This is a genomic window from Streptomyces sp. NPDC047022, from assembly GCF_040644155.1.
Lineage (GTDB): Bacteria > Actinomycetota > Actinomycetes > Streptomycetales > Streptomycetaceae > Streptomyces.
The window spans coordinates 1-48,611 of the sequence record NZ_JBEYVV010000040.1 but is presented as its reverse complement, the minus strand read 5'-3'; the positions used below and the strand labels follow the sequence as shown (position 1 = coordinate 48,611).

Here is a 48,611-nt window from a genome sequence, read left to right as displayed (position 1 = left end):
GAGACTCTCTCAGGCTTTCCTCCGGGCGCTTCCCTTCGGTGTTTCCGACTCTATCAGATCTTTCCGATCCGATTTCCTCGGCGCTTTCCAGGTCAACGCTTCCGCGCCTTTCCTTTCCGGCGGTTCCGACTTTATCAGAGAATCTGAGTCGGAATTTCCACCCCGCTGGGGTTGCTACCTGGCGCTCGGTGGCACCGGGTTCCCCCGCTGGCGGAGCCGTAAACGTACTGGAGCGAGGCGCCTCGACGCAAATCGAGGCGCCTCGCTCCCGGTTCACTCCGCCGGGAGTCTGACGAGACGTCAGACCTCGACCACCACAGGCAGGATCATCGGCCTGCGCCGGTAGGAGTCCGAAACCCACTTGCCGAGGGTCCGCCGCATCAGCTGTTGCAGCTGGTGGGGCTCCGCGATTCCGTCCTGGGCCGAACGCTCCAGCACCTCGGTGATCTTCGGGATCACCTCGTCGAAGGCCGCGTCCTCGATGCCCGAACCCCTGGCCTGGATATGAGGTCCACCCGTGATCTTGCCGGTGGAGGAGTCCACCACCACGAAGATCGAGATGATGCCCTCGTCACCGAGGATCTTGCGGTCCTTCAGCGCCGGCTCGCCGACATCGCCGACCGAGAGGCCGTCGACGTACACATAGCCGGCCTGGACCTTGCCGGAGATCCTCGCCTTGCCCCCGACGAGGTCCACGACCACGCCGTCCTCGGCGATGACGATGCGGTCGTGCGGGACTCCGGTGAGCGCTCCCAGTTCGGCGTTGGCCCGGAGGTGGCGCCATTCGCCGTGGACCGGCATCAGGTTCTTCGGACGGCAGATGTTGTAGAAGTACAGCAGCTCGCCGGCCGACGCGTGGCCCGAGACGTGAACCTTGGCGTTGCCCTTGTGGACGACGTTCGCGCCCCAGCGGGTCAGGCCGTTGATGACGCGGTACACGGCGTTCTCGTTGCCGGGGATCAGTGACGACGCGAGGATCACCGTGTCACCGTCCACGATGCGGATCTGGTGGTCCCGGTTGGCCATGCGCGACAGGGCCGCCATGGGCTCGCCCTGCGAGCCCGTGCACACCAGCACGACCTCGTCGTCGGGCAGGTCGTCCAGCGTCTTGACGTCCACCACGAGGCCCGGGGGGACCTTCAGGTAGCCGAGGTCCCTGGCGATGCCCATGTTGCGGACCATGGAACGGCCCACGAAGGCGACGCGCCGCCCGTACTCGTACGCCGCGTCCAGGATCTGCTGGATCCGGTGGACGTGGCTGGCGAAGCTCGCCACGATGATCCGCTTGCGGGCGCTCGCGAAGACCTGGCGCAGGACATTGGAGATGTCGCGCTCGTGCGGGGTGAACCCGGGGACCTCGGCGTTCGTGGAGTCGCTGAGGAGTAGGTCGATGCCTTCCTCACTCAACCGTGCGAACGCATGGAGGTCGGTCAGCCGGTTGTCCAGCGGCAGCTGGTCCATCTTGAAGTCGCCCGTGTGGACCACCATGCCGGCGGGGGTACGGATGGCGACCGCGAGAGCGTCCGGGATCGAGTGGTTGACGGCGACGAACTCGCAGTCGAAGGGGCCGACACGCTCCCGCTGGCCTTCGGCCACCTCGAGCGTGTACGGGCGGATGCGGTGCTCCTGGAGCTTCGCCTCGATCAGGGCGAGGGTCAGCTTGGAGCCGATCAGCGGGATGTCGGGCTTCTCCCTCAGCAGGAAGGGAACGCCCCCGATGTGGTCCTCATGGCCGTGCGTGAGCACGATCCCGACGACATCGTCGAGGCGGTCCCGGATCGATGAGAAGTCCGGCAGGATCAGGTCGATTCCGGGCTGCTCCTCCTCGGGGAAGAGCACTCCGCAGTCGACGATCAGCAGACGGCCGCCGTATTCGAAGACCGTCATATTGCGGCCGATCTCGCCGAGGCCACCGAGCGGGGTGACCCGCAGACCGCCTTCTTGGAGCGGCGGGGGCGAGCCGAGTTCGGGATGAGGATGACTCAAAAGACTCTCCTGACCATGCGCGCCACGTACCTGGGGCACGTGGCGCGCATGACGTTCGTGCAAATGCAGTTGTCGATGTGTGGTGCAGGCACCTGGGTCCTGCCTATTCAGTTATGAAGTCTTTGTCAGAGCTGTACCCCGCCGGCAGCAAGATCGATCTTGAGCTGAGCGGTTTCTTCGGGTGACAGTTCGACCATGGGCGGGCGCAGCGGTCCGGCGGGCAGGCCCTGGAGCGCGAGCGCGGCCTTGGTGGTCATGACGCCCTGAGTGCGGAACATGCCGGTGAAGACCGGAAGCAGCTTCTGGTGGATCTCCAGCGCCTTGTGGATGTCTCCGCCGGTGTATGCCTCGGCCATGGCGCGCAGCTCGGGCGTGACGACATGGCCGACGACGGACACGAAGCCGACCGCGCCCACGGAGAGCAGCGGCAGGTTGAGCATGTCGTCACCGGAGTACCAGGCGAGGCCGGACCGGGCGATGGCCCAGCTGGCGCGGCCGAGGTCGCCCTTGGCGTCCTTGTTGGCGACGATCCTCGGATGCTCGGCCAGCCGGACGATGGTCTCCGTGTTGATCGGCACTCCACTGCGGCCCGGAATGTCGTACAGCATCACCGGCAGGTCGGTGGCGTCGGCGATGGCCTTGAAGTGCCGGTACAGGCCCTCTTGCGGGGGCTTGTTGTAGTACGGGGTGACGGTCAGGAGACCGTGTGCGCCGACGCCGTGCGCCGCGCGCGCCAGTTCGATGCTGTGGTGGGTGTCGTTCGTGCCCACTCCGGCGACGACGTGGGCGCGATCGCCGACCGCCTCCACGACGGCTCGCACGAGATCCGATTTCTCCGCATCGCTGGTGGTGGGCGACTCGCCGGTGGTGCCGTTGATGATCAGGCCGTCGTTGCCTGCGTCCACCAGGTGGGTGGCGAGCCGCTGAGCGCCGTCGAGGTCGAGTGCGCCGTCCGCCGTGAACGGCGTGACCATGGCGGTGAGGATCCGCCCGAAGGGGATCTGCGGAGTGGAGGTCGGAGCCATGGGTTACACGCTACTCGCTGCTCCAAGGGCGGTCTGCCCTTGGGGGGCCGGGAAAGTCCTGACATGAGTGGAACCCGGCACTGCCTGCTCGGGGGTTCAAGCAGTGCCGGGTCCGTTTGATCAGGCTAGATGAACTTCTCGAAATGCCGCAATACGGACACTTCGCTCGGCTGACCCGTACATCTGTACTCGAGCCGTAACCTGGCGCGTATTACGGGGCCACGCGCCCGTTGGCATTGAAGGCGGCGTGCGTGAGCGGCATCAGCCGGGCCCACTCCGCCTCCATCCTCTCGCCGACCATCTCGATCTCCCGCTGCGGGAAGGAAGGCACCTTGGCCAGCTCGTGCTGGGTGCGCAGGCCGAGGAAGTGCATCAGGGAGCGGGCGTTGCAGGTCGCGTACATCGAGGAGAAAAGTCCGACCGGCAGGACCGAGCGGGCGACCTCGCGGGCGACTCCGGCGGCGAGCATCTCCTGGTACGCCTCGTACGCGTGTACGTACGAGTCCTCCATGACACGGCCGACGAGCTCCTGCTGCATCCGGGTGCCCTCGACGAACTGGTACTTGCCGGGGCGCCCCTCCTGGACGAGCTTGCGGGACTCGTCGGGGACGTAGAAGACCGGCTCGAGCTCGCGGTAGCGCCCGCTCTCCTCGTTGTAGGACCAGCCCACCCGGTGCCGCATGAACTCGCGGAAGACGAAGATCGGGGCGCTGATGAAGAAGGTCATCGAGTTGTGCTCGAAGGGGCTGCCGTGCCGGTCCCGCATCAGGTAGTTGATCAGGCCCGTGGAACGCTCCGGGTCCTTCTTCAGCTCGTCGAGGGACTGCTCGCCGGCGGTCGAGACGCGGGCGGCCCACAGCACGTCCGAGTCGGCCGCGCTGTGCTTGACCAGCTCGACGCTGACGTCGCTGCGGAAGCTGGGCTTGAGGTCGTCGGCGGGGGTGTCGGTCACGGTGCGGAAGATCCTTCCCATCACAGGCTTTGAGCGGCGCCCACTCTACGGCCCGGCACTGTCAACGGGGCGTTCGGTACCGGGTCGCGACATTCTTCGGCGAACTTCAGCGAAATCGGTGAAAGAGGGCACCATTCGTGCCTCTCGTGCGTCTGTGTTGGTGACGACGATGCGTTCGGGACACCCGGACGTCATCGAGTCCCGGTCCTCCGGGGCGCACGAGCCCAAGAAACGATCCCCAAGAGGAGAAAGAGCCCCATGTTCCGTCGGCGCGAGCCCGTACCGTTCGCCTTCCTCGCCGAAGCCGACTCCTTCCGCAGCAATGTCACTCCCCCGCCCCGGCAGCGGGCCTCCACCGGCCAGATGGCCGGGCGCTGGCTGATGGGACTGACCATCGTCGCCGGGCTCGTGGGCGCCCTGGTGATAGGGACGCCGTCCATGGAGCACCAGTCGCCCGCCGCGACACAGCACTCCGAAGCGTCCAACGGGCGCTGACGGCGCCTGCGCCGCCGCTCGCCCCATGGGCGCGGCGGCGCACCCGCCCGGCCCCCCAGGGGTGGTGAGCGGGGGCACGGCTCGATAGCCTCACCGGGCACAGCCCATGCAACGAATGAGGATCCGTCGTGCCCCTGTCCTTTCTGACGGCCGACCGTGTTTCCGACCCAGCGGTGGACCACTCCCCACTGCCGTACGACGATCGCGATCTCTGGCGCCGCCCCTACCGTCCCGGCCCCTGGCGGGTGGGCTCGGCGGCGCTCCTGCTGCTGCTCGCCGCGTTCGTGCTCCTCGCCTCCGTCGCCATCGCGCTGACCGGCACGCCTTCGGGCGCGGGCACCGTCATCGGTTTCGCCCTGATCGTCATCGCCGGAGCCCTGCGGCTGCTGCGGATGGGCGTCTGGGTGAGCGCGCGGGGACTGCGCCGCGTGGGCTTCTTCTACACGAGCACGTCTCCCTGGAAGCGAATCGTCTCGGTGCGGACGGTGCAGCAGCCTGTGCGCTGGCTCGGGCTGCCGAGGACGGTGCAGGGGCAGGCGCTGGTGCTCGTGGAGGCGGGCCGTGGACCCGAGGACATGCAGCCGCTGCTGACCACGCACGGCGCCGACTTCCTGGCCCGTCCGGAGGCCTTCGACCGGGCGGCGGACATGGTCGAGGCATGGGCGGCGGAGTACCGCCGGCGCTGAGACGACCGTCTGCGAGGAGGGGGCCGGCCCGCGCGATGCGGGCCGGCCCCCTCCTCGTAGACGTGGAACGTGCACGAGAACGTCCCGGGGAATCGAACCCCGGGCAGGGGTCAGGCCTCCGTCGTCCTGCCCTCGCGCAGCGCGATCGCCCGCTGCATCGCCTTGCGGGCACGCGGGGTGTCACGGGCGTCGTGATAGGCGACGGCGAGCCGGAACCAGCTGCGCCAGTCCTCCGGGGCGTCCTCCGTCTCCGCCTTGCGCCGGGCGAAGACCTCGTCGGCCGAGTCGCGGTCGATCCGGCCTTCCGGGGTACGCCTCAGCTCGTCGACGGGCAGTCCGCCCTCGGCGTCCAGCTCGGCGGCGAGCCGATTGGCCTTGCGGACGAACTGCGTGTTCTTCCACAGGAACCACACGCCGATGACCGGCAGGATCAGCACCGCGACACCGAAGGTGACGGTGACGGGGGTGCCGTTCTGGATGAGGAGCACACCGCGGCTGCCGACCAGGACGAAGTAGAAGACCAGGACGGCGGCCGTGACGATGTAGGTGATCTTGGCGCGCATGGAGGGCCGCTTCGCTACTTCAGGTCGAGGAAGTGCTCAAGGCCGAAGGTCAGGCCCGGAGTGGTCACGACTCGGCGGACGCCGAGCAGGATGCCCGGCATGAAGCTGCTGTGGTGCAGCGAGTCATGCCGGATGGTGAGGGTCTCGCCCTCACCGCCGAGCAGTACCTCCTGGTGGGCGAGCAGACCGCGCAGACGGACCGAGTGCACCGGGATGCCGTCGACGTCCGCCCCGCGGGCGCCGTCCAGGGCGGTCACCGTGGCGTCGGGCTGCGGGGCGCTGCCCGCCTCGCCGCGCGCCGCAGCGATGAGCTGGGCGGTACGCGTGGCGGTGCCGCTGGGGGCATCCGCCTTGTTCGGGTGGTGGAGCTCGATGACCTCGACGGACTCGAAGTACGGCGCTGCCACCTCGGCGAACTTCATGGTCAGCACGGCGCCGATGGAGAAGTTCGGGGCGATGAGGACACCCGTCTGCGGGGACTGGTCCAGCCAGCCCTTCAGCTGCGCCAGGCGCTCCTCGGTCCAGCCCGTCGTGCCGACCACCGCGTGGATGCCGTGCCGTACGCAGAAGTCGAGGTTGCCCATCACCGACGCCGGGGTGGTCAGCTCGACCACCGCCTCGGCTCCGGCGTCCACGAGGGTCTCCAGCTTGTCGCCCCTGCCGAGAGCGGCGACCAGTTCCATGTCCTCGGCGGCCTCGACGGCCCGTACCGCCTCCGCACCGATCCGGCCCTTGGCACCGAGGACCGCCACGCGCAGCTTGCTCATGTTCCTGATTCCTTGGTCGAAGGGGACCTGCGTCCCTGGGGGGGCGACGCCGCGAAGATCCAAAAGAGACCCCTAAGCCACGGCGTCGTGCAGACGGGACGCCTGCTTGTCCTTGAGCGGACCGATCACCGACAGCGAGGGCCGCTGTCCCAGGATCTCCCTGGCCACGGACCGGACGTCGTCCGGGGTGACCGCCGCTATCCGGGACAGCATGTCGTCGACGGACATCTGGTCGCCCCAGCACAGCTCGCTCTTGCCGATACGGTTCATCAGCGCGCCCGTGTCCTCGAGCCCGAGCACCGTTGAACCCCTCAGCTGGCCGATGGCGCGTGCGATCTCGTCGTCGGACAGGCCGTGCTCGGCGACATGGTCCAGCTCGTCGCGGCAGATCTTGAGCACATCGTGCACCTGGCTCGGGCGGCAGCCCGCGTACACGCCGAAGAGGCCACAGTCGGCGAAACCCGAGGTGTACGAGTACACGCTGTACGCGAGGCCCCGCTTCTCCCGGACCTCCTGGAACAGCCGGGAGGACATGCCGCCGCCGAGAGCGGTGTTCAGCACACCGAGGGCCCAGCGGCGGTCGTCGGTGCGGGCCAGGCCGGGCATGCCGAGGACGACATGTGCCTGCTCGGTCTTGCGGCCCAGCAGCTCGACACGGCCGGTCGTGCGGATCACGCGACGGCCGTCGCGCGGGGCGACGGGGGTGGCGGCCGTGCGCGACAGGGCGTCGGCCTTCTCGAAGGCGGCCCGCACCTGGCGTACCACCTTGTTGTGGTCGATGTTGCCCGCGCACGCGACCACCAGGTGGGTGGGGTCGTAGTGCTTCTTGTAGAAGCGCCGGATGCGGTCCGCGGTCAGGGCGTTGACGGTGTCGACGGTGCCGAGGACCGGGCGGCCCAGGGGGTTGTCGCCGAACATGGTGTGCGCGAACAGGTCGTGCACACAGTCGCCCGGGTCGTCCTCCGTCATCGCGATCTCCTCGAGGATCGCGCCCCGCTCGACGTTGACGTCCTCTTCCAGGATCAGCGAGCCGGTGAGCATGTCGCAGACGACGTCTATGGCGAGCGGCAGGTCGGTGTCGAGCACGCGCGCGTAGTAGCACGTGTACTCCTTGGCGGTGAACGCGTTCATCTCGCCGCCGACCGCGTCGATCGCGGCGGAGATGTCGAGGGCGCTCCTGCGCTGCGTGCCCTTGAAGAGCAGGTGTTCGAGGTAGTGCGTGGCACCGTTCAGCGCGGGCGTCTCGTCGCGTGAGCCGACATGTGCCCAGATGCCGAAGGTGGCGGAGCGCACGGAGGGCAGTGTCTCCGTCACGATGCGCAGACCACCCGGAAGGGTGGTCTTGCGGACGGTGCCGATGCCGCCTGCGCCCTTGATCAGGGTTTGGGTACGGGCGACGGCCCGCGCCTCCGAAGAGGTGCGGGCCGTCACCTTGAAGCCTTGGGACGTCACTTGTCCGTGTCGTCCTTCGCGTCGGCCTCCTCGGCCTCACCCTCGACCACGGGGATGAGGGAGAGCTTGCCTCGGGAGTCGATCTCGGCGATCTCGACCTGGACCTTCTGGCCCACGGCCACGACGTCCTCGACGTTCTCCACGCGCTTGCCGCCGGCGAGCTTGCGGATCTGCGAGATGTGCAGCAGGCCGTCCTTGCCCGGGAGCAGCGAGACGAACGCGCCGAACGTGGTCGTCTTGACGACCGTGCCCAGGTAGCGCTCGCCGACCTCCGGCATGGTCGGGTTGGCGATGCCGTTGATCGTGGCGCGGGCGGCCTCGGCGGACGGGCCGTCGGCGGCACCGATGTAGATCGTGCCGTCGTCCTCGATCGTGATCTCGGCGCCGGTGTCCTCCTGGATCTGGTTGATCATCTTGCCCTTGGGGCCGATGACCTCACCGATCTTGTCGACCGGGATCTTGACGGTGATGATCCGCGGAGCGTGCGGGGACATCTCGTCGGGCCGGTCGATGGCCTCCATCATCACGTCGAGGATGTGGAGACGGGCGTCGCGGGCCTGCTTGAGGGCCGCGGCCAGGACGGAGGCCGGGATGCCGTCCAGCTTGGTGTCCAGCTGGAGGGCGGTCACGAACTCCTTGGTGCCGGCGACCTTGAAGTCCATGTCGCCGAACGCGTCCTCGGCGCCGAGGATGTCGGTCAGCGTCACGTAGTGCGTCTCACCGTCGATCTCCTGCGAGATCAGACCCATGGCGATACCGGCGACCGGGGCCTTCAGCGGCACACCGGCGTTCAGCAGCGACATGGTGGAGGCGCAGACCGAGCCCATGGACGTCGAGCCGTTGGATCCGAGGGCCTCGGAGACCTGACGGATCGCGTACGGGAACTCCTCGCGCGTGGGCAGGACCGGGAAGAGGGCGCGCTCGGCGAGGGCGCCGTGACCGATCTCGCGGCGCTTGGGGGAGCCGACACGGCCGGTCTCACCGGTGGAGTACGGCGGGAAGTTGTAGTTGTGCATGTAGCGCTTGCGCGTCACCGGGGAGAGGGTGTCGAGCTGCTGCTCCATGCGCAGCATGTTCAGGGTGGTGACGCCCAGGATCTGGGTCTCGCCACGCTCGAACAGGGCCGAGCCGTGCACCCGCGGGATGGCCTCGACCTCGGCGGCCAGGGTGCGGATGTCGGTGACACCGCGGCCGTCGATGCGCTTCTTCTCCTTGATGACGCGCTCACGGACCAGGGTCTTGGTCAGCGAGCGGTACGCGGCGGAGATCTCCTTCTCGCGGCCCTCGAACTGCGGCAGGAGCTTCTCGGCGGCGAGCTGCTTGACGCGGTCCAGCTCGGACTCGCGCTCCTGCTTGCCGGCGATGGTGAGCGCCTGGGACAGCTCGGGGCGGACGGCGGCGGTCAGCGCCTCCAGGACGTCGTCCTCGTAGTCGAGGAAGATCGGGAACTCGGCGGTCGGCTTGGCAGCCTTGGCGGCGAGGTCCGACTGGGCGCGGCACAGCACCTTGATGAAGGGCTTCGCGGCCTCGAGACCGGCGGCGACGACCTCCTCGGTCGGCGCCTCGGCGCCGCCCTTGACCAGCTGGATGGTCTTGTCGGTGGCCTCGGCCTCGACCATCATGATCGCGACGTCGCCGTCCTCCAGGGCGCGGCCCGCGACCACCATGTCGAAGACGGCGTCCTCGAGCTCGGTGTGCGTCGGGAAGGCGACCCACTGGCCGTTGATCAGGGCGACGCGGACGCCGCCGATCGGGCCGGAGAAGGGCAGGCCGGCCAGCTGCGTGGACGCGGACGCGGCGTTGATCGCCACGACGTCGTACAGGTGGTCGGGGTTGAGGGCCATGATCGTGGCGACGACCTGGATCTCGTTGCGCAGGCCCTTCTTGAAGGACGGGCGCAGCGGGCGGTCGATCAGGCGGCAGGTGAGGACGGCGTCCTCGGAGGGGCGGCCCTCACGGCGGAAGAAGGAACCGGGGATCTTCCCGGCCGAGTACATCCGCTCCTCGACGTCGACCGTCAGGGGGAAGAAGTCGAGCTGGTCCTTGGGGTTCTTGGACGCGGTGGTGGCCGACAGCACCATGGTGTCGTCGTCCAGGTACGCGACGGCGGAGCCGGCGGCCTGCTTGGCCAGGCGGCCCGTCTCGAAGCGGATCGTGCGGGTGCCGAAGGAGCCGTTGTCGATGACGGCCTCGGCGTAGTGGGTCTCGTTCTCCACTAGCGTTTTCTCCTCGTCTTCGTCCCTCACTGCCCGTGTGACAGGGGGACGGTGGCGAAGAAGCGCTCCTTCTGATGCGGGCCGGTCTTCGATCGAAGCACCCGGGGCTCGCTTTCCCCCGGGGGCCACTACCGAGGACCGGCGGCGGCGAGGTGCGCTTCTCCTCGTTCGGTGTGTGCAGGGGGTACCCGGGTCGTCCGGGTGGTCCTCACACTGCGTCGTGCGTATGGCGTTGTGCTACCACACTACAAAGGGGTAGTGACAGTCCGCACGTACAGCAAAAGGAGCGGCTCCCTTGTCGTGGGAACCGCTCCCTTCACGGCGTCTTACTTGGCGCCCGCCGCACCGCGGCGGATGCCCAGGCGGTCGACCAGCGTACGGAAGCGCTGGATGTCCTTCTTGGCCAGGTACTGCAGCAGGCGGCGACGCTGACCGACCAGGATCAGCAGACCACGGCGGGAGTGGTGGTCGTGCTTGTGGGTCTTGAGGTGCTCGGTCAGGTCCGAGATGCGGCGGGACAGCATGGCGACCTGGACCTCGGGGGAGCCGGTGTCGCCCTCCTTGGTGCCGAACTCGGTGATGATCTGCTTCTTCGTGGCGGCGTCGAGCGACACGTGTACTCCTCGTAGTCTTTTCTGAGTGCCACCGAGCGCCCCTGGTCTTCTCCTCAGGGGAACTTCCGTGACTCGCGTGGCGGGGATCCGCTGGGCGCGGCCTCCGGATCCGTGGGCGGCCTCCTGAGGGGCCTGGACGGGGTCCGGCGGCGCGTACACGAACGGCCGTCACACAGGGTACCAGGAGGCGGCGGCGCTCTTCGCCGCGGTTTCCGAACCGCCGGGCCGGTGCCCGTGCGGCCAGTAGGGTGAGCGGCCGGATCATCACCACGTCGGGAAGGGGTCGCTTCGTCATGGCGGATGAAGTGGACGAGGACGTCAAGGCACGCAAGGAGCGGGAGCGGGACGAGCTGTACGCCCTGGACATCTCGGGCGTGGAGTGGCACTGCGCCCCGGGCACGGAGGACCAGGAGGAGCGGGTCGAGATCGCCTACCTGCCCGAGGGTGCCGTGGCCATGAGGTCGTCGCTCGACCCCGACACGGTGCTGCGGTACACGGAGGCGGAGTGGCGGGCCTTCGTGCTGGGAGCCCGCGACGGGGAGTTCGATCTCGAACCGACGGTGCGCAACGGCGGACTTGCCGCGGAGTGACTCGGGCGCGGAACGGGGAAGGGGGGCGTGGATACGCCCCCCTTCCGCATTCCGTGCCGTCTGTCAGCTGCTCGTCATGGCCCTGACCGCGTGGTACACGTCGAAGACGGCGAGCGTCAGGGGCACCAGGGTCAGGAGCACGAAGCCTTCGGCGATCTCCATGAAGCGGCCCCAGAACGGGCTGAGACCGCGGCGCGGCACGACGAGGCCGAGGGTGGTGACGAGGGCCGCCGCCGCCGCGATCGCGGCGATGAGCCAGATCGTGCGGATGTCGAGAGCGGTGCGGTCCCCCGTGAGGGCGTCGCGCAGCAACGACTGCGGCGGGTTGAGCGCCAGCCCGAGGCCGAGGAGGACGAGGGAGCCGAGGCCGGCGGCCAGGAGGGCGGCCACCTGGCCCGTGTAGCGGAAGAGCTGGGCGCGCATCAGCAGCCCGGTGCCCGTGGCGAGGGCGAGGAGCTGGGCCCAGAGTCCGTCGGAGAAGCCGAGCACCGCCGACGACGCGACGGCGACCAGGGCGCTTCCGCCCACCAGGCCGACGAGAAGCTCATGGCCGCGGCGCGCCTGGACCTCGATCCGCTCGGCGTCGACCGGCGGCTCCTGCGCGGCCGAGTCGGTGCCGTACGTGGTGGGCGAGGGCGCGTTCGGGGGGTCGAAGCCGACGGGGATACGGGCGAAGCGCATGGACAGTCCGGGCAGGAAGGCCAGGCCGCCCACCGCGATGGGCGCGCACAGCGCGGCCGTCCGGGTCGGGGTCCAGTGAGCGAGTATCGCCACGAACACCGTGATCAGCCCGACCGCGGAGGCGAAGACGAACGCGACGAAGGGCCCGTCCCCGCGCGGTGCGCACAGGGTGAGGATCACCGAGGCGATCAGTACCGCGGTGCAGGCGAGCAGGAACTGGAGCTTGCCCGGCCCCTGGCCGTGGGCGAGGGTGAGGAGTCCGGAGCCGGCAACGCCGGCGTTCGGGAAGGCGCCGAGCCCCAGGGCGATGGCCGAGGCCCGGTCGTCGTAGACGCGTGCGCGTACCGCGGCGAGCGCGATCAGGAGCACACCGGTGACGCCGGCGAGGATGCCCGGCAGGCTGTGCATGTCGTGCCGGGGATCGGCGGTCCAGGCGACGAACGCCAGCAGGGCCGGAAGCACGCCCCCGCCGACGAGGCCCGCCGCGCGTGTCAGGTCGCCGTGCCACAGGGTGCGGTCACGGGTCACCGCCGAGGCGACCGCGTCGGAGACATCGTCGAAGACGGCGGGCGGCAGCGATTCGGAGAAGGGACGCAGGGTGAGCAGTTCGCCGTCGAGAATGCGCTGGGCGGCGAAGGAGCGGGAGCTGTCGAGGACGGTCCCGTCCCTGCGTACGAGGTGATAGCCGACCGGAGCGCCTTCGCCCGGGCGCTGCCGGGAGAGCCGCAGGACCTCCGGGTAGATGTCGGCGACCGGGATGTCGTCGGGCAGGGCCACGTCGATCCGGCTGTCGGGGGCGACGATCGTGACCCGGCAGAAACCGAACCCCGTTTCCGCTCCCGGGGCGGATGCCGCCGCCCCCGCGGCGGCAGTGGAGGCCGTCGTGCTCACCTTGTGCTCCCCCTCGATGATGGCTGTGTGTCAGTGGTGGTTCTGCGTCTGTGCCGCAGAAGTCCCGTGTGCCCGTGCGTGCGTGTGCCGCTGTCCCTCTGTCCTTGGGCGGTGTCGCCGGGACGGCGCGGACGGCGCCGTATGCCCCGCGCACGTCCCTGTCCGTGGGCCGTGGCACGACATCCGGCGCGAATCGCCCACCGCACAGGCTCGTTCAAGTGTGCTCACGCGAACAACCGGCACCCTACCGCTCACCCGTCACTGGTGAGGTCAGTAGGATCACGCGGCGGCCTGCGTCCGCCTTACACGGGGTGGCGGACGTAACTTCCTCGGCCCGCAGGGGATTTGGTGAGCAGTGAGCCACATCGTCGTGAAGCGTCCGGCTAGGGCGCTGCCGTCCGAAGTGCCCACGGGTGATGTCGTTCTTCAGCCTCCGCCCGAGTTGCCACGCGGGCATCAGGAGAGCGTCCTCATGCAGTTGCTGCCGACGCTCGGCATGGGCGGCTCGGTGGTCTTCTTCTTCACGAGCGGGCAACCGTTCATGAAGATCATGGGCATGGTGATGATCGCCTCGACGGTGGGCATGTCCATCGCGATGGTGGTCCGCTTCCGCCGCGGGTCGCAGGGCCAACTGGCCGATATGCGGCGCGACTATCTGCGCTATCTCGAACAGACCCGCAGCACGGCGCTGAGCACCGCGAAGGCGCAGCGCGACGCGCAGTACTACCTCCACCCATCCCCCGAGCAGTTGTGGGCGCTTGTCGCCGAGGGCAGCCGCGTGTGGGAACGCAGGCCTGGAGACGAGGACTTCGCCCAAGTGCGCATCGGACTCGGCCCGCAGACGCTGGCCACACAGCTCTCCGCCGCCGAGACGGGTCCCGTGGAGCAGTTGGAGCCGCTGACGGCCGGAGCGATGCAGCGTTTCCTCGCCGTCCACAGCACGCTGGACGATCTGCCGATGGCGGTGTCCCTGCGCGCCTTCTACCACGTCACGATCAGCGGCGACCCGGAGTCCGTACGGTCGTCCGCGCGCGCCCTCGCCGGTTCGCTGGCCTCCCTGCACTCCCCCGAGGACCTGGTCCTCGCGGTCGCGGCGGGACAGGACTGCCTGCCGCACTGGGAGTGGGTCAAGTGGCTGCCCCACGCGCAGGCGGCGGACGCCCTGGACGGCACGGGATCCCGCCGGCTGATGAGCGATGACGCCCGCGACCTGGAAATCCTGCTGGCCACTCGTCTGACCGGCCGCCCCCGCTTCCATCCCGACGCGGCTCCACTTCCCGAGCAACCGCATGTCGTCATCGTCCTCGACGGTGTCTCCCTGCCGCCCGACTCCGTCCTGGCCGGCCCCGAGGGACTGCAGGGAGTCACCATTGTCGAGATCGTCCCGGGAACGCTCACGGGCACGCGAGGCGATCTGGCGATCGTCGTACAACCTCACTCGCTGCGCCTGGAGTCGTCGGCCGGCCTCGTCTACGAGGGGACTCCGGACACGCTCTCGTACGAGTCCGCCGAGGCGCTCGCCCGGCAGCTGGCCCCGCTGCGGGTCGCCTCGGGAGGTGACGACGGCGAACCGCTGCTGGCGAACCTGGAGTTCACCGATCTGCTGAGCCTCGGGGACGCGGCGTCCGTCGACACCAAGCGGACCTGGCGCCCGCGCGGGATGTCCGAGCGGCTCCGAGTGCCCATCGGCGTCGGCGAGGACGGCCGGCCCGTTCTGCTCGACCTCAAGGAGGCGGCGCAGGAGGGCATGGGCCCGCACGGCCTGTGCGTGGGCGCCACCGGTTCCGGAAAGTCGGAGCTGCTGCGCACCCTGGTGCTGGGCCTCGCGGTGACGCACTCCTCCGAGACCCTGAACTTCGTCCTCGCGGACTTCAAGGGTGGCGCCACTTTCGCCGGCATGGCGCAGATGCCCCATGTGGCGGCCGTGATCACCAACCTGGCGGACGACCTCACGCTGGTCGACCGCATGGGCGACTCCATCCGCGGTGAGCTCAACCGCCGCCAGGAGATGCTGCGTGACGCGGGCAACTACGCCAACATCCACGACTACGAGAAGGCGCGAGCGGCCGGCGCCCCGCTGCAGCCGATCCCCTCCCTCGTGCTCGTCATCGACGAGTTCAGCGAACTACTGACGGCGAAGCCCGATTTCATCGAGATGTTCGTGCAGATCGGCCGCATCGGGCGGTCCCTGGGCGTCCATCTGCTGCTGGCCTCGCAGCGCCTGGAGGAAGGGCGTCTGCGCGGCCTGGAGACCTACCTTTCGTACCGCATCGGTCTGCGCACCTTCTCGGCGGCCGAGTCGCGCGCGGCGCTCGGCGTGCCGGACGCGTACGAACTGCCCAACGTCCCCGGCTCCGGCTTCCTCAAGTTCGGCACGGACGAAATGGTGCGCTTCAAGGCGGCCTACGTCTCCGGTGTGTACCGCTCCGGCTCGCAGCGGGCTGCACTGAACAGCGGGCCGCTGCCCCTGGACCGCAGGCCGGTGCTGTTCACGGCGGCCGAGGTGCCCGTCCGGTACCTTCCGGTGCCGCAGCAGCGCACCCAGGCGCCGGACGTCGAGGAGGCGCTCGCGGACACCGTCCTCGATGTGATCGTGCGCCGCCTGGAGGCGCAGGGCCCGGCGGCCCACCAGGTGTGGCTGCCGCCGCTGGACAGCCCGCCGTCGCTGGACGGGCTGCTGCCCGGGCTCACGGCGGTCGAAGGACGTGGGCTCACCCAGCCCCGGTACGAGGGCGCGGGCCGGCTGGTCGTTCCCCTCGGTCTGGTCGACAAGCCGTACGAACAGCGCCGTGACCCGCTGTGGGCCGACTTCTCGGGCGCGGCGGGCCATATGCAGGTCCTCGGCGGCCCGCAGTCCGGGAAGTCGACGCTGCTGCGGTCGCTGGTCTGCTCCTTCGCGCTCACGCACACCCCGTACGAGGTGCAGTTCTACGGCCTCGACTTCGGTGGTGGCGGCATGGCGTCGCTGTCGGGGCTGCCGCACGTGGGCGGTGTCGCGTCGCGTCTGGACCCGGAGCAGGTGCGGCGCACGGTGTCCGAGGTGTACGGCGTGCTGACGCGTCGCGAGGAGTACTTCCGCTCCTCGGGCATCCCGTCGATCGCGGACTTCCGCACCCGGCGGGCACGCGGCGACATCTCGGTCACCGACCAGCCATGGGGTGATGTGTTCCTGGTGATCGACGGCTGGGGCAACTTCCGTACGGAGTACGACAACCTGGAACCGGCGGTCCTGGAGATCGCTGCGCGAGGTCTTGGCTACGGCATCCATCTGGTCCTGACGGCGTCGCGGTCGATGGAGGTCCGGGCGAACATGAAGGACCATCTGATGAACCGCCTCGAACTGAGGCTCGGCGACACGATGGACTCCGAGATCGACCGCAAGGTCGCGGCGAACGTTCCCGCAGGCGTGCCAGGACGCGGTGTGTCACCGCAGAAGCTGCACTTCATGGCGGCCGTACCGCGGATCGACGGCCTGACGTCCGACACGGACCTGGCGGACGCGACAACGGCTCTGGCCGCGGAGGTCTCCCGGCACTGGCAGGCGCCCGGGGCTCCAAAGGTCCGGCTGCTCCCCCGCGAGCTCCCCGCGCAGGAGCTGCCGGCAGGAGGCAGCCTTCCACGGCAGGGGGTGGCCTTCGGCCTCGACGAGCAGAACCTCGAACCGGTCTTCGTCGACTTCGAGCAGGACCCCTTCTTCATCGTCTACGGCGAGAGCGAGTCGGGTAAGTCGAACCTGCTGCGGCTGCTCATCACTCAGCTCGCGGACCGGTATTCGGGCGACGAGGCCAAGTTCTTCGTCGTCGACAACCGCCGGTCCCTGCTGGATGTGACCCCGGCCTCGCATCTGGCGGAATACATCCCGATGTCCAACGCGATGGACCATCACATGGTCGCTCTGGCCAACCTCATGGAGCGGCGCACGCCCACGGCCGACGTCACGGCCCAGCAACTGCGGGAACGCAGTTGGTGGTCCGGTCCGACGGTGTACGTCGTGGTGGACGACTACGACCTGGTGTCGACCTCCAGCGGGAATCCGCTGAGCGGGCTCACGGAGCTGCTGCCGTTCGCCCGTGACGTCGGAGTCCGGTTCATCCTCGCCCGCTCGACGGCGGGCGCGTCGCGAGCCTCGTACGAGCCGTTCCTCCAGCGGATGACCGAACTGGGCTCACAGGGCGTGGTGCTGGCCGGAGACCCGGGCGAAGGGGACCTCCTCGGCGGAGTCCGGCCGCGGCCCATGCCGGCGGGACGGGGTGTCTTCGCCTCACGGCGGCGGGGCAAGTCGCTGGTGCAGACGGGGCTCATGCCGGAGAAGAGCTACTGACAGCGCGTGGGGCCGCGTCGGATGTGATCAGCGGACGCGGCCTCAGGGTGGCGGCGGTTAAGGTCGGTGGCCGCCAGGCAGTGCCGGATGGTGTGGACCGAGGGCCGCCGGGTGCGGAGGGTTCGGCGTACGCCGGGGTGCGCGAGCCGGTCAACTGGGCGGCGGCGCTGACGGGTTGGGCAACCGGCCCGGCTCGCGCTCAGCGGCGTCCGTGGCGGCGCTCGGCCCGGTTGCGGGGCGGGAGCGGCCGGGCGGCCTCGGCCCGCTCCTCCTGCTCGCGCACCCTGCGCTCGTAGTCCTCTCGGGCGCCGATCTCGGCGGCGGTGCGGCGCGCGAGCGCCGGGGCGGCCCAGGTGCCGATCGCCCAGGCGACGATGGCGGGCAGGACGGGCGCGAGGAGCAGCAGCGTCCAGCGGCCACCGACGGCCGAGGCGGCGTTCCTGCGCTGCCGGGAACGGTGCTCCCGCCATGCCTGTTCGGGGGTGGGTATCTCCACCGGTGCGCGCCGGGTGCGCACGAAACCCGCGACGAGGCTGAGCAGGCAGGCGACCGCCGTCACCGCGTACACCGCGGTACGTGCGGAGCGGGGCACACCCACCGCTTTCCACAACCCCGCGTAGAAGGCGGTCGCGACAAGCCCTGCGAACAGCAGCAGGGCGAGCTGCAAGCAGCCATGTGCGATCCGGCGCAGCCAGTACCCGGCGCCCCGGTCGAACCAGGTGGTGCCCAGGCGCGGAATCGCCGACGGCTCCACCTGCTCCCCGGGGACGCCGTCCGCCGTACTTTTCATGTCGTCCCCACCAACATCAGAAGATCTTGTGCCACAGCGCCTTGGACTTGTCGCCGATCCAGTGGCCGGTGCCGGTCACCATACCCTCGCCCGTGTGCCACGCCTGGGCCCCGGAGTGGCCGATGCCGTACAGCGTGCCCACGACCGCGCCGTGGTCGTCCCAGTCCTCGCTCCAGTGCTCGTGGAACAGCTTGTCGGCGAAGGTTCCCACTCCGACGACGACAGCGCCGCCGACCGCGGCCGTGGCGACCACCCCGTCCACCGGGATCGAGGCCGCGAGACCGACACCGGCACCCAGGGCCACCAGGCCGCCGCCCACGTCGACGAGCACCGAGTGGCCCCAGGACCAGCCCTCGTCGTGGTCCTGCTTGGCCTCCAGACCGCCGACGGCCACCGTGGCCGCGACGTCGATGACCGGGATCTCCTTGAGGAACCGGGGAGCGCCCTCGGCGAGTTCACTGCCGCGCAGGACGTCCGCCATCTTGTAATTGAGGAACCGGTCGTACGGCATATGGGAGCTGCCGTTCTCCAGCCCGGCCAGCCGCCCTTCCAGGCTGTCGAGTTGGTCGGCGGCGGCCTGCCACTCCCCGCGCAGCTTGAACGCCTTGGGGAGGTTCGCGTCCGCCGTCCGGAACTTGGCCTCCTCGTCCTTCAGCGCGGACAGCGCCTTGTCGTGCTCCTCCTGGGCGTGCTTGATGTCGTCGGCCATGTCCAGGCCGAGCGCCCGGTCGCCCTCCGCCCCAGCGGTCCACAGGCCGCGCAGGTAGTCGGCGACCACGATCTTGTCGCCCTTCTGCATCGGCTCGCTGGGGTCGATCTCGGCGTAGAGCTGGCCGATGCGCTTGGCGGCGAGGAGCCGGGCACGCTGGGCCTGGTGCATCAGCTCCGCGTAGAGGGTGGCGTAGTCGTTGTTGTCCTTTGCTGCCTGCTGCTCCTGCCCGGAGGGCGGGTTGTTCGTCGCGAGGGGGATGGGCTCCCCCTTCGGCCCCGTGGACACGCCCTTCTTCTGGGCGACATGGGCGGCGTTCTGCAGTGCCGTGTTCGCCGAGGACAGGTTGGTGGACAGGTCGGTGAGCTCCTTACCCACCGCGTACACCAGTTCGGCGAAGCCGCCGGCGGTGATCGCGTCCTTGGTCCAGGCGGCCTCGAACTTCTCGGCGGCCTCGCCCTGCCAGCCCGCGTCCTTGACGAGCTTGTCAACTCCCTCGCTGAGCGGTTTGACGATGTCGTCCAGGTGCTCCTTGGCACCGGTGAGGGCGGTGCCCATGGCGGCCAGACCGTCGATGTCGCCGCCCACCCAGGAATCCGTCACAGCTTGTGTCCCCCGTCTCGCTATCCCATCAGGTCTTCGAAAAGCCCGTGCACGTCGATGTCGCCGTGCGTCAAGTGTTTGACCGCGGCGTCAAGGAGATCCCCGTGCTCCTCGATCCGGCCGGCGAGTCTGGCATGCAGACCGGAGATCGCGTCCATCATCGACCGGATCGTGTGGTCAAGACCGTCATCGCCCGACTTTGCGACGGCGGGGCTCACGGAGGTGTGGAGTTTCGCGTAGGACTTGGCCTCCGTGTGAAACGTGGACGCCATTTTTGTCACGTCCGACGTCACGACTTTCAGGTCGGTCACTGAACTGCCTCCGTGTAGGTTCTGACGTCCTCGTCGCTCCAGACCCGTACACCGGGCGGGAGTTGCGGGTCCACGCGAACCGGGCCGAGCCCGTTGTCGTGCATCGCCCGGGCGAACCATCCGACGGGCACCGCCACCCACGGCTGCGCGTCGCCGAGCGCGGCGACCAGCTTCGCGGGGCTGGTGAACGCCACCGCCACCGGGTTTCCGTCGGCCCCCTGGAGGAGTTCGAAACCTATCGCGGGGCGGCGCCCTGGATCCGCGGCGTACCGCGGGTGTGCCGGGACGAGTACCTCCGCGTCCGGTTCGATCGGTGCTTTCGGACGCTCGGCGGGCGGTGTCAGATTCCGGTCGTAGCCATCGAACGGAGAGGAATATGAAGTAGACATGCGCACCTGGGATCGACATCGGCCGTCGGTGTGATTACGGAATTCCGACGGCGCCTTGTCACTGTACGCACGGTCGAACGCCAAGGGAACGCGAGAAGGAGCGACTACCCATCAAAGTTTACTAAAAAGAGCGAGTTGACGGCGTCCTTTTACGCAGACAAGTCCATCCGTGCCATTTTTCCCACCGGCAGGCAATCGGCCGGAAAGAGCGTGAATCGCATTTTTTGCCCTGCTGAAGCAGGTACTTCGGCCGGAGATCTTGTGACGGAGCCTGCGTGATGGCGTTGACCGGGCATGATGCTGGGTGTGACGGTACTTGTTCAACCGGCCGGAGCCTCCGGCGGTGTTCGCGCAGTTCATTGAGGGGCTGCCGGCGGAGCTGCCGAAGAAGAACGGCTGGACGCTGCCGGAACGTGCCGGGCATGTGACCGCGGACGGGATGCAGTGGCTGCTGAATGGATCGGTGTGGGACGCCGACCGGCTGCGTGACGCGGTCCGCGACTACGTCATCACACACCTGGGCTGCGCGGACGCCTCACTCGTCATCGATGACACCCAGGCGCAACGGCAGCCAACCCAACCGCTGCGGACTTGCTCAAGAATGACGGCCCTTCCGGAATATGGTGATGACACACCGCGGGGTGGGTACCTCCCGTGCGTACCCACCCCGCGGTGTCAGCCTGCCTCGCTCGGCCTGGCTCGATTCACTGATCCGGCTTACTGGAAGTAGCTGGCCGCCTTGAGGTCGTGGCCGTGGTAGTCACCGTGAGCCGCATGGACCTTGTGGCCGATGTCCACCAGTGCGGCGTGGATCGCGTTGGCGTGCTTGTCCCACTGCGCCGACTTCGCCTGGAAGGCGTTGTAGGCCTCGCCGCTCCAGCCCTCGGCGACATGGAGGATGGCCTTCTTGAGATCGGCGATGTCCTGCTCAAGGATCGCTGCCTGGGCACCGAGGGCCGTGGCGGCGGCGTCCAGGGTGCCGTAGTGGACTGCGAGCTCTCCAGGGTCTGACTGGCTCATTTCTTCCTCTCCTTGGATGGCTGAGAACGGACCTCACAGTCGGGAGGTCCGGGTACCGCTCGGTGCTGTCAGTAGCCTTGGAGCGCCGACTGCACTTCGATCTTTCCGATCGTCGAGTGGATTTCGCTCTCGAGCTCCTGCTTGTCCTTCTTGGTCAGCTGAACGTTCTCGACGAAGTCCATGAGCATCTTGCCGATCGCGCCCATGTGCTCGTTGATCTCGACCTGCTTGTTGTTGAACGCGTTCGCGCCGATTCCCTTCCAGTTGCCCTCGAGCGAGTCGATGATCCCCTGGAGCTTGCTGAGCTGCGACTTGATGGACTCGAATTTGCCCACCACCTCCGTCTGCAGCTTTTGGGCATGCGCATCACTAAACTTGCGGCTATCAGCCATCGTGCACTCCTTTTCGCAAGACGCTGGTTTGATTCGGTGTGCATGCGCCGCCCAGTGACGGCGCATACGGTTGTGGTCAGGGGCGGGTCTTCATGCGCGTCGCCGCGAACGAACGACCACGAAGGCAACGCCGCCGATCACCAGCACGGCCGCGGCGGCTCCAACAGCCACCCACGTCGTCGAGCTGCCGGAGGACTTCGCACTTGATCCTGCCGCTGAAGTCCCGCCGTCTGCAGTGGTTTTCGAGGGCTGTGACGTGGCTGAAGCAGAGGTGGAGGGTGAACCCTCCGGGTCCAGCGCGTCTTCCTTGGCGAGCGGGTCGGTGCCGGCAGGGCCGGGGTTGTAGCTGCCGTTCTGCAGCACCATGCGGGGCCGGACCAGGCCATAGCCGAGGTAATTGCTGGGATGGTCCTTGGGCCAGGAACGCCCGGCGGTGTCGATCAGGCTGCGGAGGACCTGGTTGGCCGTCCAGTCGGGGTGCGCGGACCAGATTAGAGCGGCGGAGGCGGAGGCGATGGCGGTAGCGGAACTGGTTCCCTGCGTATGGGGGCAATACGAGGTGAACTTTGCGTCGCACCAGGTGGGCAAGTCGAGGCCGGGGGCTGCCAGATCGACCGCGCTGCCGTACTGAGAGAACTTACCGACGGTGCCTGTCTTGTCCGATGCGGCCACGCCGACCACGTAGGGGTATGCCGCAGGATAGAGGACGGTCTGCTTTTCGGTCGCCGCATCATTGCCGGTAGCGGCAAACATCAGCTTCCCCTTGGAGTGTGCGTACTTGACCGCCGCCTCCTCCTCAGGAGAGCTGCTTTCGCTGCCGATGGACATGCTGATGATCTTGGCGTCTGTGTCAGCGGCCGCCCTGATAATCGCGGCCAAACTGGGAGTCTTCTTTTCCTCGGCCTTGCTCAGACCCTTCGTCGTGCCCCGAAAAGGCACGATCTTCGCCCCCGGGGCCAGGCCCTTCAGTCCGCCGTCGGCGCCTGTGCCAGCGATCATCTCCGACATGCTTGTTCCATGGCCGACGTAGTCCTTCGTCGCTGCGTACGAGACTGAACTCGGCACGTCGCTGGTTAGCACCTGCCCTTTCAGGGACGGTGTCGAAGGATTTACACCTGTGTCGATGACGGCTACCTTCACGCCTTCGCCAGTGCTCACCTTCCACATCTGGTCTGCCTTCATCGCCGACAGATACCACTGCTGCGACTGAACATCATCGGCCGATGCAGTCGGGGGCAGGCCCACCGACAGAGCCACCATGGCGCCGAGCGCCGAAAGCGCGGTGGCCATCAGTCTCCTGCTCCCTGACAACATGCTTCTTCTACGTCCTTGGTTTGTTCGGTCAGTCGGTCGGCGACTGTTCGTCGCGCTGTTCCTTGTGGGATGTCTTCTTCTTGCTTTGAGCCGATCGCCCGGCGCGGGACTGCCCCATGCTTTCGGTCCGTGCAGAGCCCCGATTGCCGATGAGTCCAGGTTCGGGGCTGGTCTCGGCTCCGGTGAGCCCACGGTCCCTGATTCCGAACGCCTTGCCCTTGGGCGCACCGACCACGCCGTCCTCGGCTCTTGCGGGTCGGCCCAAAGTCTCTGCTGTGCCCGCTTTCGCCTCCGCGCGTGCACCGATCACGCGTCCCTGGCCGAGCCGTGCACCCGTCCTGGGAGAACCAGGCATGGCGCTTTGACCACCGATCACACGTCCCTGGCCGAGCCGTGCACCCGTCCTGGGAGAGCCTGGCACGACCTCCTCGCCGCCGACCACGGTGCCTCGGGGAATCCTGGAACCGGTCGCGCCCTCCGTCGCGGCTCCCACAGACGGCCTCCCGCCCACCACACCACCAGTGCGCGCGGCGCCCGTCACGCCTCTTCCGCCGATGGGCTCAATCGGTTCCCCGGCAGCCCTCGGAATTCCGCCCGTCACGCTACGTCCCACAGGCGGCTTGCCCATCGTCGAGGCGGGTCCGCGGACGTTCTCCGAGCCTGGCGAAACAGTCCGTCCGACCGGCCCCACGGGTCCGCGTCCGGCAGGCCCGCGCCCGACAGGCTCTTCCGGCAGCTCACCGGGAGGAGTTGAGGCACGCCCGGAGACCGGGGTTCTGAGACCTCGCGCGCTGCCGTCTCCCGAGGTACGCCCGAAGGGCGCGCCCACCGTGGGAGGCACCGGGCCCGTCGTGAAGGGAGGTACCGTCTGAACCGGGCCGCCGCCAGGGTTGGTCGAGGTCGGCGGTGTGACGATGGTCGTCGGCTTCGTAGCCGCAGGCGGGAGAGTGCCGACACCGTCGATGTGCGTACCGACGTGCTGGTTCGGAGGCGTACCGGTGTCGTGCAGGTGCTTCGAAGGCTCCAGAGTCTCCTCTGGATGCCCGCCTCCTGCGGTGTCCGCGGACTGATGAAGCGTGGTTCCCGCTTCGCGTGCGATCGAGCTGGAAGCCGGGAGATGGCTGCGCCCAGTTGTCCCGTTCGGAGGCTCCTGCCTCCCGTCGACCTTCGGCGCCGGCACCCCCACATTCGGCAACGTGTCGAACGTAGGCGCCTGCTGCGTGGCGAGCCCTCCCTCCGACACCGCGTAGTACGACGACAACCGGATCATCTGGTTGATCGCCTCTTGCCGGTGTGCCTCTACCTTGGACGCCGCCTGGTATTCGGTGTTGGTCGCGACCCGCTCCACCACCGGAAAGTCGTTCACACCCTTGGCGAAGAGCCTGTCGTCGCGTGGCGGCATCGACTTGCGGACCGATGCGAGGCCGGCGCCCGCGGCCATGATGTGCGTGCCCACGTTGTCGGCGTAGGTCGCGAGGCTGTGCGCGGTGTCGACGAGGTTCTTGCCCCAGTCACGGAACGAATTGGCCGACTCGCCTTGCCAGTCGACGTTCCCTATGTGGCCATGGAGCGTGGTGGCGGCCGTGGTGATGGCGTCCCGGGCGGCCCACATGGCACTGGCCGCGCTTTCCAGATGATCAGGTTGCGCCGACTCGACCATGTCGATCATGTCGTTCAGGCGATGATTCTCGAAAGAGGTCTTGCCGAAACCCACGCCTCGACCGCAGATCCCGATCACGGGTGCGCCGGTCATGAGTATGACAGCGTCGCTGAGGGCGACCTCTTGGTCGGCCTTGCCCAACTCTGCCTCGTGCGGGTCCTGCGGCTGACCCTTCTCGCCCATTTAGTACCCCGCCTTGGACTGCTTGTCGTCGGAACGCGTCTTGTCGGCGTGCTGTTTCAGCTCCGAGCCGATCTCGTAGAACCGCCGCCGGAGTTCCTCGTCAAGGTTGTCGAAGCCGATGTCGGCGCCGTGCACGGCGATCTGGAGCGCCTCGATCTGCAGCCCCAGCGTCTGGGAGAGAGACGTGACCTGCGCATGCGCCCGCTCGTACGCCGTGTGGAGACCGGCCGCCTCGGCGAAGGCCCCCGCACCGCTGAACGACGCTCTGGCAATGGTGTGGTCGGCGACCTTGGACGAGCTGCCAGGCGAACCCTCGAACGTCGAAAGCACGTCCTCCACCTGCGACTTGAAGGTCTTGAGCGCCTCCAGGCCGCGCCTCAGGTCCTCAGGCACCATGTGTATCCCCCGCTCCCCGTTCGTGTCGCTCGCTCGGGGCGGCTGCGCGCCCTCGAACGTTCATCTTTGCAACAGCACCACTGTAGTCACTCGCACTGACAGCCCCAACTCCCTTATGGGACAACTGTGCTACGGCTTAATCAAATCTTGGCAGTCGTGCACCGCATATGGTGGCGCGAGCCAGCCCGCCACACACCGCTACCCCGCCCCGGTGACCCGCCTCCCCCTGCGGCGGGCGTCGCGGATCGCCACCGCCGTTCCGCCGAGGGTCGCCACGAGCACCGCGGCGCCCACGGCGACATACGTGGCGAGGCGGGCGTTGCGTTCATCGGCGGTCTCGCCGAGCTGGAGCTTGGCGGGAGTGGGGGCCTCTGCCTGAGTGAGGCCCTCGTGCGGGTCGGGCGCTTCGATCGGATGGTCGTCGTCCGTGAGGGCGCGGACGGGATCGACGACGCCCCACCCGACGAGGCGGTCGTGGCCGGCGACGGAGCGTTCCGCGGTCTGCTCGATCTGGGCGACGATTTCCTGCGGGGTCCACGTAGGGTGCTTCGCCTTGATCAGTGTCGCGACCCCGGCGACGTACGGCGCCGAGAAGCTCGTACCGTTGTCGGAGCAGTGGCCGCCCAGGGGAACGGTGGAGATCATGTCGACGCCCGGAGCCGCGACCCCCACCCACTCGCCGGACTGGGAGAAGGACGCGCGCTCGTTGTTCCGGTCCGAGGCGGCGACCGCCAGGACCCCCTTGTACGAGGCCGGGTAGGTCGGCTTGTCGTTGCCGTCGAGGCCGTCGTTGCCCGCCGACGCGACCACCACGATCTTGTGCAGCAGCGCCTCGTCGATCGCCTGCTCCAGTGACGTGTCCGGAGGAAGTGCGTTCGCGGTGTCCTGGGAGATGTTGATGACGCCGGCCCCGGCACCGATCGCGTGACGGATCGCCTTGGCCAGGGAGTCCGCGGTGCCGTCGCCGTCCGCGTCGTTCTGTTTGATGGGAATGATCGTCGCCTCGGGCGCCAGGCCGACGAAGCCCGTTCCCGCGGCCGGGCGGGCGGCGATGATGCCGGCCACCCGGGTGCCATGACCGACCGTGTCCGTCGTGGGACGGCCGTCGAGCTTCTCGCCCTTGTGGTTCTTCGGCGGGAGGAAGTTGGCCCCGGCCGCTGCGTCGACCGCGTGCTTGAGCTGCGGGTTCTTGGTGTCCACTCCGGTGTCGATGACGGCCACCTTCACGCCCTTGCCCTTGGACTGGCTCCACAGTTCGTCCAGGAGGACACGTTGCAGGGCCCAAGGGCGGCCCGGGTACTTCTTGTTGGGAAAGGTGCACTGGTCGGAGAAGGAGTCCCCGGAGTCCGCCGCGGCGGATGGCGCGAGCGCGACCGAGGCCGTGACGGTGATCAGGCCCGCGGCCGTCATCGCCGCGCCGCGGAGTATGTGGGACGAAGGCGCGTACGGCATTCCGTTCCCCCTAGGAACCCTGCGGCTGGCTCGCCGCCGTGGTCGACAGCCGGGGGCCGGTCGGCAGGAACGTGGACCAGGCCGCCGGGATCGGGCTGGGGTCCACCTGGGCGTACCCCAAGCGCCTCTGCGCCAGTTGGGCCTCCTGCCGGAGTTCCTTGCGCTTCGTGGCCGTCATGCCGACGCCCGCTCCGGTGGAGTCGCTGTCGGCGTTGGACTGCATGGCGTAGCGCAGGCCGGTGTCGGTGACCAGGAACTCCCCGCCCACCGTTGTCTCCTTGCCCTGGAACTGACGGTAGAGCTCGCCCGAGCCGGGGGTGACGTAGGCACTGGAGGAGCCGGTGGGGAGCGTCGCGGGGAAGTCGGTGCCCGCCCAGGTGCTCAGCGTGGTGGAGCCGTCCTTCGCGTTGACGCCGCGCAGGACGTTGCAGACGGTGTTGCGGCTGCCCGCGGTGATGGCCGCGTCGTTCACGGCCTTCGGCATGAGGGTGGGCCACTTGCGGTCCCCGTAGAAGACCGTCGCGCTGGGCTCGAACGCGCCTGCGCTCACGTCGAGTGCCTTTCCTGCCTGGCCGAGGCCGACCATGCCCTTGCTGTTGAGGAGCAGCTTGGCGGTGAAGTCCGAGACAGGGGCGACCTTGCCCTTCTCCACGATGTAGTACTGCTCGCCGTCCCCGTTGGGAGCCCTGAGGACCATGCCGATCTTGTCGGCCCCGGCGGGCAGACTGCCGGGCACCGCGGCGTCGGATCCGATCTGCCCGTCCACCTCCGGGAAGGCGATGCGATCACCCGAGTGGAGGGTGTCCAGCCATTGCTGGGACACCGTCTGCGGCTGCCGTCCCGCGCCGACGAGGGTGCGCAGCAGCAGTTCGTCCTGCTTGTCGACTCCGTACGCGGTGCCCTGCGCGTCCACGATGTACCGCTGCTTGTCGTCCGTGGTGGAGACGTACATCAGGTCGCCGTCGTGCAGCTTCTGGGCGCCCTCTGCCTTGTCCATGTCGCGGGAGGCGAGGACGAACGCCGCCTTCTGAATGGCCCTGCCTCCCGGGCTCGGACGCTCGCAGACGGCCCAGCGCTTCGCGCCGCCGGCCTCCTTGTCGGAGGGAAGCCGGTCCGGGGCGTACGGGATGCCGATGGTGACCCCGTGCGGGATCTTGCCGCTGTCGAGGATCGACTCGTCGACGGTGACCACGTCGCCCTTGCCGTCGTCAAGAAGCAGTTTGGCCGACGCCATGTTGAGGACCGGGTGCAACTCGGCCTTGCCATCGGTCTTCAGGATGACGTAGCGGGTGGTGGACTTGCTGGCGATGATCACCTTCTCGCCGGGAGCGTCCCACCCCTGCGGCGCCGTCGGCCGGAACATGCCCCATGCTCCGAACACGGCCATCACGACCACCCCGACGACCGCGCTCGGCAGCACCGCGCGCAGCGGCCGGGGCGCTCCCTCCTCCGATCCGTCGGGGGACGACTGGACGAACGCCGCGAGCATGCGGCGCTTCGCGAAGGTGTAGGCGTTGAGCTGATCCCGCCGAGATGCCATCTGTGCGTGTCTCTCCCCGTAATTCACCCAGCGGTCCCGGGGCGGCCCGGACGTCCCCGCTCCCGTTGTCAGACCGGCCCCCTACTATGCCTGGTATCCGCACCGATCATGGGAGCGGGTAGGGTGTCCCGGCCTTCAAAGGCCCCGTTCAGTGCGGGAATTCGGGAAAGACGTGGGCATATCGGGGGGTTGGAGTGATGGCTTCCGCAACGCGGTCCCGCAACCGGGACCGGCATCGAGTCCAGGGCACCGCCCGTCCGGAGCCAGGAGCCGCTCAGTCGCGCTCCGGCGGCTCTCAGCCGCCGGATGCCCTGCACCTCCGGGCGAGCGGTGGACGTACCGGGACGTTCCGGCTGCAACGGCTTGTGCTGCTGGAACTCGCCGTGGCCGTCGTGCTCGTGGGATGGGTCATCTCCCCCATGGCCCTGGTGCCGGCGGGCGTCGTCGCGTTCGCGCTCGTCCTGCTCGCCTTTGTGCGCCGTCGCGGTCGCTTCCTTCCCGAATGGCTGGGTACGGCCCGGGCGTTGCGCGCGCGGAACAAGCAGGTCGCCGCCGCGCCACCCGGCACCGAACCGGGGTTCGCGCCCGCCGTGGAGTGCGATCCGTCGCTGCGGACATACGAGTACGGCGGGCAGGAACGCCGGCCCGTCGGGATCGTGGGGGACGGCACCTTCGTGACGGCCGTACTGCATGTCGAGGCCGATGCGACGGCGTTGCGGGGTGAGCGGAACCGGCAGCCGCTCCCCCTGAGGCTGGTGCGCGACGCACTCGAGGTGGACGGGATCCTGCTGGAGTCGGCGCAGATCGTGCTGCACACCCAGCCCTCCCCCGCGATACATCTGCCCCAGCAGTCGGTGGCCGTCAGCAACTACGCGCCGCTGCAGGCCGAGACGGGTGCGCCCGCGGTGCGGATCACCTGGATCGCGCTCAAGCTGGACCCGGAGCGGTGCTCCGAGGCCGTGGCCGCGCGCGGAGGCGGACTCGTCGGTGCGCAGAAGTGCGTCGTGCGCGTCGCCGACCATCTGGCCAGCCGGCTCACCGGAGCCGGATTCCGTGCCACCGTGCTCAACGAGGAGGAGCTGATCGCCGCCGTCTCCACCTCCGCCTGCGCGAATCCCCTGATCACCGCCGAGGCGGCCCGAGCCGAGGTACCGCCGCGGCGGACCCAGGAGTCCAGCAGAAGCTGGCGCTGCGACAACCGCCGGCATACGACGTACTGGATACGCCGGTGGCCGCAACTCTCAGGGGCCACCGGCTCACTGCATCAACTGATCGCGCGTCTGACGGCCGTGCCCGCGCTGGCCAGCACGTTCTGCCTCACCCTGCGCACCGGGGAACGGCGGCAGGTGTCGCTCACCGGTCATCTGCGGGTGACGGGGCGCAGCGATGACGAACTGGTCGCCGCACGGCACGCCTTGGAGCACGCGGCGCGGCAGGAGGGCGCGGGGCTGGCCCGGCTCGACCGCGAACAGCTGCCCGGCATGCTCGCCACTCTGCCTCTCGGGGGTGCCCGTTGACCGTCAACACCACGATTCCCGCCCAGGGGGCGTACGGCTCCCCCGGCGTGCCTGGTCAGAACGACGGACCGGGTCCCTCCGCCGGCGAGCGGTTGCGCGGGCGTCTGCGCAGCGGCTTCGGCCTGGCGGGCCCTCGGCACGGACGGCACACTCTGCCGGTCGAACAACTGGACGCGCTCACACTGCCGATCGGGGACGACGGCGTCGTCATCGGCGTGGACGGCGAGGGCCGGCATGCCGTACTCGGGCTGACCCGGCCCACCCCGTACGACGTCGTGCTGATCGGCGGCCTGTGGACCACTCAGGTCATCGCGCTGCGCGCGGCGGCGACCGGGGCACGCGTCGCCGTGGAGACGGGGCGGTCCCAGCACTGGATGCAGCTGGTGCACGCCATGGGTGGCGGCCAGAACGGCATGTCGGTGTACGACGTGGGGCGTGTGCCGCCCCAGGGCGCGTCGGCGGGCCAGCCGGTTCTGGTGGTGCGCGACTGCGGTATGCGTCCGCCTCGTGGGCGCGTGGTCTCGGGTCCGTGGCAGACGGTGCTGACGCTGCTGCCGTACCTCAGTCCGGTCGCGCCGCGCCTCATGCGGCAGGCGCGGCTCGTCGGCATCCAGCGGGTGTCTCCGGACGAGGCAGCGGAGATAGGCCGCGCGGTGGCACTGCCGCGGGGGGACGTCGAGACGCTGCCCACCCTGCACGACGGAGTGACGCTGTGGTGCGGCGACCGCGACCGTCAGTATGTGGCGACGCGACCGACGGACGCCGAGAGCGGACTGTTGGGTATGCCACGGCGGATGGACTGACGGCGTATGGACTGAACTCCGGCCGTCGTCGGCCGGGCGGTCACAACAGCGGTCTGGCATGCAACGGTTGCGACCGGTTCGCACCACACTTTCGTACGCTCAGATTGCAACTTGTGGTCGGTTTGTGAACGGGACTCACCTGTATGTGCGTCATCCCTGTGCAGGATGCGACGCTATGGGGAGCGTGGAGCCGCGGGCGGGCCTGCCGAGGGAGTGCTCGCGGTGACTAGGCTGGTACCGGGCGCCCCACCAGAACCTGTGGCGGGCCGTCGGCGCCCCAGGGGGATCGCCGGGTGGAATCGGACGGCGCCGGACGGAATTCGGCGCATGGGTACCGCGAGAGCGATCGCCTCAGCACGACACGAGGGTGCTCAACCACACCAGGAGGAATTGTGAACAGCGATCGGAGCGGGTTCCGCGGGGGCTGGGCTTCACCCGACGATGACCAGTCCGACGCCGAGTCCGCCATCGAGGTGACGGGCGAGTTCACCATCGACTACGCGCCACCCGCCTGGTACACGCAGAACGCGTCGGGGACGCCGTCGGATGCGTCACCGGAGCCGTCCGCGAACCCGTCACCGGAGCCCGCGCCTCAGCCGCCCGCTCCTGCCGCTCAGGTTCCGCCAGTGCCTCCGGCGCCCGACAGCGGCTTTCCCGCGTGGACACCGTCGGTCGCCGCGTCGCCGTCCTCCGCTTCCTCGTCTTCCGTGCCTTCCCCGCCTTCCGAGCCCATGAACGGGGACGTGGACAGCGGGGCCACCATGAGGTTCTCACCGGCCGCGCTCAAGCGTGAGTTCGCGAAGATCGCAGCCACGGAGACGGCCGGCAAGGACATCGAGGCGGGTACGGCCACCGCCGCGGCCGACGGCGAAGCCGACGGGGACGACGGCGACTTCGAGCTGAACGCGCCCGCGACGGCCGCCGCAGCGTCGATTCCGGGCGAGGTCCCGGTGAACGGCGGCTCGGAGACGGGGACGCATCGGGGCGACGCGAGCGGACAGGAACTGGAACAGGCACAGGAGCCGGCAGCCGCCGACAACGACGCCGAGGCGCCCGGTTCCACCGACGAGGCGACGGGCGAGGACTCCGCACCGACGGCCCCGGCCGACGTCCCGGCCTCGTCCGATGCCGATGCCCTCGGCGCTTCGGACTCCCCCGCCCCCGCCGCGGAATCGGCTGGAGCGCCTGGACCGGACGGCGAGGACGAGGTCGGAGGCGGCACCGCGCCGCAGGACGCCGTACCCGCCGATGCCGCGCCTGCCGACGCCGTACCCGCCGATGCCGTGCCCCCTGTGGTCACCGGGGACGCCGATCTCGTCGTGGCGCCGTTCGCCGCGCCCGGGGTTCCCGCGCCTGAGCAGGCTCCACAGGGCTGGACCCCGCCGCCGGTGCCCCAGAGCACGGTCCCGCCGCTGCCGGCCGCCTACCAGCCCGCCGCAGCCGCTCCTGCCGCCCAGCCGCCGGCGATGCCCGAGCCCGCCGACGCGGTGCCGTCCGTACCCGAGCCCGCTGACGCGGTGCCGCCCGTACCGGCGCCCGCCGACGCCCCGGTGCAGCCGTTCCCGCCGCAGGCACCACAGCCGGTGCCCGCCGCCTGGGCCCAGGGCGCCCCGGGCACGCCCGTCGACCAGCGACCCGCCGTACCCACGCCCCCGGCGCCCGAAGTCCCCGCGCAGCGTGCCGGTTACGGATTCCCGCCGCCGTCGACCGCGCCGGTGCAGCCGCCCAGCGCGTACGGATTCCCCCAGCAGCACACCCCGGAACCGGGTCCGGCCCCGAGCGCCCAGGTCCCCGCTCCGGACGGCCCCGCCGCACCGCAGCCCGGCTACGGATTCCCGCACCCCGGCGTCCCCACTCCCCCTGCCCAGCCGGGCGGTTACGGCTTCCCTCCGGAGTCCGCGCGGCCGCAGCCGCCCGTCGACCCGCGCATGGGCACCTCCTGGCCGCAGCCCGTGCGGCACGACCAGCGTCAGCCGGTCAACCCCGGTGCCGCGCCCCTGGGGTACACCGCGGCGGTGGAGCTGTCCTCCGACCGGTTGCTCAACAACAAGAGGCAGAAGGCGAAGAGCAGTCGCCCGGCCGGTGGCGGTGGCCTGTTCAAGCTCGGCGGCAAGAAGGAAGAGGCCGAGCGCCAGCGGAAGCTGAACCTGATCCGCACCCCGGTCCTGTCGTGCTACCGGATCGCCGTCATCAGCCTCAAGGGCGGTGTCGGCAAGACGACCACGACCACCGCGCTCGGCGCGACGCTCGCCACCGAGCGGCAGGACAAGATCCTCGCAATCGACGCCAACCCGGACGCGGGTACGCTCGGCCGCCGGGTGCGGCGCGAGACCGGAGCGACCATCCGCGACCTGGTCCAGGCGATCCCGTACCTCAACTCGTACATGGACATCAGGCGGTTCACGTCGCAGGCGCCCTCCGGCCTGGAGATCATCGCCAACGACGTCGACCCGGCCGTCTCCACGACGTTCAACGACGAGGACTACCGGCGCGCCATCGACGTGCTCGGCAAGCAGTACCCGATCATCCTGACCGACTCGGGTACGGGTCTGCTGTACAGCGCGATGCGCGGTGTGCTGGACCTCGCCGATCAGCTGATCATCATCTCGACCCCGTCGGTCGACGGCGCGAGCAGTGCGAGCACGACGCTGGACTGGCTGTCGGCGCACGGATACGCGGACTTGGTCGCCCGGTCCATCACGGTCATCTCCGGGGTCCGCGAGACCGGCAAGATGATCAAGGTGGAGGACATCGTCTCCCACTTCGAGACGCGATGCCGCGGCGTGGTGGTCGTACCGTTCGACGAACACCTGTCGGCGGGTGCGGAGGTCGACCTCGACATGATGCGGCCGAAGGTGCGCGAGGCGTACTTCACGCTGGCCGCGATGGTGGCCGAGGACATCGCACGCCATCAGCAGTCGCACGGGTTGTGGACGTCGGACGGCAACCCGCCTCCGGTGGCCGCCCCGCCGCTGCCGGGCCAGTTCCCGGGCCAGCAGATTCCCGGGCAGCCCGGTCCGGGACAGTTCCAGGGCCAGTTCCCCGGTCAGCCCGTTCCCGGTCAGGCCATCCCGGGCCAGCAGGCACCCGGGGCGGTACCGGGCCAGCAGGGGCCCGGGCAGCCGATTCCCGGTCAGTACGCCCACGGGCAGCCGGCGCCGGGACAGCAGGCACCCGGGCAGGCCGTTCCGGGCCAGTACACCCCCGGCCAGCCGATGCCGGGGCAGTACGCCCCCGGTCAGGCAGTACCCGGGCAGCCTGTCCCGGGTCAGCACGCACCGGGACAGCCGGTGCCCGGACAGCCCCTCCCGGGGCAGTACCCTCCGGGGCAGGCAGTCCCCGGCCGGCCGATCCCTGGTCAGTACGCTCCCGGCCAGCCGGTGCCCGGGCAGCCGCCCGTCCCCGGGCAGGTTCCGCCGCCGGGGGCCGTCCAGGGGTACCCGCAGCCTGGACAGCCGCCGTACCCGCAGCCCGTTGCCCAGCCGCAGCCGCAGCCGCAGCCGGGGCACCCTGGGGACACCCCGCCTCCGCCGCGGCAGCAGTAGCGGCCCGGGCGCGCCGGAAAGCATCAGTGACGGCACGCAAGACGGGGGGCGGCCCGCGCCTGATGGCGCGGGCCGCCCCCCGTCTTCTTCGTCCGTCCTCGGCCGTCCCGGCCTCAGTCCGCGTCGTACTCCGCGACGAGCGCCCTGCAGCGCTTCACGTCCTCCGCCATCTGGTCCAGCAGCGCTTCCAGCGTCTCGAACCGCGCCTGTCCCCGGACGAACGCCAGGAAGTCCACGGCGACGTGCAGCCCGTACAGATCGAGCCCCACACGGTCGATGGCGTACGCCTCCACGGTCCGCTCGGTGCCGTCGAACTGCGGGTTGGTGCCGACGGAGATCGCCGCCGGCATCGCCTCGCCGTCCACGTGCAGCCAGCCGGCGTAGACGCCGTCCGCCGGGATCGCGGTGTGCGGGAGAGTCTCGACGTTGGCCGTCGGGAAGCCGAGGTCGCGGCCACGCTGGGCACCGCGCACCACGATGCCCTCCACCCGGTGCGGACGCCCGAGGATCTCGCGCGCGCCCTCGACATCGCCCTCGGCGATCAGGCGCCGGGTCAGGGTGGAGGAGAACGGTTCGCCGCCGCCCGCCTCGCCCCGCACATAGAGGTCCACGACCTCTACCTCGTAGTCGTAGGTCTTGCCCTGCTCGACCAGGAACTCCACGTTCCCGGTGGCCTTGTGGCCGAACCGGAAGTTGGGGCCCTCGACCACGGCCCTCGCGTGCAGCTTGTCCACCAGGACCTTGACCACGAAGTCGGCGGGCGAGAGCCGCGAGAACTCGGTGGTGAACGGGAGGATGAGCACCGCGTCCACACCCAGGTCGGCCATCAGTTCGGCACGGCGGTGGTGCGCGGCGAGCAGCGGTGGGTGGCTGCCGGGGCGCACGACCTCGCTGGGGTGCGGGTCGAAGGTGACGACGACCGCGGGAACGCCCAGCTCACGGGCGCGGTCGACCGCATGCCGGATGATCAGCTGGTGTCCGCGGTGGACTCCGTCGTACGACCCGATGGTGACGACGCTGCGCCCCCAGTCCTGGGGAATGTCCTCCAAGCCACGCCAGCGCTGCACTGTGACCGCTCCTCGTCGAACCCGTGTCCGTGTCTGCCTCGTTACGCAGGTCTAAGGGTGCCATGCCCGATGCCCTCGTCCCGCATCGGCATGGGCGGCTGTGACGGGCGGCACGTAGGGACATCGGTTCGCCGCCCCTGGATTCGACGGCAAGGCGACGAAGATCGGCACAACGGGGTCCCACGGCGAACGCGCCCCCTTCCACTCCCTCGGTTCACTCCGAGCGCCTGCCCGATGGAGTGAGTGGACGAGAGGGGATGGATACACCTCTGTGAGGGGGAACCGAGGGGGACCGTGGAGCGGCGGGCCCGGACACCGTGTCCGCCGCTCCACGGGCAGAACTCAGCCGAAGACGGCCAGGCTCTTCGCCTTGCCCTTGTGCTCCTCCGTCAGCGCCAGGAACCGGCCCTCGGGGTCGAAGACGGCCACCGGGCCGGCGCCCGCGTACTCGTCCGGCATCTCCAGACGTACGCCGTTGATGAGCAGGCGGCCCCGCTTGGCGTCGACGTCCCAGCGCGGGAAGGCCGCCGCGGCGGCCTCGGCGACGGGCATCACGGTCAGGTTCTCCTGGAGCTGGTCCAGGGTGCGGGCGGACTCGAGCTTGTACGGGCCCACGCGGGTGCGCCGCAGCGCCGTGAGGTGACCGCCGACGCCCAGGTCCGCTCCCAGGTCGCGGGCCAGGGCCCGGATGTAGGTGCCGGAGGAGCAGACGACGGAGACCACCAGGTCGAGCACGGGGGTGCCGTCCTCGGCGACGGCGTCCCGGACGTCGTACACCGCGAACGAGGAGACGGTCACCGGCCGGGCCGGGATGTCGAACTCCTCGCCCTCCCGCGCCCGCTTGTAGGACCGCACACCGTTGATCTTGATGGCGCTGACCTTGGACGGCACCTGGAGGATGTCACCGCTGAGCTTGGCGATCCCGGCGTCGATGGCGTCGCGCGTGACCTTGGAGGCGTCGGTGGAGGAGGTGATGTCCCCCTCGGCGTCGTCGGTGACCGTGTTCTGCCCGAGCCGGATGGTCCCGAGGTACTCCTTCTCCGTCAGGGCGAGATGCCCGAGGAGCTTGGTGGCCTTCTCCACGCCGAGAACGAGGACCCCGGTCGCCATCGGGTCCAGCGTCCCCGCGTGTCCGACCCGTCGTGTCCGCGCGATCCCGCGCATCTTGGCCACGACGTCGTGCGAAGTGAAGCCCGACGGCTTGTCGACGATGACAAGGCCGTCGGGCGTGGTGTGCTGCTGGGTCATTCGGCGCTGTCGTCCGTCTCGTCGGTGGAGCCGGGCTTCTTGTACGGGTCCGCTTCACCGGCGTACGCGGCGCCCGTCGCCGTCTCGCGCACCTTCTCGTCGGAGGCACGCGCCTTGTCGAGGAGGTCCTCGATGGTCCTCGCGGTGTCCGGGAGGGCGTCCGCGACGAAGGTGAGGGTCGGCGTGAACTTCACACCGGCGGCCCGCCCGACCTCGGAGCGCAGGATGCCCTTGGCGCTCTCCAGGCCCGCGGCTGCGGCCTTCCGCTCCTCGTCGTCCCCGTACACCGTGTAGAAGACGGTCGCCTCCCGCAGATCACCCGTCACCCGGGTGTCCGTGATGGTGACGTGCGTGCCGAGCCGCGGGTCCTTGATCCCGCGCTGCAGCTTCTGGGCCACCACCTCTCGGATGAGGTCCGCCAGCCTCTTCGCCCGCGCGTTGTCGGCCACTGGTCCGTCTCCCGTTCTTTCCTGTCTTCGTTCTTCGAGCTTCAAGTGTCAGTCGTCGTCGCCGTGGAAACGCCGTCTGACGGACAGCAGCTCCACCTCGGGGCGCCCGGCCACAAGCCGCTCGCACCGGTCCAGCACATCGGTCACGTGCCCCGCGTCACCGGAAACCACCGCGAGGCCGATGAGGGCCCGTCGATGGAGGTCCATATGGTCCACCTCGGCCGCGCTCACCGCGTACTTCCGCTGGAGCTCGGCGACGATCGGGCGGACGACGGAGCGCTTCTCCTTCAGCGACCGTACGTCGCCGAGGAGGAGGTCGAAGGACAGAGTCCCCACGTACATGTATGTTCCGGATGACCCGCCGGTACGGGATCGGTGGCCCCGCCGTCGGTATGGGCAGGGACACGAAAACCGTACAACGAACGCCGGGGCGGCTCGACGGGATTGTTTTCGCCCCCGCCGTCCTTACCCGTCCCGTGCTGAAGGGGCGCTGCCCCTTCGCCCCCGTCCAGGGGGCACTGCCCCTGGACCCGGGCGGGGGGCCGCGTCCCCTGCGCCCCTTACGGGGCTCCGCACGGGACCCCGGTCCTCAAACGCCGGAGGGGCTGGTTTTCGCCTGGCGGCGTCAACCAGCCCGTCTGGGGGTCCCCCCTGCTCGAAGAGCTTGGGGGAGCTTGAGAACGAGGCCGTTCAGGCCGGAGTGGGGTCCGGGGGCGGCAGCCCCCGGCACGGCAGCGGGCGGCCGACGGGGACGAGGTCCCCGCCGGCCGGCCAGAAGCCGCCGCTATGCGCGCGGCTTCTCGCGCATCTCGTACGTCGCGATGACGTCGTCCACCTTGATGTCGTTGAAGTTGCCGAGGTTGATACCGCCCTCGAACCCTTCGCGGATCTCGGTGACGTCGTCCTTGAAGCGACGCAGGCCATCGATGTTGAGGTTCTCCGCGACCACCTTGCCGTCGCGGATGAGGCGGGCCTTGGTGTTCCGCTTGACCTCGCCGGAGCGGATGAGGACACCGGCGATGTTGCCCAGCTTGGACGACTTGAAGACCTCGCGGATCTCCGCCGTACCGAGCTCGACCTCCTCGAACTCCGGCTTCAGCATGCCCTTCAGGGCCGCCTCGATCTCCTCGATCGCCTGGTAGATGACCGAGTAGTACCGGACGTCCACGCCCTCGCGCTCGGCCATCTGCGCCGCGCGGCCGGCCGCGCGGACGTTGAAGCCGATCACGATGGCGTCGGAGCCCATCGCCAGGTCGATGTCCGACTCCGTGACCGCACCGACGCCGCGGTGCAGGACGCGGATGTCGACCTCTTCGCCGACGTCCAGCTGGAGCAGGGAGGACTCGAGAGCCTCGACCGAACCAGAAGCGTCACCCTTGATGATCAGGTTCAGCTGCTGGACCTCGCCGGCCTTCAGCACCTTGTCCAAGTCCTCGAGGGACACACGGCGCGTGCGCTTGGCGAACGCGGCGTTCCGCTCGCGGGCGGCACGCTTCTCCGCGATCTGGCGGGCCGTACGGTCCTCCTCGACCACGATGAAGTTGTCGCCGGCGCCCGGGACGTTGGTCAGACCCAGGACCTGGACCGGCGTCGACGGGCCGGCCTCGGCCACGTTGTTGCCGTTGTCGTCGAGCATCGCGCGGACACGGCCGTGGGCGTCGCCGACCACCATCGTGTCGCCGACCCGCAGCGTGCCTCGCTGCACGAGGACCGTCGCCACGGCACCACGGCCGCGGTCGAGACGGGACTCGATCGAGATGCCCTGCGCGTCCTGGTCCGGGTTGGCCCGAAGGTCCAGCGCCGCGTCGGCCGTCAGGACGACCGCCTCGAGGAGGCTGTCGATGTGCAGACCCTGCTTGGCGGAGATGTCGACGAACATCGTGTCGCCGCCGTACTCCTCGGCCACCAGGCCGTACTCGGTCAGCTGACCGCGCACCTTGGTCGGGTCCGCGCCCTCGACGTCGATCTTGTTGACCGCGACCACGATCGGCACGTCGGCCGCCTTGGCGTGGTTCAGGGCCTCGACCGTCTGGGGCATCACACCGTCGTTGGCCGCCACCACGAGGATCGCGATGTCGGTCGACTTCGCACCACGGGCACGCATGGCGGTGAACGCCTCGTGACCCGGGGTGTCGATGAAGGTGATCTTCCGGTCGTCGCCGTTGACCTCGGTCGCGACCTGGTAGGCACCGATGTGCTGGGTGATGCCACCGGCCTCGCCCGCGATGACGTTCGTCTTGCGGATGGCGTCCAGCAGCCGGGTCTTACCGTGGTCGACGTGACCCATGACGGTCACGACCGGCGGACGGACGACCAGGTCCTCCTCGGAGCCCTCGTCCTCACCGAACTCCAGGTCGAAGGACTCGAGAAGCTCGCGGTCCTCCTCCTCGGGGCTGACGATCTGAATCGTGTAGTTCATCTCGCCGGCGAGGAGCAGCAGCGTCTCGTCGGAGACGGACTGCGTGGCCGTGACCATCTCGCCGAGGTTCATCATGACCGCGACGAGGGACGCCGGGTTGGCGTTGATCTTCTCCGCGAAGTCGGTGAGCGACGCACCGCGCGACAGGCGAATGCTCTCGCCGTTGCCGCGAGGCAGCATCACACCGCCGACCGACGGGGCCTGCATGGCCTCGTACTCCTGACGGCGCTGCCGCTTCGACTTGCGGCCACGACGCGCGGGACCGCCGGGACGGCCGAACGCGCCCTGCGTGCCACCACGGCCGCCCGGACCACCGGGACGTCCGCCGAAGCCGGGACGGCCACCGCCGCCACCGCCGAAGCCGCCACCGCCACCGGCACCACCGGGACCGCCGCCACCGGGACGACCGGCGAAACCGCCGCCGCCACCCGGGCGACCGCCGCCGCCACCGGGACGACCGGCGAAGCCGCCGCCACCGGGACGACCGCCGCCGCCGCCGGGACGACCGGCACCGGCCGGACCACGGCCGCCGCCGGGGCCACCGCCGGGACGCGGGCCGGCAGCCGGACGCTGCGGCATCATGCCGGGGTTCGGACGCGGACCGGCGGGGCCGCCGCCGGGACGCGGGCCGCCCTGCGGGCGGGGCATGCCGCCCGGGGTCGGCCGGGCGCCGCCGGGAGCCTGCGGACGGGGACCGCCGGGACCACCCTGCGGACGGGGACCGCCGGGACCGCCCTGGCCCGCACCCTGCGGACGCGGAGCGCCGGGGGCACCGGGGCCGCCGGGACGCGGGGCACCACCCGGACGGGGCGCCTGCGGGCGCGCCATGCCGGTGGAGCCACCAGAGGTGAAGGGGTTGTTACCCGGGCGGGGACCCGCCTGACGGCCACCCGGACGCTGACCGCCGGAAGCCGCGGGACGAGGGGCGCCGGGACGCGCGGCACCGCCACCGGGACGGGCGTCGCCCTGGCCGGGCGCGGCCGGACGGCCGCCACCGGGCTTCGGGGCACCGCCACCGGGACGGGCACCCGGGCGCGGGGCCGCGGGACGCTCGGCGGCCGGAGGCGCCGGCGGGGCCGTGAACTCGGGCGCACCGGGAGCCGGGGACGCCGGGGCGGGCCGCGGCGCGGGCCTCGGGCCCGGCGTCGGACGCGGACCCGGGGCGGGAGCCGCCGCGGGACGCTCGGCGGGAGCCTCGGGCCGCTCGGCGGCCGGAGGCTTGGGTGCCGCCGGGCGCGGGGCAGCCGGACGGGCGGCCTGCGCCGGGGAGGGCGCGGCCGGCTTCGCCGGGGAGGCCTTGCGGGCGGCGGGCTTGGCGCCACCGCTGCCCTGCTGCAAGGCGTCAGTCAGCTTGCGTACTACGGGCGCCTCGATCGTCGAGGACGCCGAACGGACGAATTCACCGAGTTCCTGGAGCTTGGCCATGACGACCTTGCTCTCTACACCGAACTCCTTGGCGAGTTCGTATACCCGGACCTTAGCCACTTCGCTCCTTTTAGGTCCGGGTTGCGTCCGGACCGTCGCTACTTCATGGGCGTACTCATCGCGTACTCATCGAGTGCTCATCGCAATCTCGACCTACTTCCGACTCGCGAGGTACCAGGGCCGCACGGGGTTCCGCGCGACGCTTCTTACGGTGTTGCCTGCTCAGCACTGCCCGGCATTGCCCGGCACCGCTCAGCAAGATGCTGCTGTTCAGCAACCCTCTGTCTGCTCGACGTGCTGACGCAACGCCTTTACGTCGAGCGGACCCGGGACGCGGAGCGCCCTCGGGAACGCCCGGCGGCGTACCGCCAGGTCGAGACAGGCCGACACGGGGTGCACATAGGCACCCCGGCCGGGCAGCGTACCGCGAGGATCGGGAACGCATGCGTCCTCGATCGCCACGATGCGCAGCAGTTCGATCTTGGCCGCTCGCTCCCGGCACCCCACGCAGGTGCGCTCAGGGCATGCGCGGGCATGCGTCCAGCCAGACACGGCTAAGTCTACCTCCCCGCGCCGACCTCACCCCTTTGGGGCAAGAATCGAACACTTGCTGCGCAAGAATCTGTCGTGATCTAACTGGCGGACGGCTCAGTCCTGCCGCTCCGCGGGCTGCTCGGTGTCGGGCCGGATGTCGATGCGCCAGCCGGTCAGCCGGGCGGCGAGACGGGCGTTCTGCCCCTCCTTGCCGATCGCCAGGGACAGCTGGTAGTCGGGGACCGTCACCCGCGCCGAGCGGGCGGCGAGGTCCACCACCTCCACCTTGGAGACCCGGGCCGGGGAGAGCGCGTTCGCGACCATCTCGGCCGGGTCGTCCGACCAGTCCACGATGTCGATCTTCTCGCCGTTGAGCTCGCCCATGACGTTGCGCACCCGGCCGCCCATCGGGCCGATGCAGGCGCCCTTGGCGTTCAGACCCGATCGGGTGGAGCGCACCGCGATCTTCGTACGGTGGCCGGCCTCACGGGCGATGGCGGCGATCTCGACGGAGCCGTCGGCGATCTCCGGCACCTCCAGCGCGAAGAGTTTCTTCACCAGATTGGGGTGGGTGCGCGAAAGAGTGACGGACGGACCGCGCACACCCTTCGCCACCCGAACGACGTACGAGCGGATCCGCTTTCCGTGTTCGTACGCCTCACCCGGCACCTGCTCCTGCACCGGCAGGATGGCCTCCAGCTTGCCGATGTCCACGAGCACGTTCTTCGGGTCGCGGCCCTGCTGGACCACGCCGGTGACGATGTCGCCCTCGCGGCCGGCGTACTCGCCGAGCGTCGCGTCGTCCTCGGCGTCACGCAGACGCTGCAGGATGACCTGCTTGGCGGTGGTGGCGGCGATCCGGCCGAAGCCCGACGGGGTGTCGTCGAACTCGCGCGGTTCCTGCCCCTCCTCCAGGTCCTCGGGGTCCTCCTTCGCCCACACGGTCACATGGCCGGTCTCCCGGTTGAGCTCCACGCGCGCGTGTCGGCGGCTTCCCTCGGTGCGGTGGTAGGCGATGAGGAGGGCCGCCTCGATCGCCTCGACCAGCAGGTCGAAGGAGATCTCCTTTTCCCGCACCAAGCCCCGCAGGGCACTCATGTCGATGTCCATGGCTACGCCTCCTCCTCTTCCTTCATGTCGTTGTTGTCCTTGCGGCCGAACTCGACCTGGACACGCGCCTTGGCGATGTCCGGGAAGCCGAGTCTGCGCGCGGTGGCCTTGCGGCCCTTGACGCCCGGCACCTCCAGGTCGACGCCCTCGTCATCGACCTCCAGGATCCTGGCGACCAGTTCGTCGCCCCCGGCAAGCTGGAACCTCACCAGTCGGCCCGCGGCCCGCAGGTAGTGCCGGTGTTCCGTGAGGAGGCGCTCCGCGCCCGGGGTTCCGACCTCGAGGGTGTACTCGCCCTCGCCCATCGCATCCGTCTCGTCGAGCGTCGCCGAGAGCGCGCGGCTCACATCGGCGATCTGGTCCAGATCGGCACCCGTGTCGGAGTCCACGACGACGCGCAGCACGCGCTTGCGTCCGACCGAGTCCACCGCGACCTCTTCGAGATCGAGTCCCTGGGAGGTGACGAGCGGTTCCAGCAGCTCTCGCAGCCTCTCGCTCTGGGTGGTGCTCATCCGGGTGACTCCTCGGCCGCGTGTGCTGTTGTGGGATGGGTCGTGCGTCCGGTCAAAGGGTATCCGGTCCCGAAGGGTGTTGCCGTCCACCTGAGCCGTCCGCCTGAGCGGCACGGGGGTTCCTGGGCGGTTCGGTCGAGCCGGTGGCGAGTGCCGGAGCGGGGCGCGGGTACGGTGATCACGGGCGAGTCGCCCATCCGTTCGTCACCTGGCCTTTCGAGGACGTCTGCCGTGTCGTTCCCCCCGCACCCACGCTCCCCCCTGCCCAGAAGGAGCGTGCTCGCCTCGGCCGCGGGCGCCGCCCTGCTCGCGGGCTGCTCCGGCGGCTCGGACCCGGCCGTGAGGAACAGCGGCCCCACCGCCGAGGACCGGGCACGCGCGCGTGCGGCCCGCGACAGCGAGGCGCTGGCCGAGCGGTACGCGGCCGTGGTCGCCGCGCATCCTCCGCTGGCGGCACGTCTGGAGCCGCTGCGCGCGGAAGTCGTCCAGCACGCTCAGGCGTTCGGCAGCGGCACCTCTGGATCGCATCCCTCCTCCTCCGCCTCCCCGTCCGGCTCGCCGTCGGTCTCCCCCGGTGTGTCCGCCGGTGCCTCTCCCGTCCCCGCGGACCCCAAGTCGGCGCTCGCGGGCCTGGCAGCCGCCGAGCGGGCCCTGTCCGACCAGCGGGCCAAGGCGCTGCTGGACCTGCCGGGCGAACTCGCACGGCTGATGGCCTCCGTGGCGGCGGCCGGCGCCGCACACGGGTATCTGCTGACGGAGGGCGGGACGTGAGAACGACAAGGACGACGGAGACGACGAGGACGACAGGGGCGTCCAGGGCTGCGACCGCTCCGAAGGCCGAGAGCGCCGAGCTCATGGCGCTGCAGGCCGCCCTGCGTGCCGAGCACGCCGCGGTGTACGGGTACGGTGTGGTCGGCGGGCGGATCCAGCAGAGCCTGCGCAACGAGGCGCGGGCCGCCTACGACGCCCACCGTGCGCGGCGGGACGAACTGACCCGGTCGGTACGGGACCTGGGCGGCAACCCGGACTCCGCCGCACCGGGGTACGCGCTGCCCTTCCCGGTCCCGGACTCCGCAGCCGCCGTGCTGCTCGCCGCCGAGCTGGAGGAACGGGTGGCCGACGTGTACTCCGATCTCGTACGGGCCTGCACGGGCACCAGGCGGGGTTCCGCCGCCGCGGCGCTGCGGGAGGCGGCGGTGCGGGCGGTGCGCTGGCGCGGCGGGAGCGTAGCCTTCCCGGGTCTCGCCGAGCGGGCGGCGACCGTCCCCACCGGGTCGGCCGAACCGCGGAACTGAGGCGTGCGCGCGGGCCGTACACGCGCGATGCCGATCCGGACATCTGGAAGGGAACACCTCACGCATGGCTTTCGAACCGCCGCGGCGTCTTGTGCGGTCACTCGGCGAGACGCAGCCGGACGGTGGCGCCGAGTGGCTGGACAAGCTCGCCGGGCTGGCCCGACAAGCCGTGGATCTGCGTGAGTTGACCGTGGAGCGGGTACAGGCGCCGGGCGGCCGCAGCAGTCTGGTGGTACTGGTGCGGCAGGCGGACGGCACGCCCGCCGTACTGAAGCTGGCCCCGCCGAGGGCACGCCCGGAGGGCGAGTGCGCCGCTCTCACCCACTGGGGCGGATCCGGTGCCGTACGCCTCCTGGACTCCGATCCCGGGCAGGGTGTGATGTTGCTGGAGCGGCTTCACCCGGAGATGTCCGTGCGGTCGCTGCCCGAGGCGAAGGCCCTCCTGGAGGCTGCGGGGACGCTGCGCCGGCTGTGGGTGGAGCCTCCCGCCGGTCACCGCTTCGAGACGGTGGCGGAGCGGACGGAGCGGCAGGCACGGGCGATGCGGGCGGGCGCCCAGGCGCTTCCCGAGGTGGCACCGCTGGTCGAGGCGGCCCTCGCGGCCCGCGAGGAGCTGCTGGCCGCACCGCCCGGCGAACGGCTGCTGCACGGCACCTTCCGGCAGAGCAAGGTGCTCGCCGGGGAGCGGATGCCCTGGCTGGCGGTGGGCCCGGACCCCGTGGTCGGCGAGTGTGCCTTCGACCTGGCACGGCTGGTGCGGGACCGGGTGGAGGACCTGATCGCCACGCCCTCCGGTGCGGCGATCACCAGACGCCGGGTGAAGCGGCTCGCGGAGTCGCTGGACCTGGACCAGGAGCGGCTGCGTGGATGGACCCTGTTCCGGGCCGTCGAGTCGGGGGTGCGGGCGCACCGGGTGGGCCGGGAACAGGACGCGGAACTGCTGCTGGAGTTCGCGAGCTGGCTGTAGCCGGGCCGCACCGACGGGCAGGCGGTGAAAAGCCGACGGCCGCCGGTCCCCGGGGGACAGGCGGCCGTCGGCGTGCCGGACGGTGCGGACCGTCAGGCCGTGAGGCGGGCGATCGCCTCGTCCACCGTCAGTTCCTCGCGCCGGCCCGTCTTGCGGTCCTTCAGCTCCAGGACGCCCTCGCCGGAGCGGCGGCCCGCCACCAGGATCTGCGGCACGCCGATCAGCTCGGCGTCCGTGAACTTCACGCCCGGCGAGACCCCGGCCCGGTCGTCCACCAGGACGCGCACACCCGCGGCGGCCAGCTTCTGGGCGACGTCGAGGGCCACCTCGGTCTGGAGCGCCTTGCCGGCGGCCACGACGTGCACATCGGCCGGTGCGACCTCCTCGGGCCAGCACAGGCCCTGCTCGTCGGCCGTCTGCTCGGCCAGCGCGGCGACCGCGCGGGAGACGCCGATGCCGTAGGAGCCCATGGTCACGCGGACCGGCTTGCCGTTCTGGCCGAGGACGTCGAGCTTGAGGGCGTCGGCGTACTTGCGGCCGAGCTGGAAGATGTGGCCGATCTCGATGGCGCGGTCCAGCTTGAGCCCGGTGCCGCACTTGGGACAGGGGTCGCCCTCCTGCACCACCACGACGTCCACGTACTCCTCGGGCTCGAAGTCGCGGCCCGCGACCACGTTCTTCGCGTGCATGCCCTCCTTGTTGGCACCGGTGATCCAGGAGGTGCCGGGGGCCACGCGCGGGTCGGCGATGTAACGGACCTTCTCCAGACCCTGCGGGCCGACATAGCCGCGGACCAGGTCGGGCCGGTTGATGAAGTCGTCGACGGTGACCAGCTCCACGGTGGCCGGGGCGAAGTGCGCCTCGACCTTGCCCATGTCGACCTCGCGGTCGCCGGGCACGCCGACGGCGACGATCTCGCCGGCCACCTTGACCAGCAGGTTCTTCAGGGTGGCGGAGGCCGGGACACCGAGCGAGGCCGCGAGGGTCTCGATGGTGGGGGTGTCGGGTGTCGGGATCTCCTCCAGCGCGGGCACGTCCGACGCGTCGACGGGCTTCAGCTCGTAGGCGATCGCCTCGGTGTTGGCCGCGAAGTCGCAGTTCGGGCAGTCGGCGAAGGTGTCCTCGCCGGCACCGGCCGGGGCGAGGAACTCCTCGGACTTGGAGCCGCCCATCGCACCGGCGGTCGCCGCGCAGATCCGGTAGTCGAGGCCGAGGCGCTCGAAGACGCGCTGGTAGGCCTGGCGGTGCAGGGCGTAGGACTGGGCGAGGCCCTCGTCGTCCAGGTCGAAGGAGTACGAGTCCTTCATCAGGAACTCCCGCCCGCGCAGGATGCCCGCGCGGGGCCGGGCCTCGTCCCGGAACTTCGTCTGGATCTGGTAGAGGATCACGGGCAGGTCCTTGTACGAGGACGCCTGGTCCTTCACCAGCAGCGTGAAGATCTCCTCGTGGGTCGGGCCGAGCAGATAGTCGCCGCCCCTGCGGTCCTTGAGGCGGAACAGCTCGGCGCCGTACTCGTCCCAGCGGCCCGTCGCCTCATAGGGCTCGCGCGGCAGCAGGGCGGGCAGCAGCACCTCCTGGGCGCCGATCGCGTCCATCTCCTCGCGGACGATCCGCTCCACATTGGCGAGGACCTTCTTGCCGAGCGGCAGCCAGGTCCACACCCCGGCGGCGGTCCGGCGGACGTACCCGGCGCGGACCAGTAGCTTGTGGCTGAGGACCTCCGCGTCCGCCGGGTCGTCGCGCAGCGTCTTCGCCATCAACTGGGACATGCGCTGGACCGGTGCGTTGGCCATGATTTCTCGACTCCTGCTGCTGGGGGTCCCCCCATTCGAGCGCGTCTAGAGCAGGGGGAGGTGCTGGCTAGGAGGTTAGCCGGGCTGCCTGTGCGGGCGGTAATCGGTTATCACCCGTCATCGCAGCAGCGGCAGCGGGGCGCCCATCACGGCGTACGGCTTCGGGGCGCTGGGGAACAGGACCCGTCGTGCCAGGTCCGTGTAGCCCAGCGACCGGTACAGGCCCCGGGCCGGGCTCTCGGTGTCGATCGCCGACAGGATGGAGCGCGGCTGCGCGGCGCCGTCGGTGATGGTGGTGATGAGCGCGCGGCCGATGCCCCGGTTCTGGTACTGCGGGTGGACATGCAGCTCGGTGATCACGAAGGCGTCGTCCAGCCAGGCGTCGTTGCCCTGGAGGCGCAGATACGGCTGGACGACGGTGGACCACCAGTGCGTACGGTCGTTCGGCATGCCGTAGACGAATCCGACGAGCCGCCCGTCGCCCGTGGTGGCCCCGAAGGCACAGGCTCCCGGGTAGTTCATGTGCCGGAGCACGATCTGCCGGCGTACCGCGATCTCGTCCACGCCCAGCCCGAACGCCAGGGCCTGTACGTTGAGCGCCTCGTCCACATGGGCGGGCAGGTCCAGAGGGCCGATCACTACGTCGTCGGGGTTGCGGTGACCGTGACCGGGAAAACGCAGCATGTCCGGAGCCTACAGCGGGTCGTGCCGCCTGGCCCGGGTGCTTCTAGAACAGCACGCTCATGAACGCGCCGACCTCTTGGAAGCCCACCCTCCGGTACGTCCGGCGCGCGGCCATGTTGAAGTCGTTGACGTACAGGCTGACGACCGGGGCCACGTCGGCGAGCGCGTAGCGCAGCACCGCCGCCATGCCGGGGGCGGCGAGGCCCTGGCCGCGGTACTCGGGGGCGACCCAGACGCCCTGGATCTGGCAGGCCTGCGAGGTCGCCGCCCCGATCTCCGCCTTGAAGACGACCTTGCCGTCCTGGTCGACGCGGGCGAAGGAGCGTCCCGAGCCGACGAGTTCGGCGACGCGGGCCTGGTAGAGCAGCCCGCCGTCGCCGGCCATCGGGGAGACGCCGACCTCCTCGGTGAACATCGCCACGCACGCGGGCATGATCGTGTCCATCTCGTCCTTGCGGACGCGGCGGACGTACGGGTCCGGGGCTATGTCGGCGGGCATGCGGTCGGTGATCATGAGCGGCTGATGGGCGCGGACCTCGCGGGCCGGGCCCCAGTTCGGCTCCAGCAGCCGCCACAGCTGAGCGGTGGCCTCGGCGGGGCCGACGATTGAGGAGCAGCGGCGGCCCCCGCGCCGGGCACGGTCGGCGAACGCCCGAACCGCGCGAGGACTCGCACAGATCGGGACGAGGTTGGCCCCCGCGTAGCACAGCGAGGTGAGCGCTCCGTCCTCGTACCAGCCCCACATCTCGCCGCCGAGGCGCCAGGGGTCGAGGCCCGCGACCCGGACCCGGGACGTCACGAAGGCGTTCACGACCGGCTCGCGGTCGAGGACGGCGAGCGCGGCGTCCAGGTCACTCGGTTCGAGCACCCTGGTGGTGGTCTGCGTCAACAAATGCGGGAGCCTCACCCTGGGGTCTGCTGATCTCCGCACTGTACCTGGCGTGCCTTTGCGGCGCCGACCCGTGGCATCCGGTGAGCAGCCCGTCACCGGGCGGCTCCCGGAGGCGTGGCAGGACCGGGGGGAACGAGAGCGCGCGGGCCCCGTCCCCGCCCACGACGAAGTCCCGCCACCGACGGGACGGTGACGGGACTCGTGCGGAAGTGGGCGCGGGGTCAGTCCGCGACCGAGACGGACGGCTCGCCGGAGGCCACGCCGTCCTTCTCCATCTGTTCGGCGATCTTCATCGCCTCCTCGATGAGGGTCTCCACGATCTTCGACTCGGGCACCGTCTTGATGACCTCGCC

Annotated in this window: 42 protein-coding genes and 1 pseudogene; 11 read left to right on the top strand and 32 right to left on the bottom strand. The window is 70.0% G+C overall.

What is annotated here, in order from left to right; all coding sequences use genetic code 11:
- Nucleotides 1-300: 300 nt before the first annotated feature.
- From ABZ845_RS28505 to thyX, 3 genes are all read right to left on the bottom strand, one after another.
- A complete protein-coding gene (locus ABZ845_RS28505; protein WP_360985118.1) occupies nt 301-1,986 on the bottom strand; it encodes a ribonuclease J in 1,686 nt (561 codons plus the stop codon).
- A 125-nt stretch (nt 1,987-2,111) separates the two neighbouring features.
- The gene (gene dapA / locus ABZ845_RS28500; RefSeq protein ID WP_360985115.1) at nt 2,112-3,011 is read right to left on the bottom strand and encodes a 4-hydroxy-tetrahydrodipicolinate synthase; all 900 of its coding nucleotides are present in this window, start codon (nt 3,009-3,011) and stop codon (nt 2,112-2,114) included.
- A 211-nt stretch (nt 3,012-3,222) separates the two neighbouring features.
- Nucleotides 3,223-3,963: an FAD-dependent thymidylate synthase gene (gene thyX / locus ABZ845_RS28495; RefSeq protein WP_360985112.1), complete on the bottom strand. Its 741-nt coding sequence runs from the start codon at nt 3,961-3,963 to the stop codon at nt 3,223-3,225.
- 258 nt (nt 3,964-4,221) lie between these two features.
- Here thyX and ABZ845_RS28490 point away from each other — a divergent pair, with 258 nt between their 5' ends.
- Together ABZ845_RS28490 and ABZ845_RS28485 are read left to right on the top strand one after the other, a co-directional pair.
- On the top strand, nt 4,222-4,458 hold the full coding sequence (locus tag ABZ845_RS28490) for a hypothetical protein (protein WP_360985109.1): 237 nt from the start codon (nt 4,222-4,224) through the stop codon (nt 4,456-4,458).
- Between the two features lie 128 nt (nt 4,459-4,586).
- Nucleotides 4,587-5,144: a hypothetical protein gene (locus tag ABZ845_RS28485; RefSeq protein ID WP_360985106.1), complete on the top strand. Its 558-nt coding sequence runs from the start codon at nt 4,587-4,589 to the stop codon at nt 5,142-5,144.
- 110 nt (nt 5,145-5,254) lie between these two features.
- Here the strand turns inward: ABZ845_RS28485 and ABZ845_RS28480 are convergent, their stop codons facing one another.
- The 5 genes from ABZ845_RS28480 to rpsO all read right to left on the bottom strand — a co-directional run bounded on the left by ABZ845_RS28480 (nt 5,255) and on the right by rpsO (nt 10,756).
- The gene (locus ABZ845_RS28480) at nt 5,255-5,707 is read right to left on the bottom strand and encodes a hypothetical protein (protein ID WP_360985103.1); all 453 of its coding nucleotides are present in this window, start codon (nt 5,705-5,707) and stop codon (nt 5,255-5,257) included.
- A gap of 14 nt (nt 5,708-5,721) precedes the next feature.
- Nucleotides 5,722-6,474: a 4-hydroxy-tetrahydrodipicolinate reductase gene (gene dapB / locus ABZ845_RS28475; protein WP_360985100.1), complete on the bottom strand. Its 753-nt coding sequence runs from the start codon at nt 6,472-6,474 to the stop codon at nt 5,722-5,724.
- Between the two features lie 72 nt (nt 6,475-6,546).
- Complete coding sequence (locus ABZ845_RS28470; protein WP_360985098.1) at nt 6,547-7,926, bottom strand: pitrilysin family protein; 1,380 nt, start codon at nt 7,924-7,926, stop codon at nt 6,547-6,549.
- Nucleotides 7,923-10,142: a polyribonucleotide nucleotidyltransferase gene (locus tag ABZ845_RS28465; RefSeq protein WP_360985095.1), complete on the bottom strand. Its 2,220-nt coding sequence runs from the start codon at nt 10,140-10,142 to the stop codon at nt 7,923-7,925. The genes ABZ845_RS28470 and ABZ845_RS28465 overlap by 4 nt, the downstream gene beginning before the upstream one ends.
- A 326-nt stretch (nt 10,143-10,468) precedes the next feature.
- Nucleotides 10,469-10,756, bottom strand: coding sequence for a 30S ribosomal protein S15 (gene rpsO, locus ABZ845_RS28460; protein ID WP_020138875.1), 288 nt, complete (start codon nt 10,754-10,756; stop codon nt 10,469-10,471).
- Nucleotides 10,757-11,049: 293 nt separating this feature from the next.
- Between rpsO and ABZ845_RS28455 the strand changes: the two genes are divergently transcribed.
- Nucleotides 11,050-11,346, top strand: a complete 297-nt coding sequence (locus tag ABZ845_RS28455; RefSeq protein ID WP_360985091.1) for a DUF397 domain-containing protein — start codon at nt 11,050-11,052, stop codon at nt 11,344-11,346.
- Between the two features lie 63 nt (nt 11,347-11,409).
- On the opposite strand, the gene eccD is transcribed toward ABZ845_RS28455, so the two are convergent.
- Nucleotides 11,410-12,918, bottom strand: coding sequence for a type VII secretion integral membrane protein EccD (gene eccD / locus ABZ845_RS28450; RefSeq protein WP_360985088.1), 1,509 nt, complete (start codon nt 12,916-12,918; stop codon nt 11,410-11,412).
- Nucleotides 12,919-13,273: 355 nt separating this feature from the next.
- On the opposite strand from eccD, the gene eccCa reads away from it, so the two are divergent.
- Nucleotides 13,274-17,239, top strand: coding sequence for a type VII secretion protein EccCa (eccCa, locus tag ABZ845_RS28445; protein ID WP_360985085.1), 3,966 nt, complete (start codon nt 13,274-13,276; stop codon nt 17,237-17,239).
- A 199-nt stretch (nt 17,240-17,438) separates the two neighbouring features.
- Here eccCa and ABZ845_RS28440 read toward each other — a convergent pair whose 3' ends face one another.
- The 4 genes from ABZ845_RS28440 to ABZ845_RS28425 are packed head-to-tail and all read right to left on the bottom strand — an operon-like array spanning nt 17,439 to nt 20,041.
- Nucleotides 17,439-18,029: a hypothetical protein gene (locus ABZ845_RS28440; RefSeq protein WP_360985082.1), complete on the bottom strand. Its 591-nt coding sequence runs from the start codon at nt 18,027-18,029 to the stop codon at nt 17,439-17,441.
- A 16-nt stretch (nt 18,030-18,045) separates the two neighbouring features.
- Complete coding sequence (locus ABZ845_RS28435) at nt 18,046-19,341, bottom strand: WXG100 family type VII secretion target (RefSeq protein ID WP_360985079.1); 1,296 nt, start codon at nt 19,339-19,341, stop codon at nt 18,046-18,048.
- A gap of 20 nt (nt 19,342-19,361) precedes the next feature.
- Nucleotides 19,362-19,652: a DUF6317 family protein gene (locus tag ABZ845_RS28430; RefSeq protein WP_360985076.1), complete on the bottom strand. Its 291-nt coding sequence runs from the start codon at nt 19,650-19,652 to the stop codon at nt 19,362-19,364.
- A complete protein-coding gene (locus ABZ845_RS28425; RefSeq protein WP_360985073.1) occupies nt 19,649-20,041 on the bottom strand; it encodes an SAV_915 family protein in 393 nt (130 codons plus the stop codon). Before ABZ845_RS28425 ends, ABZ845_RS28430 begins: the two co-directional genes overlap by 4 nt.
- Nucleotides 20,042-20,384: 343 nt before the next feature.
- Here ABZ845_RS28425 and ABZ845_RS28420 point away from each other — a divergent pair, with 343 nt between their 5' ends.
- Nucleotides 20,385-20,771 carry a hypothetical protein gene (locus ABZ845_RS28420; RefSeq protein ID WP_360985127.1) on the top strand — a complete coding sequence of 129 codons (387 nt, stop codon included), beginning with the start codon at nt 20,385-20,387 and terminating at the stop codon, nt 20,769-20,771.
- Here ABZ845_RS28420 and ABZ845_RS28415 read toward each other — a convergent pair.
- From ABZ845_RS28415 to eccB, 7 genes are all read right to left on the bottom strand, one after another.
- The gene (locus ABZ845_RS28415; RefSeq protein ID WP_360985070.1) at nt 20,759-21,061 is read right to left on the bottom strand and encodes a WXG100 family type VII secretion target; all 303 of its coding nucleotides are present in this window, start codon (nt 21,059-21,061) and stop codon (nt 20,759-20,761) included. The genes ABZ845_RS28420 and ABZ845_RS28415 overlap by 13 nt on opposite strands.
- Nucleotides 21,062-21,129: 68 nt before the next feature.
- Nucleotides 21,130-21,396, bottom strand: coding sequence for a WXG100 family type VII secretion target (locus ABZ845_RS28410; protein ID WP_360985067.1), 267 nt, complete (start codon nt 21,394-21,396; stop codon nt 21,130-21,132).
- 147 nt (nt 21,397-21,543) lie between these two features.
- A complete protein-coding gene (locus tag ABZ845_RS28405; protein WP_360985064.1) occupies nt 21,544-22,743 on the bottom strand; it encodes a S8 family serine peptidase in 1,200 nt (399 codons plus the stop codon).
- 52 nt (nt 22,744-22,795) lie between these two features.
- Nucleotides 22,796-24,610, bottom strand: a complete 1,815-nt coding sequence (locus tag ABZ845_RS28400; RefSeq protein WP_360985061.1) for a hypothetical protein — start codon at nt 24,608-24,610, stop codon at nt 22,796-22,798.
- Entirely contained in the window at nt 24,611-25,006 is a 396-nt protein-coding gene (locus ABZ845_RS28395) for a hypothetical protein (RefSeq protein ID WP_360985058.1), read from the bottom strand. It abuts the gene before it with no gap.
- A 198-nt stretch (nt 25,007-25,204) separates the two neighbouring features.
- On the bottom strand, nt 25,205-26,416 hold the full coding sequence (gene mycP, locus ABZ845_RS28390; RefSeq protein ID WP_360985055.1) for a type VII secretion-associated serine protease mycosin: 1,212 nt from the start codon (nt 26,414-26,416) through the stop codon (nt 25,205-25,207).
- Between the two features lie 52 nt (nt 26,417-26,468).
- Nucleotides 26,469-27,998, bottom strand: coding sequence for a type VII secretion protein EccB (eccB, locus tag ABZ845_RS28385; RefSeq protein ID WP_360985052.1), 1,530 nt, complete (start codon nt 27,996-27,998; stop codon nt 26,469-26,471).
- A gap of 197 nt (nt 27,999-28,195) precedes the next feature.
- On the opposite strand from eccB, the gene eccE reads away from it, so the two are divergent.
- The 3 genes from eccE to ABZ845_RS28370 all read left to right on the top strand — a co-directional run bounded on the left by eccE (nt 28,196) and on the right by ABZ845_RS28370 (nt 33,863).
- The gene (gene eccE, locus ABZ845_RS28380; RefSeq protein WP_360985049.1) at nt 28,196-29,515 is read left to right on the top strand and encodes a type VII secretion protein EccE; all 1,320 of its coding nucleotides are present in this window, start codon (nt 28,196-28,198) and stop codon (nt 29,513-29,515) included.
- A 47-nt stretch (nt 29,516-29,562) separates the two neighbouring features.
- The gene (locus tag ABZ845_RS28375) at nt 29,563-30,318 is read left to right on the top strand and encodes a hypothetical protein (protein ID WP_360985124.1); all 756 of its coding nucleotides are present in this window, start codon (nt 29,563-29,565) and stop codon (nt 30,316-30,318) included.
- A gap of 392 nt (nt 30,319-30,710) precedes the next feature.
- Nucleotides 30,711-33,863 (top strand): SCO5717 family growth-regulating ATPase, encoded by a 3,153-nt coding sequence (locus ABZ845_RS28370; protein ID WP_360985046.1) that lies wholly within the window; start codon nt 30,711-30,713, stop codon nt 33,861-33,863.
- A gap of 113 nt (nt 33,864-33,976) precedes the next feature.
- On the opposite strand, the gene ABZ845_RS28365 is transcribed toward ABZ845_RS28370, so the two are convergent.
- The 8 genes from ABZ845_RS28365 to rimP all read right to left on the bottom strand — a co-directional run bounded on the left by ABZ845_RS28365 (nt 33,977) and on the right by rimP (nt 42,627).
- Complete coding sequence (locus ABZ845_RS28365) at nt 33,977-34,930, bottom strand: bifunctional riboflavin kinase/FAD synthetase (RefSeq protein ID WP_360985043.1); 954 nt, start codon at nt 34,928-34,930, stop codon at nt 33,977-33,979.
- Nucleotides 34,931-35,272: 342 nt separating this feature from the next.
- A complete protein-coding gene (gene truB, locus ABZ845_RS28360) occupies nt 35,273-36,178 on the bottom strand; it encodes a tRNA pseudouridine(55) synthase TruB (protein ID WP_360985040.1) in 906 nt (301 codons plus the stop codon).
- Nucleotides 36,175-36,627: a 30S ribosome-binding factor RbfA gene (rbfA, locus tag ABZ845_RS28355; RefSeq protein WP_360985037.1), complete on the bottom strand. Its 453-nt coding sequence runs from the start codon at nt 36,625-36,627 to the stop codon at nt 36,175-36,177. The genes truB and rbfA overlap by 4 nt, the downstream gene beginning before the upstream one ends.
- Before the next feature lie 48 nt (nt 36,628-36,675).
- Entirely contained in the window at nt 36,676-36,969 is a 294-nt protein-coding gene (locus tag ABZ845_RS28350) for a DUF503 domain-containing protein (protein WP_360985034.1), read from the bottom strand.
- 442 nt (nt 36,970-37,411) lie between these two features.
- Nucleotides 37,412-40,531, bottom strand: coding sequence for a translation initiation factor IF-2 (gene infB, locus ABZ845_RS28345; protein ID WP_360985031.1), 3,120 nt, complete (start codon nt 40,529-40,531; stop codon nt 37,412-37,414).
- 210 nt (nt 40,532-40,741) lie between these two features.
- Entirely contained in the window at nt 40,742-41,023 is a 282-nt protein-coding gene (locus tag ABZ845_RS28340; RefSeq protein ID WP_360985028.1) for a YlxR family protein, read from the bottom strand.
- Nucleotides 41,024-41,119: 96 nt separating this feature from the next.
- A complete protein-coding gene (gene nusA / locus ABZ845_RS28335; protein ID WP_360985025.1) occupies nt 41,120-42,115 on the bottom strand; it encodes a transcription termination factor NusA in 996 nt (331 codons plus the stop codon).
- 2 nt (nt 42,116-42,117) lie between these two features.
- A complete protein-coding gene (gene rimP, locus ABZ845_RS28330; RefSeq protein WP_360985022.1) occupies nt 42,118-42,627 on the bottom strand; it encodes a ribosome maturation factor RimP in 510 nt (169 codons plus the stop codon).
- A gap of 276 nt (nt 42,628-42,903) precedes the next feature.
- Here rimP and ABZ845_RS28325 point away from each other — a divergent pair, with 276 nt between their 5' ends.
- The 3 genes from ABZ845_RS28325 (at nt 42,904) to ABZ845_RS28315 (ending at nt 44,889) form a co-directional block, all read left to right on the top strand.
- Nucleotides 42,904-43,398, top strand: coding sequence for a hypothetical protein (locus ABZ845_RS28325; protein WP_360985019.1), 495 nt, complete (start codon nt 42,904-42,906; stop codon nt 43,396-43,398).
- An 83-nt stretch (nt 43,399-43,481) separates the two neighbouring features.
- The gene (locus tag ABZ845_RS28320; protein ID WP_360985121.1) at nt 43,482-43,922 is read left to right on the top strand and encodes a ferritin-like domain-containing protein; all 441 of its coding nucleotides are present in this window, start codon (nt 43,482-43,484) and stop codon (nt 43,920-43,922) included.
- Between the two features lie 64 nt (nt 43,923-43,986).
- Nucleotides 43,987-44,889 carry an aminoglycoside phosphotransferase family protein gene (locus ABZ845_RS28315; protein ID WP_360985016.1) on the top strand — a complete coding sequence of 301 codons (903 nt, stop codon included), beginning with the start codon at nt 43,987-43,989 and terminating at the stop codon, nt 44,887-44,889.
- A gap of 92 nt (nt 44,890-44,981) precedes the next feature.
- On the opposite strand, the gene ABZ845_RS28310 is transcribed toward ABZ845_RS28315, so the two are convergent.
- The 4 genes and pseudogenes from ABZ845_RS28310 to ABZ845_RS28295 all read right to left on the bottom strand — a co-directional run.
- Nucleotides 44,982-46,682, bottom strand: a complete 1,701-nt coding sequence (locus ABZ845_RS28310) for a proline--tRNA ligase (RefSeq protein ID WP_360985013.1) — start codon at nt 46,680-46,682, stop codon at nt 44,982-44,984.
- 117 nt (nt 46,683-46,799) lie between these two features.
- On the bottom strand, nt 46,800-47,366 hold the full coding sequence (locus ABZ845_RS28305) for a GNAT family N-acetyltransferase (protein WP_360985010.1): 567 nt from the start codon (nt 47,364-47,366) through the stop codon (nt 46,800-46,802).
- Between the two features lie 43 nt (nt 47,367-47,409).
- Nucleotides 47,410-48,258 (bottom strand): GNAT family N-acetyltransferase, encoded by an 849-nt coding sequence (locus tag ABZ845_RS28300; RefSeq protein WP_360985007.1) that lies wholly within the window; start codon nt 48,256-48,258, stop codon nt 47,410-47,412.
- 221 nt (nt 48,259-48,479) lie between these two features.
- Nucleotides 48,480-48,611: pseudogene (locus ABZ845_RS28295) on the bottom strand (4-hydroxy-3-methylbut-2-en-1-yl diphosphate synthase); the annotation flags it as partial.

What these genes read in the sequence shown, in the direction of transcription:
- nusA (WP_360985025.1), bottom strand. Translation starts at nt 42,115, where the DNA reads ATGGACATCGACATGAGTGCCCTGCGGGGCTTGGTGCGGGAAAAGGAG.
- mycP (WP_360985055.1), bottom strand. Translation starts at nt 26,416, where the DNA reads ATGACGGCCGCGGGCCTGATCACCGTCACGGCCTCGGTCGCGCTCGCG.
- rimP (WP_360985022.1), bottom strand. Translation starts at nt 42,627, where the DNA reads ATGAGCACCACCCAGAGCGAGAGGCTGCGAGAGCTGCTGGAACCGCTC.
- dapB (WP_360985100.1), bottom strand. Translation starts at nt 6,474, where the DNA reads ATGAGCAAGCTGCGCGTGGCGGTCCTCGGTGCCAAGGGCCGGATCGGT.
- dapA (WP_360985115.1), bottom strand. Translation starts at nt 3,011, where the DNA reads ATGGCTCCGACCTCCACTCCGCAGATCCCCTTCGGGCGGATCCTCACC.
- ABZ845_RS28440 (WP_360985082.1), bottom strand. Translation starts at nt 18,029, where the DNA reads ATGAAAAGTACGGCGGACGGCGTCCCCGGGGAGCAGGTGGAGCCGTCG.
- ABZ845_RS28315 (WP_360985016.1), top strand. Translation starts at nt 43,987, where the DNA reads ATGGCTTTCGAACCGCCGCGGCGTCTTGTGCGGTCACTCGGCGAGACG.
- ABZ845_RS28405 (WP_360985064.1), bottom strand. Translation starts at nt 22,743, where the DNA reads ATGGCCACCGCGCTTTCGGCGCTCGGCGCCATGGTGGCTCTGTCGGTG.
- ABZ845_RS28400 (WP_360985061.1), bottom strand. Translation starts at nt 24,610, where the DNA reads ATGGGCGAGAAGGGTCAGCCGCAGGACCCGCACGAGGCAGAGTTGGGC.
- ABZ845_RS28310 (WP_360985013.1), bottom strand. Translation starts at nt 46,682, where the DNA reads ATGGCCAACGCACCGGTCCAGCGCATGTCCCAGTTGATGGCGAAGACG.
- ABZ845_RS28350 (WP_360985034.1), bottom strand. Translation starts at nt 36,969, where the DNA reads ATGTACGTGGGGACTCTGTCCTTCGACCTCCTCCTCGGCGACGTACGG.
- ABZ845_RS28305 (WP_360985010.1), bottom strand. Translation starts at nt 47,366, where the DNA reads ATGCTGCGTTTTCCCGGTCACGGTCACCGCAACCCCGACGACGTAGTG.
- truB (WP_360985040.1), bottom strand. Translation starts at nt 36,178, where the DNA reads ATGACCCAGCAGCACACCACGCCCGACGGCCTTGTCATCGTCGACAAG.
- ABZ845_RS28415 (WP_360985070.1), bottom strand. Translation starts at nt 21,061, where the DNA reads ATGAGCCAGTCAGACCCTGGAGAGCTCGCAGTCCACTACGGCACCCTG.
- ABZ845_RS28320 (WP_360985121.1), top strand. Translation starts at nt 43,482, where the DNA reads ATGGCGCTGCAGGCCGCCCTGCGTGCCGAGCACGCCGCGGTGTACGGG.
- ABZ845_RS28395 (WP_360985058.1), bottom strand. Translation starts at nt 25,006, where the DNA reads ATGGTGCCTGAGGACCTGAGGCGCGGCCTGGAGGCGCTCAAGACCTTC.
- ABZ845_RS28425 (WP_360985073.1), bottom strand. Translation starts at nt 20,041, where the DNA reads ATGTCTACTTCATATTCCTCTCCGTTCGATGGCTACGACCGGAATCTG.
- ABZ845_RS28455 (WP_360985091.1), top strand. Translation starts at nt 11,050, where the DNA reads ATGGCGGATGAAGTGGACGAGGACGTCAAGGCACGCAAGGAGCGGGAG.
- eccB (WP_360985052.1), bottom strand. Translation starts at nt 27,998, where the DNA reads ATGGCATCTCGGCGGGATCAGCTCAACGCCTACACCTTCGCGAAGCGC.
- ABZ845_RS28480 (WP_360985103.1), bottom strand. Translation starts at nt 5,707, where the DNA reads ATGCGCGCCAAGATCACCTACATCGTCACGGCCGCCGTCCTGGTCTTC.
- ABZ845_RS28490 (WP_360985109.1), top strand. Translation starts at nt 4,222, where the DNA reads ATGTTCCGTCGGCGCGAGCCCGTACCGTTCGCCTTCCTCGCCGAAGCC.
- eccE (WP_360985049.1), top strand. Translation starts at nt 28,196, where the DNA reads ATGGCTTCCGCAACGCGGTCCCGCAACCGGGACCGGCATCGAGTCCAG.